Below are 57,671 nucleotides of genomic sequence, written 5' to 3' on the forward strand. Positions count from 1 at the left end.
TCCTCCGCGATGCTCGTGATCAACTTCGTTGATTCGCTCTCGGTGAGCGATGAGTCCAGCAGACGACCATAGGCACGAACAAAGCGCTCAGCCTTCGGCCACTCCAGGTAGAGCCGCCCTCCCAGAGACTCCACGTAGGCCACCGCAGGATACGGCTCCGGCAGACGGAATATCCAGAACGTACCGTCGAGCCCCTGATGCAGGCCCACGTCGAACGGCATGACTCTGATTGCCACGTTGTTCATTCGCTGCGCCTGCGCCAGGTGGTGTAGCTGTCGCCCCCGCACCTCCGGCCCACCGACCATCCGACGCAGCGCACCCTCGTCGATCACCGCCGAGATCCTGAGTGGGCGCCGCCGCCTCAGGACCTCTTGACGGCTCATCCGAAGTTCCACCCAACGGTTGATCGTGCCTTCGGTAACTCCCGGCTCTGCTGCGTTACGAATCAAGGCCTCGGCGTACTCGCGGGTTTGAAGTAGCCCTGGAACCAGTGTGAGGTGGAAGCAGCAAACCTGCTCCGCGCGACCCTCCAACCAGGGATATTCGATGAAGGAGGCGTCCACGACGTCGCCGTAGTCCTCGTCCCACCGGTCGGTGCGCCATACCTCCTCGGCAAGTGCCAGGAGGCGGGCCCGCTCGGTTGCGTGGTGGAATCCGTAGAGATCCAGCAACGCGATCACATCACCCTTGCGAATCGGCCAGTCCGCGCGCTCGTACCGACCGAGCGCGGACATGTCTCGTTGCAGATGCTCGGCGACCAACTTGAGCGTCATCCCCCGCTCCTCCCGCAGGGTCCGCAATTGCTGACCCAGCCACTGCGCACGCAAGGTTCGGATGAACGGCTTGTGCGGCATGATCCACCTCTCAAATATGTTGGCGACGCCCACGCAGGAACCATTGCTCCAGTTCCGAGCCACTGGAAATGTGGCCTTCGGGTGAGGGTGATCACCGGCCCCCGGGGACGCCCGGTGCAAACACGGCAACCGCGGCTGTGCCAACAGCCGAGAAGGTAACGAGAGACGGCCTCGCGAGTGGCATCCGCATACCGGCTCTCGTCGGGTCTCAACTAGAGCGTCGGGATGTGCGAATCCCGGCTCCGAACCGACTTGAACGAATAACTACCACGGCAAAGGGCCCTTCGCGACCCTGACCCGCCCATTGGTCGACGACGCGCGAGGTGATGAATGACCCGAGGGACGATCTACGACGGCACGCTCCACGGCAGCGTCCGGCTGGCTCGGCTGCACCCGAGCCAGGTCCGCGACCGGCACTTCACCGTCGTCGGTTTCGGCCGGCGAGGCCTGGACCCCGGGGAGGTACGACGGTTCCTGCACCGCGTCGCGCTCGACCTTGCGACGTTGCACCACGATGTCGCTCGGCTCAGCGAGGAGAACGCCCGGGTGAAGCGGGCGCTGCGCGACTGGCAGAGCGCCTGGTCCGAGCGGGGTCAGCCGTGAGCCCGGGCTGGGAGCATCAGTACAGCGGGCTCTTCACGCCGTTGCCGCGGTTCGCCGTCGAGACGTACCCGCAGAGGCCTCGGCATGTGATCCACCTGCCGGTGGCGGTCACCGACCTGGCCGAGGCATTGGACCTGGCGCGGACGCTGGCCCGTTCGCTGGCCTCCACGCCGCAGGTCGACCTCGGCGGCACCACCGTCTCGGCCGAGGACGCGCAGCACGTACGACATTGGGTCTTCTGCGACCGGCTCATGCCCGGTCGCCGCCGCTGTGCTCGGCAGGCCGACCACGTCGGCGTCTGCCTGCCTGACGGCGGTTCACAGGTCGATCTACAGTCTGGGCGGTGAAGACGGGGAGACGGGCACGTCCAGCCGTGCTCGCTGCGGCACCCTGACCGTCGCGGCACCTTCACCGCGATCGAGGCTGTGCTCCCTTGTTCGGGTCCTGGGCTGGGGTGGGCGCCATGTAGTTGCTCTTCTCCGCCGAGGCGCATGGTCCGCGCTAGTCAGGTTCCACGATCACCAACTCGCCGACCTGTTCGCCGATCGTGGTGCGGGCCTCTGTGGGCAGCCCACGGTCGGTGATCAGCACGTCGGCGGCCTCCAGTGGGGCGATGGTGGCGATGCCGATCGTCTCCCACTTGGTGTGGTCGGCGAGCACCACGAGTCGACGCGCGGCACCGATCAGGCAGCGGTTGACCCCGGCCTCCAGCAGGTTGGGCGTGGTGAAGCCGGTCCGTGGGCTGAGGCCGTGCACACCGAGGAAGAGCAGGTCGACGTTGAGGGCGCTGATCGCCGCCTCGGCCACCGGCCCGGTCAGCGCGTCCGACGGGGTGCGGATGCCACCTGTCAGCACGACGGTCTGGTCGGCGCGCGGGTTCTGGTAGAGCGCGTCGGCCACCGGGATCGAGTTCGTCACCACTGTCAACCCGCGTACGTCGGAGAGGAGCGTGGCGAGCGCGGCGGTGGTGGTGCCCGCGGAGAGCGCGATGGCCATTCCCGGCTCCACCATTGTCGCCGCCCGCTCGGCGATGGCCCGCTTCTCCGCCTGCTGGCGGATCGACTTCGCGGCGAAGCCGGGTTCCTCGGCCGAGCCGGGTCCGGCGAGGGTCGCGCCGCCGTGAACCTTGTCCACCAGGCCCCGGTCGGCCAACACCTCCAGGTCGCGTCGGATCGTCATGTCGGAGACGCCGAACCGACTGACCAGGTGACTCACCCGCACCCCGCCACGTTGGCGGATCAGATCGAGGATGGCGGTCTGCCGTTGTTGGGCGAGCAACTCAGGGAACCTCCTTCACAGCGAAGGCATCCGCCCGATCCTCACGGACGACCGCCACCTCACCGGCCGGCAGTGCCAGCTCACCGGCGCAGTATCCCCCGGTCAACAGCTCGACGCCGCGCGCCGGTAGGCGTACCTCGGTGTCGGTGTGGTTGATCGCGAACAGCCAGGTCCGGTCGGCGTCGCGGCGGCGGACCACCTCGACGCCCGAGGGCGCCGACGCCGCCGGGCGGACGTCGGCCTCCGCGAGCAGCCGGGCCACCAACCGGTCGGTGGCCGGCTCGTCCAGCCGGGTGCCGACGTACCAGGCGGCGCCGTCGCCCACCCGGTGCCGGGTCAGCGCCGGCACGCCCGGCAAGGGCCCATCGGTGTACGAGGCGAGCACGTCGGCGCCGTCCGGGTGCACCCACTCGGTCCACACGTCGGCGGTGCTGCCGTCGTCGAGGTGGACCTGCTCACCCTCACGCAGCGGGAAGAACTCCTCGGTCCGGACGCCGAGCAACTCCCGGAACGCGCCCGGGTAGCCGCCCAGCCGGATGTGGTCGTCGACGTCGACGATGCCACTGAAGTAGGTGACGGCCGCCGTGCCACCGGCATCGACAAATCGGTGCAGCGCGGCGACGTCGGCGTCCCGGACGAGGTAGAGGGTCGGTACCAGGACCAGCCGGTAGCCGTTGAGGTCGGTCGACGGGTGGACGATGTCGGCCGTCACACCGGCACGCCAGAGCGAGCCGTAGAGGGCGTTCAGCCGGTCGGCGTAGGTGACGTCGGCGCTGGGGTGCGAATCCAGCTCGACACCCCACCACGCCTCCCAGTCGAACAGGATCGCCACGTCGGCGTCCACCCGGCTGCCGCGCACCTCGGCGAGGGCCTTGAGGTCCGCGCCGAGCTGGCAGACCTCGCGGAACACCTTGGTGTCCGGCCCGGCGTGCGGGACCAGCGCGGAGTGGAACTTCTCCGCCCCGGCCCGGGAGGCGCGCCACTGGAAGAAGAGCACCCCGTCGGCACCGCGGGCGACGTGCGCGAGGCTGTTGCGGCGCATCTGCCCGGGCAGCTTGGCAACGTTGCGGGGCTGCCAGTTGACAGCGCTGGTGGAGTGCTCCATCAGCAGCCACGGGTCGCCGCCGGCGACGCCCCGGGTGTGGTCGGCGGCGAGCGCCAGCCCGAGGTGCGCCTGCGGGTCGGCGGCGGTCAGGTAGTGGTCGTTGGAGACGAGGTCCACGTCGGACGCCCAGGAGTGGTAGTCCATGTGTTTGACGCCGAGGCCGATCATGAAGTTGGTGGTGATCGGCTGTCGGACCAGCGTCTGCAACACCTCCCGCTCGGCGCGCAGCTGGGCGCGCTGCTCGTCGGAGGAGAACCGCAGGAAGTCCAGCTGCTGCGTCGGGTTCGCGAAGGTCAGCGCGGCACGCGGCGGGTTGATCTCTGCCCAGTCGCCGTAGCGCTGACTCCAGAACGCCGTGCCCCAGGCATCGTTGAGCCGGTCCAGGTCGCCGTAGCGCTCGCGCAGCCAGACACGGAACGCCTCGGCGCTCACATCGCAGTAGCAGTGCACGTTGTGGCAGCCCAGCTCGTTGGAGACGTGCCACATGACCACGGCGGGGTGCTCGGCGTACCGGCCGGCGACCGCGCGTACCAGCTCCAGCGACCGCTCGCGGAACACCGGTGAACTGGGGCAGTACGCCTGCCGTCCCCCCGGCCAGAGGATCGCGCCGTCGGCCCGGCGGGGCAGCGTCTCCGGGTGCGCGTGGGCCAACCACGGCGGCGAGCTGGCCGTGGCGGTGGCCAGGTCGACCTGGATGCCACCGTCGTGCAGCAGATCCAGCACCCGGTCCAGCCAGCCGAACTCGAACCGCCCCGGGGTGGGCTCCAGCAACGCCCAGGAGAAGATGCCGACGGAGACCAGGTTGACCCCGGCCCGGCGCATCAGGTCGACGTCCTCGGACCAGGTTTCCTCGGGCCACTGCTCGGGGTTGTAGTCGCCGCCGAAATAGATGCTGTCACCCTGCCATCGCCGCATGACAGCTGAGGGTGCACCCGCCAGACCACCGAAGTCAACAGGTTCCAACATCGAGCTTCTTTCCAACGTTTACCAGGTAACGGCCGTGTCACGACTGGGTTATCAGAGGCGAACAGCCCTCTTGACAGCGCCCGACCGCAGGGTAACTTGAGGCCCCAATGGCCGATCGTGTTCGCCAATGTGGATTCTCGGTGGATCTCAGTCTGTGATCACGATGCTCGACCTGCCTTCACCACCCCTGAGGCCCTTGGGCGTAGCTCCTTCTCATCCGCAGGAGGCACAGATGTCCCGTCCCCAATCCCAAGCCGAGTACCTGGCTCGGCTCGTACCGCCCTCAGTCGCCGGCATCAACCGACGATCGTTGCTGGCCGGCGCGGCCGGTACGGGCGCGCTCCTCGGCACCGGCCTGCTCGCCGGCTGCGGCGACGACTCCGGCTCCGGGGGGTCCAGCAAGGACGTGTCGCTCGGCTCGAACCAGTCCGACCCGAAACCGAAGGACGTGATCGTCAAGGTCACCGACGGGTTCAAGACCTCGTCCGGGGTGCAGGTGGCGATCAATACGGTCGACCACAACACGTTCCAGGAGAACATCAACAATTACCTACAGGGCAAGCCGGACGACGTGTTCACCTGGTTCGCCGGCTACCGGATGCGCTTCTTCGCCCAGAAGGGCCTGGCCAGCGACATCAGTGACGTGTGGAGCAAGCTCTCCGGCTACTCCGACGCCTTCAAGAAGGCATCCACCGGCGACGACGGCAAACAGTACTTCGTACCCGGGACGTACTACCCGTGGGCGGTCTTCTACCGCAAGTCGGTGTGGCAGCAGCGCGGCTACCAGGTGCCCACCACCCTGGACCAGTTCACCGCGCTCGGCGCGCAGATGAAGAAGGACGGCCTCACCCCCATCGCCTTCGCCGACAAGGACGGTTGGCCGGCGATGGGCACCTTCGACATCCTCAACCTGCGCATCAACGGCTACCAGTTCCACATCGACCTGATGGCCGGCAAGGAGGCCTGGACGTCCGACAAGGTCAAGAAGGTCTTCGACACCTGGGCCGGCCTGCTTCCCCTGCACCAGCCGGACAGCCTCGGCCGCACCTGGCAGGAGGCGGCGCAGTCCCTGCAGCAGAAGAAGAGCGGCATGTACCTGCTCGGTCTCTTCGTCGGTCAGCAGTTCAGCAACGACGAGCAGGATGACCTCGACTTCTTCACCTTCCCCGAGATCGACCCGGCCATCGGCGCAAAGGCGCTGGACGCCCCGATCGACGGCTACATGATGGCCCGCAAGCCCAAGAACGAGGACAACGCGCGCAAGCTGCTGGAGTACCTGGGTGGCAAGGCCGCCGCGGACATCAACCTCAAGAACGACCCGGCCGTCCTCGTCGCCAACAGCGGCGCGGAGGTCGGCGGCTACACCGCGCTGCAGAAGAAGGCCGCCGAGCTGGTCGGCTCGGCCACCGAGATCGCCCAGTTCCTCGACCGGGACACCCGGCCGGACTTCGCCTCGACGGTGATCATCCCGGCGCTCCAGCAGTTCATCAAGAACCCCAAGGACATCGGCGGGCTCACCTCGTCCATCGAGAACCAGAAGAAGTCGATCTTCACTGACTGACGGCGGAAGGGGGAGGACATCGTGTCCGACCTGCCCCTGATCCAAGCGGATCACGCCGTGCCGCCGCCGGCCGCGACCACCTCCACGGGTGGTCGTCGCCGGCGGCTACGGCTCCTGTCCCGCACCGACCGCGTGGTCATCACGCTGATGGTGCTCGTCCCGCTGCTGATCGTCACCGGGTTCGTCTGGTTGCCGGCGGCAGCCACAGTGCTGCTCTCCGGCACCAACTGGGACGGCATCGGCCCACTCAACGAGATCGAGTTCGTCGGCGCCCGCAACTACAGCGACGTGGTGAACATCTACCCGCCGTTCGTGCCGGCGATCCAGCACAACCTGCTCTGGCTGGCGGCGCTGTTCGTGGTCGCCACCCCGTTCGGCATGTTCCTGGCCGTGCTGCTGGACAAGGAACTGCGCGGCAGCCGCTTCTACCAGACAGCGCTCTACCTGCCGGTGGTGCTCTCGCTGGCGCTGATCGGCTTCGTCTGGCAGCTGCTCTACTCCCGCGATCAGGGGCTGATCAACGCCGTCTTCGGCAGCAGCATCGACTGGTACGGCGACTCGAACGTCAACATCTGGGCGGTGATGGTCGCCTCCGGGTGGCGGCACGTCGGGTACATCATGCTGCTCTACCTGGCCGGCCTGAAGGGCGTCGATCCGTCGTTGCGCGAGGCCGCGGCGGTCGACGGCGCCTCGGAGCGCAGAACGTTCTTCCGCGTCGTGTTCCCGGTCATGCGGCCCATCAACATCATCGTGCTGGTGGTGACCGTGATCGAGTCGCTGCGCGCGTTCGACCTGGTCTGGGTGGTCAACAAGGGCCGCAACGGGTTGGAGCTGATCTCCGCGCTGGTCACCCAGAACGTGGTGGGTGAGGCGAGCCGGATCGGCTTCGGCTCGGCACTGGCAACGATCATGCTGGTCGTCTCGCTGGTCTTCATCACCATCTACCTGGCGACCGTGATGAGGGAGAACCGGCAATGAGCACCGCGACCGTCACCCGGCGTACCGAGGGCGGGGCCGACGCGCCGCCGCCCCGCCGCAAGCTGACCCCGTTACGGATCCTGCTGCACGGTTTCCTCATCGTCGTCTCGCTGGCCTGGCTCTTCCCGATCGCCTGGGCGGTGCTGACCTCGCTGCGCTCGTACGACTACACCGCCGCGAACGGCTACGTCTCGTTCGGCGGCTGGACCTTCGACAACTACGTCACCGCCTGGCGGACGGCGGAGTTCGGACAGCACTTCCTCAACTCGGTCTACATCACCGTGCCGGCGGTACTGCTGACTCTCTTCCTCGCGTCCTGCGTGGCGTTCGTCATCGCCCGGTTCAGTTGGAAGCTCAACCTCGTCCTGCTCGGGGTCTTCACCGCGGCCAACCTGCTGCCCCAGCAGGCGCTGCTCATCCCGCTGTTCCGGCTGTTCACCGAGGTGCCGCTGCCGGAGTTCATGAGCGACTCGGAGCTGCTCTACGACAGCTACTGGGGCCTGATCCTGATCAACGTGGCCTTCCAGTGCGGTTTCTGTGTCTTCGTGCTCAGCAACTACATGAAGGCGCTGCCCCGTGACCTGTACGAGGCGGCGATGGTCGACGGGGCGAGCATCTGGCGACAGTACTGGCAGGTCACCATGCCGCTGTGTCGGCCGGCCCTGGCCGCGCTGGCGACGCTGGAGGTGACCTGGATCTACAACGAGTTCTTCTGGGCCACCGTCCTCATGCGCACCGGCGACAAGTTCCCGGTGACCAGCTCGCTCAACAACCTGCGCGGTGAGTTCTTCACCGACAACAACCTGGTCTCGGCCGGCAGCGTGCTCGTCGCGATCCCCACCCTGGTGATCTTCTTTATGCTCCAGCGGCACTTCGTTCGGGGCCTGACCTTGGGAGCCTCCAAAGGATGACGATCCTGCACCTGCGCCGCGCGCGGACCAGCCTGGTGCTCGACGCGCGCGGCCCGGGGCTGCCCCGGGTCGTGCACTGGGGCGGCGACGTTGGCGACCTCGACGACGACGGCCTGCGCCAGCTCACCGACGCGACCGTACCGCCGGTGGTGCCGAGCAGCTTCGACGAGCCGACAGTGCTGTCCCTGCTGCCGGAGGCGAGCGCCGGCTGGAGCGGCCGACCGGGTCTGGCCGGGCACCGCGACGGACGAGACTGGTCCACCGCGTTCCGACTGGACGAGTTGGACGTGCACGACACCGGGCCGGGCGGGGCGCTGCTGACCGTGCGGGCGTCGGACCCGGCCGCCGGGCTGAGCCTGACCATCGAGATCACGCTCGACCCGTACGGCCTGCTGACCGTTCGGCACCGGCTGCGCAACGACGGCGACAGCGCGTACGAGCTGCGGGAGCTGACGCCGGTGCTGCCGGTGCCGGCGGTCGCCACCGAGCTGCTCGACCTGACCGGCCGATGGTGTCGGGAACGGTCCCCGCAGCGGCACCCGTGGCAGCACGGCACCTGGGTCCGCGAGGGCCGGCGCGGCCGTACCGGGCACGACGCCACTCTGCTGCTGGTGGCCGGGACCGCCGGGTTCGGCTTCGGCCATGGGGAGGTCTGGGCGGTGCACACCGCCTGGAGCGGCGACCACGTCACGTTCGCCGAACGTCGGCCCACCGGCGAGTCCACAGTGGGTGGCGGCGAGCTGCTGGCCCCCGGCGAGGTCCGGCTCGGCCCTGGCGAGTCGTACGAGACTCCCCTGCTCTACGCGGTCTGGTCCGACGCCGGGCTGGACGGGCTCAGCGACGTGCTGCACACCCACCTCCGGGCCCGCCCCGGGCACCCGCGCTCCCCCCGCCCGGTGACCCTCAACGTCTGGGAGGCGGTCTACTTCGACCACGACCTGGACCGGCTGCGGGCGCTCGCCGACCGGGCCGCGCAGATCGGCGTGGAGCGGTTCGTACTCGACGACGGTTGGTTCCGCGGCCGGCGCGACGACACCGCCGGGCTCGGCGACTGGTACGTCGACGAGGGGGTCTGGCCGGACGGCCTGCAACCGCTGATCGAGCACGTCACCGGCCAGGGCCTCCAGTTCGGCCTCTGGGTCGAGCCGGAGATGGTCAACCCCGACTCGGACCTGTTCCGCGCGCACCCCGACTGGGTGCTCGCCGCGCCGGGGCGCCTGCCGCTGGCCTGGCGTCACCAGCAGGTGCTCGACCTGGGTCGCCCCGAGGCGTACGACTACGTGCTGGAACGTCTCGACACGCTGCTCACCGACCACCCCGGCATCCGGTACCTCAAGTGGGACCAGAACCGGGACTTCACCGAGGCCGGGCACCACGGCCTCCCCGGGGTGCACGGGCAGACCCTGGCGGTCTACCGGCTCTTCGACGAGTTGCGCGATCGGCACCCGGGCGTCGAGATCGAGAGCTGCTCGTCCGGCGGAGCCCGGGTGGACCTCGCCATCCTGGCGCGTACCGACCGGGTCTGGGCCAGCGACTGCAACGACGCCCTGGAACGGCTCAGCATCCAACGCTGGACGGGGCTGCTGCTGCCACCGGAGCTGATCGGCACCCACATCGGCCCGGAACGCTCACACACCACCAACCGCGTACACGACCTGGGTTTCCGGGCGGCGACCGCGCTCTTCGGCCACCAGGGCATCGAGTGGGACATCGCCTCGATCAGCGCTGCCGAGCAGACCGAGCTGGCCGCCTGGGTGGCGCTGCACAAACGGCTGCGCCCGCTGCTGCACGCTGGTCGGGTGGTCCGGGTCGACCACCCGGATCCGGCCGTCTGGGCGCACGGCGTGGTCGCCCACGACAACACCCGAGCGGTGTACGCGGTGGCCCGGCTGACCACATCGGTGACGCAGGTGCCCGGCGCCGTGCGGCTGCCCGGCCTCGACCCCGGCCGGCGGTACCGGGTGCGACAGGTGTCGGGCGTACCGGGCCCGGCGAGCATCCACCTGTCCCCGCCCACCTGGCTGGCGGGTGGCCTCACTCTCAGCGGGGCGGCGCTGGCCCGGGTGGGTGTGCAACTGCCCGCCCTGCACCCGGAGCAGAGCCTGGTGCTGGAGGTCGACGCCGTCGGCTAGAAATTTCTTTGCTCGGGGTGTCGAGAACGGCGGGGCCGGCTTCTACCTCAGGGTGAGAGCACCGACGACGGTGCCCAGGCGTGAGGAGCCAACAATGAAGTACATGCTGCTGATGCAGTTCAGCGCCGCCGGGACCGACTTCCCGAGCATCGACACCTGGACGCAGGACGAGGTCCGGGCGCACATCGCGTTCATGGGCGAGGTCAACGCCAAGCTCACCGCCGCCGGTGAGTGGGTCGACGGGCAGGGTCTCGGCGGCCCGCAGCAGGCCCGGATCGTCCGCGCCGGTGAGGGCGGGGCACCGGTGGTCACCGAGGGGCCGTTCGCCGAGACCAAGGAGTTCCTGGCCGGCTTCTGGATCGTCGACTGCGAGAGCCCGCAGCGGGCCGTGGAGTTGGCCGCGCACATCTCCACGGCGCCCGGCCCCGGTGGTCGTCCGCTGAACATGCCGATCGAGGTGCACCCGGTGATGTCCGCCCCGGCACAGGAGCTGTGAGGGCTGAACACCGATCCCCGCATCGAGGACCTGCTGCGCGAGTTGGCGCCGCAGGTCCTCGGCGTGCTCAGCCGCCGCTTCGGTGACTTCGCCACCGCTGAGGACGCGGTGCAGGAGGCGCTGCTGGCCGCCGCGACCCAGTGGCCGACCGAGGGACTGCCGGCGAACCCCCGCGGCTGGCTGATCCAGGTCGGCTACCGGCGGATGATCGAGCTGGTCCGCGGTGAGCAGGCCCGACGCCGCCGGGAGGACCTGGTCGCCCGCCGGGATCCGGACGACCAGCGGTACGCGCCAGCCCCGGACGAGGAATTGACCGCCGAGCGGGACGACACGCTGGTGCTGCTCTTCCTCTGCTGTCACCCGGCGCTCGCGCCGACGTCGGCGGTGGCGCTGACCCTGCGCGCCGTCGGTGGGTTGAGCACCGCCGAGATCGCCCGCGCGTTCCTGGTGCCCGAGGCGACGATGGCGCAGCGGATCAGCCGGGCCAAGCACCGCATCCGGGTATCCGGGCTACCGTTCCGGATGCCCGAGCCGGCCGAGCGGGCGGACCGGTTGGTCGCCGTACGGCAGGTGCTCTACCTGGTCTTCACCGAGGGCCACACCAGCACCACCGGCCCGGACCTGCGTCGCGTCGACCTCGCGGCGGAGGCGATCCGGCTGACCCGCGCGCTGCACGAGCTGCTGCCGAACGACAGCGAATCAGCCGGGCTGCTGGCGTTGATGCTGCTCACCGAGGCCCGCGGACCGGCGCGGACCGGGCCCTCCGGCGAGCTGATCTCACTGGCCGATCAGGACCGCAGCCGATGGGACGCGACGGCGATCGCCGAAGGCGTCGCACTCGTCACCCGGGCCCTACCGCGCGGGCCGGTCGGTCCGTACCAGGTGCAGGCCGCCATCGCCGCCCTGCATGACGAGGCGCCGAGCACCGAGCAGACCGACTGGCCGCAGATCCTGGCGCTGTACGAGGTGCTGGAACGCTTGGCCGCCAGCCCTGTGGTGGCCCTCAACCGGGCCGTGGCAACTGCCATGGTGCACGGACCAGCCGCTGGCCTGGCTGCCCTCGACGCATTGACAGACGACCCGCAGTTGGCCGGACACCACCGGCTGGCCGCCGCCCGCGCCCACCTGCACGAGATGGCCGGTGACCAGGCCCGGGCGGTCGCCGACTATCGGATCGCCGCCGCCCGCACGAGCAGCCGCCCCGAGCAGCTCTATCTGACCATGCGAGCAGCCCGACTGGCCGCCCAGCCCGGGGCCACCGGGCGGGGACCTCGCCGGCACTAGCCTGGGTGGCGATGGGCTCATCGATCACGAAGGACCGAGGGGACGCATGGCGTACGTGCTGCTGGGGATCGCCATTCTCGCCGAGGTGGTGGCGACCAGCCTGATCAAGAGCACCGCCGGGTTCAGTCGGCTCTGGCCGACGGTGGCGTGCCTCGGCGGCTACGCGCTGGCGTTCCTCCTGCTGGCCCAGGCCGTCAAGGAGATCCCCGTCGGGGTGGCGTACGCCCTCTGGTCGGGTCTGGGCACTGCGGCCATCGTGGCGATCGGGGCGGTTTTCCTGGGTGAGTCGGTGGGGCTCGCCAAGCTCACCGGCATCGCACTGATCATCGCCGGGGTGGTCATCGTGAACCTCGCCGGGGAGCACTGACCGGGACGGTTTCCGGTGGCCGGGCCCGGTGCGGACCCGGCCACCGGTCCGACGGTCAGCTCGCCGTGCAGCTCACCGCCGGCAGGCTGTTGGTGCCGGTCCAACTGCCGAGGAAGCCGAAGCTGGCGCTGGCCCCGGCGGCCAGTCGCCCGTTGTAGTCCGTGTTGCGGGCGGTCACCGTGGTTCCGCTGCTGGTGAGCGCCACATTCCAGGACTGGGTGACGCGCTGGCCGTTGGCGAAGGTCCACCCGGCGGTCCAGCCGGTGATCGCCCTCGCGCCGGCGGTCACCCGTACCTCACCCTGGAAGCCGCCCTGCCACTGGGTCGTCACCGTGTACGTCGCCGTGCAGCCACCGCTGGGGGGCGGCGTGGTCGGCGGGGGCGTCGTCGGGGGTGGGGTGGTCGGCGGGGGCGTCGTCGGCGGTGGGGTGCCGCCGAAGACGGTGGCCTCGCGGGCGGTCTGCCGGATGCCGTTGACCCCGTTGAAGAGGCGCTGACCCCAGTCGGTCAGGCTCGCCGGATTGAAGTTGGTGGCCAGGTCGAGATACTCGACGCCGCCGCCGTTGCCGCTCCACGACCAGCCCAGCCAGCCGACCCCGTTGGCCTGGCTGTACGCGAGGATGGCGTCCTCGTCCGGGTTGCCGTCGGAGTGGTTGAAGCCGAACTCACCGACCACGATGGGCAGCCCCGCGGTGCGGAAGCGGCCCAGGTAGTCGCTGATCTCCGCAGCGGTGTCGAAGACCCCGTACATGTGGATGGAGAACACGGTGTTGCGGGCCGGGTCGGCGGCGAAGACCGACGCGGCGTTGTCGCGCATGGTGAACGACCAGTCCTGCCCCCAGTTCGGCGCGTCCACCATGATCGTGTGGGTCAACCCGCCGGCCCGCAGGCGCTTGATCGCGTTGGCGTTGTCGGTGGCCCACGAGCCGTAGTTCTGGTTGCCGTACGGCTCATTGCCGATGTTGACGATGACGTACCTCTCCTGGCCGGCGAGGACGTCGGCGAGGCTGAGCCAGTAGTCGACGGCGCGGTCGAGGGTGATCGCGCCGCTCTGCTCGCCGTACCCGGTGGTGTCGTGCACCTCCAGCACGCAGATCAGCCGGTTGGCCTTGCAGAGCGAGATGACGTTTGCGACATCGGCGTTGGTGTTGCGGGTCCACCGGTCGCCGCTGGAGAGCACCACCCGCACGGTGTTCGCGCCGAGCGCCTTGACGTCGGCGAACGAACTGGTCTGCTGCGGGTACCAGGTGTGCGCGTGGTTGACGCCGCGCATGATGAATTCGGCGCCGTTGGCGTCGTACAACTTGCCGCCAGCGACGGAGAACCCAGCCGCGGCGTGTGCCGGCTGGCCGAACGCCAGCACTGTGACGAGCAACGCGAGCAGTGTCGCGCCGGCGGCGGAGAGTCGAGTCTTCATGGCCTTCCTCAGGGAGGACCCCCGGTGCCCGACAGGGGTGGGGACGTGACGGGGAAGGCGGCTGCAGCCCGGCAGCCGCGCCCGGCTCCCGGCGCAGGCATCAGCGTAGGACGATGGATTGGTCCTCGCAACCGGTTCAGTTGACGGGCCCGCAGCCCGGACAGCCGCAACGGCCCACGCGGACGCAGGCCGTCACGGGGCGGTCATCCCCACCACAGGATGTGCGCCACACCCGGGTCTTAACCGGTTAAGAACGACGGTAGGCAGGCGGTCGGCTCCCGTCAAGCATCGCGGCAACCGAACCGGACGGGAGGGTTGACCGCCGTGCACCGGGGTATCCCGGGAACGATCCGTCAGTGAGAGGGGATACCAGGATGGTCAGCGTCGGCTACACCCTGATGAGCGAGCAGGCCGGGCCCAAGCAGCTGGTGGACCATGCGGTACGGGCCGAGGCGGCTGGCTTCGACCAACTGGTGGTGTCCGACCACTACTACCCGTGGCTGGACTCCCAGGGCCACTCCCCGTACGCCTGGTCGGTGCTCGGCGCTGTCGCCCACGCCACCTCCCGCGCGGAGCTGATGTCATTCGTGACCTGCCCGATCCGCCGCTACCACCCGGCCGTGGTGGCGCAGAAGGCCAGCACCATCGGCGCGCTCTCCGACGGCCGGTTCACCCTCGGCCTGGGTGCCGGGGAGAACCTGAACGAGCACGTGGTCGGCGGCTGGCCGCACGTGCAGCAGCGGCACGAGATGTTCGAGGAGGCGTTGCAGATCATCCGGCCGTTGCTCAACGGCGAGACGCTGACCTTCTCCGGCAACCACTTCGACGTGCCCGACGCCTACGTCTGGGACCGCCCGGAACGGCCGGTGCCGATGGCCGTCGCCGCGTCCGGTCGACAGTCCGCGACGTTGGCCGCCGAGTACGGCAACGGCCTCATCTCCACCGAACCCGACCGGCACATCATCGAGATGTACGACGACGCCGGGGGCGCCGGCCAGCCCCGCTACGGCCAGGTGGCCATCTGCTACGGCCCCGACGAGGCGGAGTGCCGCAAGATCGTGCACGACCAGTTCCGCTGGTTCGGAATGGGTTGGAAGGTCAACGCCGACCTGCCCGGCCCGGAGTCGTTCGCCGCCGCCACCCAGTTCGTCCGCGAGGAGGACGTCGCCGAGGGCATCTCCTGCGGCCCGGACGTGGACGCGCACGTCGAGGCGTTCCGCAAGTTCGTCGACGCCGGCTTCACGCACGTGGCGATCATCCAGGTGGGTGGGGAGACCCAGCCGATGTTCCTGGACTGGGCCCAGGAGCAGCTGCTGCCCCGGTTGCGCGAACTGTGAGCCAAGGCGCGGCACCCCGGCCGCCCGGGTCGACCCACCGCAGCGCCCTCGGCCGGTTCGGGCCGGCCGAGCTGCGGCTCGCCATGGCCGCGCCCCGGCCAGCCGCAGGACTCACCAGCGAGTGGCGACTCGTCGACGGACTGCGCACCCACACCCGCCGCAGCGCCGACCCGGGGACCGGCACGCCACCCGTGGTGCTGGTGCACGGCCTGGCCGTCTCGCACCGGTATCTCACCCCGCTGGCCGTCGCGCTCTCCACCACCCATCAGGTGTACGTGCCGGACCTGCCCGGCTTCGGGCTGACCGAACACCCCCGGGACGCGTACGACGTTCGCCGGCACGCGGAGCACCTGGCCGCCTGGCTGGCCGCGTACCAATTGCCTCCGGCCTGTCTGCTGGGGCACTCGTTCGGCGCGGAGGTGGTCGCCGCGGTCGCCGCGCGCCACCCCGACGCGGTACGCGCGCTGGCGTTGGCGGGACCGACGAGCGACCCGGCGGCCCGAACCCGACGGGGCCAGTTCGGTCGGTGGCTGGTGGACAGCCTCCGCGAAGCGCCACTCCAGGCCCCGATCCTGGTGCGGGACGTCTGGAACGCCCGGCCCTGGCGGGTCCTCGCCACGCTGTCGCACTCGGTGCACAACGCCGTCGAGGCGGACCTCGTCCGCGTCACCGCGCCGACCGTCGTCGTGGCCGGCGATCGCGACACGGTCGTACCGCAACGGTGGCGGGACGAGGCGACACGGCTGGTGCCGCAGGCGTCCCTGGTGGTCGTTCCCGGTGCCGCGCACAACGTGGTCACGACCGCTCCAACTGCCGTCGCTGACGCGATCCGGCACCTGCTCGCCCCTCATCCCGCACTCACGGACAGGTGACCATCATGCGCTTCGGCAACACGGAGATCCGCCCGCTCGGCGGTGGCCTCGGCTGCCTCCTGATGATCCTCTTCTCGATCGTGGCGTCGGTGGTGCTGACCGTCCTGTTGAATCTGGTGCTCTGAGCCCCGTACGTCTCAACGGCGCAGGCCCAGGGCGTTGAGCACCTCCCGGACGGCAAGCCGGGTCGGGTCGAGCACCGAACGGCGGGCCCAGCGGGCCGCGGGCGCGACGGTGGCCCGCCACACCGCCCTGATGCCCCGCGCCACCGGCACGACCGTCACCGACCAGACCCACCGGAATCCGGACAGCAGCGGGCGCAGCAGCAGTCGGTGGAGCAGTCGCAGCACCCGGCCGGCCGTCCGCCACGCACCGACCACTGCGGCGACGACCAGCCGACCGACGGGCGTGAGCACCGTGCCCAACCATCGCAGCGGCCACAGGACCAGGTACCTGGCGAGCCAGACCAGCACGCGCCCCAGGACCACGAGGGCCGGACGCAGCCCATGACGGGTCAACCAGACCAGCGCGGGCCAGATCACCGTGCGGACGACCCACACCAGCGGAAGCCACAGCAGGTGCCGGGCGCACCAGACCAGCGGAAGCCAGACCAGCCGGTGCAGCAGCCAGGCCAGGGGGGCCAGCAGCCAGCGGCGCAGGAACCGGCCGGCCGGGCGGAGCAGGTACCGGTGCAGCAGTCGGCCGGCAGCCACGATCAGCTCCCAGAGCAGGCGTACCGGCAGCACCACGACCAGCGCCACACCGCGCGCGACGGCCGCGACGAGCGGAGGCGCGACGGCGGCCGGCTGCGCCCTGCCCGAGACCGGCGGGTCGGCGGCCGGACGAGCCCTCGTCGGCGCGGCCCGGTGATCGTTCGGCGGACCTGGCAACGGCGAGCGGAGGGTGCGGCGGTCGGTCACGGTGGCACGGTAATCGGCCGGCGCCACGCCCTGGGTGGCACCGGCCGCGCGAGCCGACGGCGGCGTCAGCCGGGAGACAGCTCCAGCGTGGCGAGCAGCGGAAAGTGGTCCGAGGCGGTGGCCGCCACCCCGTCGCGGATCACCCGACAGTCGCGCACCCGCTGCGCCACCGCCGGACTGCCGAGCAGGTAGTCCAACCGCATCCCGGCGAACTCTGCCCCACCCAGCCCGGTGGGCACCGTGTAGCCGGCGGCCTCCGGCGCGTCGGCGTTGCCCGACGGCCAGAGGTCGACGAGACCGGCGGCGAGCAGCCGGGCGACCGCCCGGGTGTCCACCGTGTCGCCGGAGCGACGCAGGTGCCGCCGCCGGTAGAGGGTGGGCATACCGGCCAGCCGGTCGGTGTGGTCGACGGTCGGATCGAGCGAGTTGAGGTCACCGGTGATCAACGTCAACGGCCCCTGGTCGCGGCGCATCGCGGCGATCAACCAGTCCACCTCCATCCGCCGCCGACCCCCGGAGTACGGGTAGAGGTGGGTGCCCAGCACAGTGAACGGGCCGGCCGACGTGGCCACCACGACGCGGGCGGCGGCATGGTGGAACGGCCGACGCACCGGCCTCGCGTCGACGACCCGGTACGGCGGCCGGACCAGCACCGCCACCGGCTGCCCGAAGCAGGACCGGGCCAGGTGGGGAACCATCCCCACCCGGCCCGCCACGCCGGCCATCAACCCGTCCCTGTCGAAGCCTCGCAACTCCTGCAGGGCCAGCACGTCCGGTGCCTGCTCGTCGATGACCTGAACCACCTGATCCAGCCGGTCGAGGCCGCCGCGGTCCCGGCCGCCGGTGCGGATGTTCCAGGTCATCACCCGCAGCACGACGGCGCTCAGTCAGCTCTGCCGGCCCGCGCCAGCTCGTCGTCGAGGGTGTCCACGTCCTCCGACTCGATGGCCGGTTGGTTGCCTTCCTTCAGGTCCTCGTTCGGTCGGATCACCAGGTAGAGCAAGCCGATCCAGAGCGCGGAGAGCAGGATCGCGCCCATGAAGTCGGTGGGGTGGTGCATCCCCCGGTACATCCGGGAGGTGGCCACCCCGACCGGCATGATCACGGCCAGCGCCACGAAGATCCAACGCCACCACCGGTCGGTACGCGGGAACACGATGAGGGTGATCGCCAGCCAGACGCAGATCGTGGCCGCGATGTGCCCGGACGGGAACGACGAGGTGGGCATCTGCCCGTCCAGGTTCTCCACCGGCGGACGCGGCCGGTCCACCGCGCGGGCCGACGCGAGGAAGAGGGTCAACTCCCCCACCATCGCCAGCGCCACGAAGAGCACCGGGCGCCAGCGCCTCCACACCGCCAGCACCAGCGGGCAGAACACCAGCGAGATCAGCAGGATGGCATGGGTGTCACCGAACTTGCTCCACCACCAGCTGATGTCGGTCAGCACCTCGGTGTGCCGTTCGGCGAACCACTGCGGCACCTCCGTGTCGAGGGTGTCGAAGAAGGTGCCCTTGGCGTGGTAGCTGACGTACGTGCCGAAGCCGTACAGCGCGCCGAACACGATCACCCAGCCGACCAGCAGCTCGGCCACCGCCGAGCGGGGATGGGCCAGCACGTGTTCCTCGGCCGGGGCGGGGGCGATGTCGTGCCCCGCCTCCGGCTCCAGGCCCTCGGTCAGCGGCGGCACCGGCTTCCCCCGCTCCCGCCGCCACAGGCGGAAGGCGTACGCGGTGACGCCCAGCCAGGCGGCCCCGAGCAGCCAGGCGGCCAGCACGTCGGAGACGTAGTGCACGCCCAGCGCGATCCGGGTCAGCCCGACCAGCGCCACCAGCACACCGACGCCCACGATGGCCGGCTTGCGCCAGCGGGGTGCCATCGCCGGCAGGAACACCAGCAGCAGCGCTCCGTACGCGACGAACGAGCCGAGCGCGTGCCCGCTCGGGAAGCTGTTGCCGGGCGCGCTGGCGATCGGCACGTCCACCACCGGGCGGAGCCGGCCGACAAGCGTCTTCAGTGATGGGTCGAGGATCAGGCCACCGACCCCCGTGATGATCAGGTAAACGGCGAGTCGGGGCTGCCGCCGGATCAGCAGACCGACCACGGCGATGGTGACCAGCCAGATGAGGATCGGCCGGCCGCCCAGGTCCGTCACCGCCTGGAGCACGGTGACCAGCGCGTGGTGCGGGGCGACGAGCCCGTTGAACCACTCGGCGAGCCCGTGGTCGACGTCCTGCAACGGGCTCCACTGCACCCGGACGAGCAACAACAGCAGCCCGAAGGCCACCCCGGCACCGGTGACGGCCACCAGACCGGCAATGCTCCGTTCGGCGAAATGACCGACCGGACGGTGCGCCACCTCTTTGACCGCGGCCACCCCGCACCTCCCTTTCCTGTCTGGCGAGGCGCTTTACCCGATCTGCGTCCGTCGTACACGCAACAGCGCTAGAGCGCCGACATGTCCCCGGTGTCGTACAGCTCGGCGCGGTCCGGGTCGGGCTCCCACAGATCCGGTTGGGCGGGCTCCCGCACGCCAATGCGCAGCGCCTCCAGTTGCGCGGCGAAGGACAGCCCGCCGAAGAGCGCCATCCCGGTCAGGTTGGCCCAGAGCAGCAGCGCCATCATGCCGGTCAGGGCGCCGTAGGTCTGCCCGAAACCGTCACTGAACCGCACGTACGCGGCGAGCAGCAGGCTGGCAAGCCACCACAGCGCGGTGGCGATGCCGGCTCCGAAGAACAGCCAGGACAGGCCGGGCTGGTTGCGGCGCGGCGCTTGTCGGAACAGCACTGCGACGGCGACGACGGTCAGCCCGAGGCTCAGCGGGAAGCGGATCACGTCCCAGATGCCGTTGGCGAGCGCGCCCCACTCGTAGTGTTCGCGCACCGAGTCGCCGATCGCGCCGCCGCCGACCAGGATCAGGAAGCCGGCGAGGGCGGGCAGGCCGGCGGTGACGGCCAGCACGGCGGCCCGCAGGTATTTGCGCAACGCCGGGCGGTCCCGCTCGACGCCGTAGATGCGGTTGGCGCCCCGCTCGATCTGGGCCATCGTGGTGGTGAGCGCGAACAGGCCGGTGAGCAGACCGAGGGTGAGCGCCAGCTCACCGGCGTCCTCGACGCGTTCGCCCTCACCGAGCAGCTCGGAGACCACCTGCTCGCTCTGGCCGGGGGTGAGCGCCAGGACGGTGTCGGCGACCACCTGGCCGCCCTCCCGGACGCCCAGCTCGCTGATCAGCCCGGTGAGGGCGATCAGGAACGGCACCACGGCGAGACAGAGTTGCAGCGCGAAGGCCCGGGAGTGGCTGAACCCGTCGCCGTAGCGGAACCGGATGAACGCGTCCCGCAGCAGGTGCCAGCCGCCCTGCCGGCGCAGTGTGTGCCAGGCGTCGTCGGCGGACAGCTCCTCGTCGGCCATCAGCCGGGTCTCCGGCACGATCCGGGTGCTACTCACGGCGCGCTTCCTCGATCAGCTGCTCGCCCCGCTCCCCGGCACCTTGCGCGTCGACGGCCAGGTCGGGGGCGTCCTCGGGCTGGGGGACGCAGAGCCAGAGCGCCTGCGGCCGGACCTCGGCCTCGAGTTGCCGGCCAGGGGCGATGAGGTCACCGTCCAACTCCCGGGGGTGGGCCCGGTTGCTGGTGACCACCACGCGCTTGCCCCGGAACACCTCCAGCCGCGGCACCTGGCCGCTACGGCGGACGATCGCCCAGCCGAGCGCCAGCCAGTGCCGCAGATTGTTCGGAGTGAGCACGGCGACGTCGAGCCAGCCGTCGTCCGGCTCGGCCTCGGTCAGCAGTGTCACGCCACCCTGCAGCCGGCCGACGTTGGCGATCAGGACCGAACGGGCCCGGCGGCGCACCGGGGGCCGGTCGTCGATGCGGATCTGCACCCGCATCGGCCGGTCCCGTAGGTGGCGGGCGGCACCCATCACGTACGCCGGCCAGCCGATGCGGGCCTTGGTGGTCTCGTTGGTGGCTTCGAGCATCTGGGCGTCGAAGCCCATGCCGGCCATCACTGTGAAGTACTTGTCCTCGACTGCGCCGACGTCGAGCAGCCGTCGACCGCGTTCGACGGCGACCTGCAACCCGGCGGCCAGGTCGGTGGAGAGCCCCAGGTTGGCGGCGAGCAGGTTGCCGGTGCCCTGCGGCAGCACGGCGAGGGCGACGTCGGTGCCGACCAACCCGCTGACGCAGGACATCACGGTGCCGTCGCCCCCGCAGGCGAAGACCAGGTCGACGCCGGCCTTGACGGCCTGCTCGGTCTGGCCGCGACCCGGGTCGTCGACTGTCGTCTCGTACCACTGCGGCGCGGGCCAGCCGGCCGCGGTCAGGGCGTCGTCGACGGTACGACGCAACTCGTCGAGATCGTCGACCTTGACCGGGTTGACCACCACCGCGGAGCGCAGCCCGCCGTCGCCGCCCGAGGGCCGCCTGTCCTGTCCAGCATCCACGGCGTCAGTGTGCAGCACCCGGACGGCTTCAGCGACCCGGCGACCAGCGCGCGTCGGAAGTGCCACAGACAGGTTTCAACCCGGCCCCACCCGTCAGGCCGCTGCCCGCAGTGCGAGCTCCACCCGCCGGCGCAGATCGTCGAGGTCCACCCCGGACTCGGTGAGCACCAACGCCCCCAGCCCGTTGCCCTCCCGGAGCACCCCGAGCAGGATGTGCTCGGTGCCGATGTGTTTGTGTCGCAGTCGCAGAGCCTCCCGCAGGGACAGCTCCAGCGCCTTCTTCGAGCGGGGCGAGAACGGGCCGCCGAGGTAGCGCCTACGCCCCCAGCGGCGGCGCGGCGCCGGCACCGCCTCCCGTAGCGCGTCCGGGCCGAAGGACTGCTCGATGCGGGCCACGATCGCGGCCAGGTCGATGCCGATCTCCCGCAGGGCCGCCGCGTCCGCGTCGCCGAGGCCGGCGCCGCCGCTGACTGTGTGCCGGCGGACGCGTTCGCGCAGGTCGTCGGCGCGTACCCCGGCGTCGGCGAGCACCCGGCTGGCCAGCCCGGCGTCGTCGGCGAGCAGGGCGAGCAGCAGGTGCTCGGTGCCGACCGGGCGTTGGCCCTCGACCCGCGCCTCCTCCAGCGCCCGTCGCACCACGTCGCGTGCCCGGTCGGTGAACCGTTCGAACATCACGCCTCCCAGGATGAGTTGACCGCCGGTCGCCCGGCGTGCTTCTTGTGCACTGCCTGCCGGCTGACCTCGAGCGTGTCGGCGATCTCCTGCCAGGACCAGCCCTGCCGTCGGGCGTTGTCGACCTGGACCACCTCGAGCCGCTCGAGGAGCCGGCGTAGCGCGCGGACGGCGCGCAGCCCGACCCGGGGGTCGGTGCTGCCGGCTGCCGCCGCTAGTTCTGTGGCCTGGCTCATGCCGTCAACATACGTTGACAACTCCCTGCCTGTCAACCCTGGTTGACATGATCCGTTCGCGGTGACAGCAGCCTCCGCGCACATCCCGTACCAGCAACTGCCGTTGGACCAGGTCCGGCAGTGGGCGGCGACGAGATCGCCGACATGTTCCAGCGCTTCGAGGACAACACCGACTTCGTCGACGTCGACGCGCTGCACGCCACGTACCCCGACGTCGCCTGGCACCGCTACGCCGACTGGGCCCGCACCGTCGACTGGGACCGGGTCCTCTCCGGTCGGGCGAGCGGGCGATAACGCAACGACGCTACGCTGCCGTGCTCATCCGACTACCCTCGGTCAGGGACAGCTTGGTCGTGCCGGGCGCGACGCCCGGGAGGTGATATCGGATGGCCGCACCCGCCGACGCAGCGGTGCTGGTCGGCCTCGGGTCGGAACTCGACCTCCCGGTCGTCGAACAGGCCGCGCAGGAGGCCGCCGGACACGGCCGGCCACTGCACCTGCTGCACACCTTCGACTGGCGCGCGGCCTTCGCCGCGGACACCGTCGCCGCACCCCGCGACCGGGCCGAAAAACTGATCACCAGCGCCGCCCAACTCGCCCACCGGACCGAGCCAGGGCTGACCGTACGCGGCGAGATCGTCGAGAGCTCCGTGCTACCCACCCTCATCCGCCGCTCGGAGGTCGCCTTCCTGCTGGCCGTCGGCGACAGCGGCATGGCGGGCAGCGGTCAGTGCGTTCCGGCCGAGACGACAGCCGTGCAGTTGGCCGCCCGGGCCGGCTGCCCCCTGTTGGTGGTCCGGCGTGAGCCGCCACCGCAGGGCCCGGTGCTGGTCGGCGTCGACGGCTCGCCCAGCTCACACCTCGCCCTGCAGTGGGCCCTGAAGTGCGCGGCCCGCCGCGACGCCCGACTGCTGGCCCTGCGGGTGGTGGAGTACGACGAGGACACCGACGCGGTCGCCGAGCAGCTCAACGAGGCAATGGCCCGGCACGCCGGCCGCGACAACACCGTGCCGACCGAGTGTCGCGTGGTACGCGGCGACCCCGCCGACGTGCTGGTCGACACCTCCCGTAACGCGCAGGTGGCGCTGGTCGCCGCCCGCGGCGACGAGCCGGGGCGGGCCATGCTGGGCGCGGTCGCCCAGTCCCTGCTCTACCACTCCCCGGCCCCGGTGGTCGTCGTCCGCGGCCTGGCCGAGGCGCCGCTGACCGGGCCCGGTGCCCGCCCGGCGCGGGACCAACGGCCCTGACCCCGGGCGTCCGCACCGGCCAGGCTGGACGCCGGAGGCCCCACTCCTACCCGCGAGAGGCAGCATGATGGAGACCGCTCTCGACGTGCACCACGCCCTCACCGACGACGAGCTGCGCCGGCTGGACGCCTACTGGCGCGCCGCGAACTACCTCACCGTCGGGCAGATCTACCTGCTGGACAATCCGCTGCTGCGCGAGCCGCTGACCCCCGACGACATCAAACCCCGACTGCTCGGGCACTGGGGTACCAGCCCCGGCCTCAATCTGATCTACGCCCACCTCAACCGGGTGATCGTGGCGCGCGACCTCAACGCCATGCTGGTCACCGGCCCCGGCCACGGCGGCCCGGCCATCGTGGCCAACACCTGGCTGGAGGGCACCTGGTCGGAGCGCTACCACGACGTGGCGCGCGACGAGGCCGGGATGTCCCGGCTGTTCCGCCAGTTCTCCTTCCCGGGCGGCATCCCCAGCCATGTCGCGGCGGACGTGCCGGGTTCGATCCACGAGGGCGGCGAGCTGGGGTACGCGTTGAGCCACGCCTACGGCGCCGCGTTCGACCACCCGGACCTGCTGGTGGCCTGCGTGATCGGCGACGGCGAGGCGGAGACCGGGCCGCTGGCCGGCAGCTGGCTCTCCGACGTGTTCCTCAACCCGGCCCGTGACGGCGCGGTGCTGCCCATCCTGCACCTCAACGGTTACAAGATCGCCAACCCGACGGTGCTGTCCCGGATCCCCGAGGACGACCTGCTGGACCTCATGCGTGGATCGGGCTACCAGCCGTACGTGGTGGCCGGTGACGAACCCGCCCGGGTGCACCGGACCCTCGCCGCGACGTTGGACCGCGTGCTGAGCGAGATCGCCGAGATCCAGCGGAGGGCCCGCTCCGGAGGCGTCGTCGAACGCCCCCGCTGGCCGATGATCATTCTGCGGACGCCGAAGGGCTGGACCGGCCCGAGTGAGGTCGACGGCACCCAGGTGGAGGGCACCTACCGCGCCCACCAGGTGCCGCTGTCGGGCGTACGCGACAACCCGGCGCACCGGGCCGAGCTGGAGCGCTGGCTGCGCGGCTACCGGCCGGAGGAGCTGTTCGACGCGACCGGCGCGCCGGTGGAGGAGCTGCTGACGCTGCCGCCGCGCGGTGATCGGCGGATGAGCGCCAACCCGGTCACCAACGGCGGCGTGGTGCTGCGCGACCTGACCCTGCCCGACTTCCGCGACTACGGCGTGGAGGTTCCCGAACCGGGTACACCGCTCGCCGGCGCGACCGGGGTGCTCGGCCCGTGGATCCGCGACGTCATCAGCGCCAATCCGGAGACGTTCCGGCTGTTCGGCCCGGACGAGGTCGCGTCCAACCGGCTGGGTGCGGCGTTCGAGGTGACCGACCGGGCCTGGGTGGCCGCCACCGTGCCCGGCGACGACCACCTCTCCCCCGACGGGCGGGTCATGGAGGTGCTCTCCGAGCACCTGTGCCAGGGCTGGCTGGAGGGCTACCTGCTGACCGGCCGGCACGGCGTGTTCACCAGCTACGAGGCGTTCATCCACATCGTCGACTCGATGCTCAACCAGCACGCCAAGTGGCTGAAGGTGACCCGGGCCATCCCCTGGCGGCAGCCGATCGCCTCGCTGAACTACCTGCTCTCCAGCCACGTCTGGCGGCAGGACCACAACGGCTTCTCCCACCAGGACCCGGGCTTCATCGACCACGTCGTCAACAAGAAGGCTGAGGTGGTGCGGGTCTATCTGCCGCCGGACGCCAACACGTTGCTCGCCACGATGGACCACTGCCTGCGCAGCCGGCACTACATCAACGTGGTGGTGGCCGGTAAGCAGGCCGCCCCGAACTGGTTGACGATGACCGAGGCGATCCAGCACACCCGGCGTGGCCTGGGCATCTGGGAGTGGGCCAGCAACGACGGCGACACCGAACCGGACGTGGTGCTCGCCTGCTGCGGAGACGTGCCAACCCTGGAGACGTTGGCCGCCGCCGAACTGCTGCGCCAGCACCTGCCGAAATTGAAGGTGCGCCTGGTCAACGTGGTCGACCTGATGCGCCTCCAGCCGGACACCGAGCATCCACACGGCCTGACCGACAACGAGTTCGACACCATCTTCACCCAGGACCGGCCGATCATCTTCGCGTACCACGGTTATCCATGGCTGATCCACCGACTCACCTACCGCCGCACGAACCACGAGAACCTGCACGTGCGCGGTTACAAGGAGGAGGGCACCACCACCACCCCGTTCGACATGGTGATGCTCAACGACCTGGACCGCTTCCACCTGGTCATCGACGTGATCGACCGGGTGCCCGGGCTGGCCGCCAGCGCCGCGCACCTGCGCCAACGGATGGTCGACGCCCGGCAGGCGGCACGCGACTACACCCGCCAGTACGGCGAGGACGACCCCCAGGTCGCCGAATGGCGCTGGGTCCGCGAAACCGACCCGACCACCCCCTGAAGGAGGACGACGTGCGCAACGCGGAGATCCTGGTCGGCTATGACGGCTCCACCGACGCCTCGATGGCCCTGAACTGGGCCATCGACGAGGCGCGGCACAGCGGCCAGCCGGTGCGGCTGGCGTACGTCTTCGAATGGCTGACGGTGGCCAGTTGGGTCGGCCCGGGCGTGGCCCCCGGCGTGTGGCCTGACGACACCGCCCGCCGACAGGTCGACGACCTGGTGCGCAAGGCCGCGGCGGACGCCACAGCGGCAAACCCCGGGCTGACCATCACCGGCGAGGTGTACGACGGGCCGCCCGCGCTGGTGTTGCAGGAACGCTCGGCGGAGGCCGGGATGCTGGTGCTCGGCAGCCGGGGGCACGGCGGATTCGGTGGCCTGCTGGCCGGGTCGACGGCGGTCTCGGTCGCCGCGCACGCTCACTGCCCGGTCGTGGTGGTCCGGGACGGAGCCGACAAAGCCCTGGCCGGCCCGGTGGCGGTCGGCGTGGACGGCTCGGAACCGTCGCTGGTGGCGCTCGGCTTCGCGGCCGAACGGGCGGCACAGCGTCAGGTGCCGTTGCGCGTCCTGCACGCCTGGACACCGGGCCCCAACGCCGAGGCCGGGGTGCCCGACGAGCGGGCCGCCGTGGAGCAGGCGCTGGAGCCGTGGCGGCGGACGTTCGCCGAGCTGACCATCGCCGTCGATCTGGTCCCGACCAGCCCGGCGGCCATGCTGATCGAGGCGAGCCGGGACGCGCAGCTGGTGGTGGTCGGCAGCCGCGGCCGGGGCGGGCTGGCCGGAATGCTGCTCGGCTCGGTCAGCCAACAGCTCATCCAGCACGCCCACTGCCCGGTCGCCGTGGTCCGCGAACGCTGACATCCACCGGGCGGGGCCGCACCGGGATGCGCGACCTGGCCCGGGGTCACCGCCGGGCGGTCGTCGGGTCGGACGGGTCGAGGGAGAAGAACTCCTCCTCTTCCTGAGCCAGGTGCAGGCGCAGCACCGCGTCCAACCCGTAGAGGGTGGCCAGCAGGTCGGGAACCTGATCGGGGCGCGGCCGGCCGTCGGCGGTCTGGGCGAGTTGGGCGCCGAGCAGGTCCACCTGGCGGCGGATCTCCACGTGTGCCCGACTCATCGTCGACGTCGCTTCCTCGCTGCCCAGCGGGGCGGCCAGCGCGGGGTAGAGCTGTCGCTCCTCGGCAGTCACGTGCGGCACCACGCGTTCGGTCAACCGGCGGTGCGTCTCGCGTACCGCCGGCAGGCACCTCGGCGAGGCCGGGTCGGTGGCGACCAGGTCGGCGCTGTCCCGCAACCCGGCCAGCACGTCGCGGACCGCCTGATGTTCCGCCGCGTAGTGGGCGAGCAACTCCCGGGTGCGCGGCGGGACGTCGCGCCGGCGCAGCCCACCTCCCAGTGCCCGCAGCGCGTTGAGGATCACCAGCACGTCGATGCCCTCCTGAAGGAACGCGCCAGCGACCGGGGGCAGCCGCCCGGCCGCCGCCACGAGCATCGCCAGCACGGCCAACGCCATCCCGACGGTGGCGCTCTGCACGGCGATCCGCCGGGCGTACCGGGCGATCTCCACCGCGTCGGCGAGCCGGTCCAGCCGGTCCACGGTGAGCACCGCGTCGGCCACGTCCGCCGAGGCGCTCGCGCCGGTCGCACCCATCGCCACGCCGACGTGCGCCTCAGCCAGTGCAGGAGCGTCGTTGACCCCGTCGCCGACCATCACGGTGACCGCCCGGTCGGCTTCGGCCCGTACCCGGTTCACCTTCTCCTGCGGCGTGCAGTGGGCGAGTACGTCGTCCACGCCGACCGCCTCGGCGACCTGAGCGGCGGTGGCCGGCTGGTCACCGGTGACCATCACGATGCGCCGCAGCCCTGCCGCGCGCAGCCGGCGTACGGTTCGGCGGGCGTCGGGGCGCACCGGATCCTCCAGCAGGATCGCGCCGAGCACGCCACCCTCGTCGCTGACCCACACCGCGGACCAACCGGCCAGCTCGGTGCGGGCCCGCGCCCGGTCCGCCCAGTCGGGCAGCTCGCCGGTGAACTGGCCGACCTGGATCAGCCGCCCGTCGACCCGGCCGCTGACCCCCCGGCCCGGCTCCTCGGTGACCCCGGTCGGCTCGGTCAGCGCCAGCCCGCGCTCCCGGGCCTGCCGGACCAGCGCGGCGGCCAGCACGTGTGGGGAGAGCTGTTCGACCGAGGCGGCCAGCCGCAGCACCTCGTCCCGGTCTCCGCCCGGGGCGACCACCGTCTCCGCGGCGCGCGGGCGGCCGGCCGTCAGCGTGCCGGTCTTGTCCACCAGCAATGTCCGGGCCCGGCCGAGCAGTTCCAGCGCGCCACCGTCGCGGACCAGGACCCCGCGCCTTGCCACCCGGGACAGGCCGGACACGATCGCGATCGGGGTGGCCAGCAGCAGCGGGCAGGGGGTGGCGACCACCAGCACCGACACCGCCCGGACCACGTCGCCGGAGAGCAGCCACGCCAACCCGGCCAGAACCAGCGTGAACGGCACGAACGCGGCGGCGTACCGGTCCGCCAACCGGACCATCGGGGCCTTGTGGGCGGTGGCCTCCTCGGCCAGCCGGACGATTCCGGCGTAGGTGCTCTGTGCCGCGCTCTTCGTCGCCCGCATGCCGAACCCGGCTCCGGCGTTGACCACGCCGCTGGCCACCGCGTCACCGGCCGTCCGCTGGACCAGCCGCGACTCCCCGGTCACCACCGACTCGTCCAGGGTGGCCGCATCGTCGATGGTCCCGTCGACCGGCACCACGTCCCCCGGGCCGACCAGCAACCGGTCCTCCACCGCCACCTGGTCCAGCGGCACCACCTCGATCGCGCCGCCAGGCCCACGCCGACGTGCGGTACGCGGAGCGCGCTCCAGCAGGGCCCGCAGGTCGCGGGTCGCCCGGCGCTGCGCGTACGCCTCCAATGACCGTCCGGTCGCCACCATCACCGCGATCACCGCCCCGGCCAGGTACTCCCCGACCCCGAGCGCGCCGGCCAGGGCAAGCACGGCGATCACGTCCACGCCGAAGTGCCGGTGCCAGAACGCCCGCAACATCGACCAGACGGCGGGCAGCAGCGCGACCACCGTGACGGCCGCCCAGATCAGGTCGGCTGCGCCGGCCCGGCCGGCGATCCGCAGCACCGCACCCGCCAGCACTGCGGCGGTGAGCCCGACCAGCGGCGCCCACGCCCACCAGCGGCGGATACGGCGTCGGGCCGGCTGCTCCGGCACACACTCGGTCGCCTCCGTCCTCACCTGCGCATCGTCGCAGCACTGGGCCGCCACGGGCCGGACACGGGGCTTTCGCCAGCCAAGCGGCAATCATCTGCGGCGGACCGCACGATGCCCGGACGGGCGGCGGGTCGAGGCGATGGGCGTAACGACCCGGCGGGGTCGGGACCTGCGACCCCTGCGCGGACGGCACCGGATGCCACAGGATGAGGCGGCAACCCGGTACAGCACCGCGTCGTGAGGCACGATGAGCAGAGACGGAAAGGTCGTGACCATGAGTCAGGAAAGTCAGCTGACCACCGCGCTGGCGGAGGCCGCCGCCACAGCCGGCCACGCCCCCTCGGTGCACAACACCCAGCCGTGGCGTTGGCGGGTGCTGCCCGACGCGCTGGAGCTGCGCTCGGTCGCCGACCGACAGCTCGCCGCCAGCGATCCAGAGGGTCGACTGCTCGCGATCAGTTGCGGCACCGCCCTGCACCACGCCCGACTGGCGCTGGCCGCCGAAGGGTGGCGAGCCGTGGTGCAACGGCTGCCCGACCCGGCCGACAGCGAGCTACTGGCCCGGCTGACCGACCTCAGCCACACCACGGCCGACCCGGACGCCATGCGCATGGTGCAGTGCATGCAGGTCCGGCACACCGACCGGCGGCCGGTCAGCGACGAGCCGGTGCCGCCCACCGCGATCGAGGAGATTACCCGGGCGGTCACCGCCGAGGGTTGTCGGTTGCAGATCCTCGACCGCGACGAGATGTTGGAGCTGGCCGCCACCGCCGGGCACGCCGACACGGTCGAGGCCGAGGATCCGGAGCTGCGCGCCGAGCTGGCGTACTGGACCAGCCGGGCCGGCGAGGGCACCGGCCTGCCCGCCGAGGTGCTGCCCGAGCAGCCTGCGCAGACCACCGTGCCGGGCCGCGACTTCGGCCGCCCCGGCAGCCTCCCCGTGGGCCCGGGCCACGACCGGATGGCGGTGTACGCGATGCTGCACGGCGACGAGGACGAGCGGGACAGTTGGCTGCGCGCCGGCGAGGCGCTCTCCGCCGGTTGGCTGACCGCCACTCGGCTTGGCGTGTCCGTGGTGCCGCTCAGCGCGGTGGTGGAGGTGCCGGGCACCCGGCAGACCCTGCGTCAGATGCTCTCCGGGATCGGCTTCCCGTACATCGCGTTGCGGTTGGGCATCGCGGAACCGACGCAGGCGGGTCCGCCGCACACGCCGCGGCTGGCCACCGCGCAGGTGGTCGACACCTCCGCGGTCCGGGGCGAGCACGGTTGACGGTCTCGGCCAGAAAAGTCACCGGCGCTACCATCGCCCGGTGACCAGCAGCGCGCCGCAACCCCCTCGGGAATCGCCAGCGACCCCGTCGCTCGGGCTGAGCCCTCTGTCGCGGGTCCGCCTCGACGAGCTGTTGCAGGAGATGCTGGTCCGGGTCGGTGAGGTGATGACCAGCCGGGAGCGCCTGCGGGCCCTGCTCGACGCGGTGGTCGGCATCGGCACCAACCTGGATCTGCGCACCACCCTGCAACGCATCGTGCAGGCGGCCTGCGAGTTGGTCGGCGCCCGGTACGGCGCGCTCGGCGTGGTCGGCCCGGACCGGCTGCTGCACGACTTCATCGTCCACGGCATCACGCCCGAGCAGCACGAGCAGATCGGCGACCTGCCGCACGGGCGGGGCGTGCTCGGCCTGCTCATCGACGATCCCCGGCCGCTGCGGATGCCCGACATCACCCAGCACCCCCGCTCCTACGGGTTCCCGGCCAACCACCCGCCCATGCACAGCTTCCTGGGCGTGCCGGTCCTCATCCGCGACCAGATCTTCGGCAACCTCTACCTGGCGGAGAAGCAGGGCGGTGCCCAGTTCACCGAGGACGACGAGGAGATCGTCGTCGCGCTCGCCGCCGCCGCTGGCGTGGCCATCGAGAACGCCCGCCTGTACGCCCTGGCGCATCGGCGGGAACGCTGGCTCGCCGCCACCGCCGAGATCACCACGGTGCTGCTGGGCGAGGTACGCCGTACCGATGCGTTGGCGTTGGTCGCCCGCCGAGCCCGCGAGGTCGCCGAGGCCGAGCTGGCGCTGGTGCTGCTCTACGACAGCGACACCGAGCAGTTCTCCGTGGAGGTGGTCGACGGCGCCGACGAGCAGGCCCACGCGCTCGTCGGCGCGGTCCTGCCCGCCGCCGACACCAGCTTCGGCGCGGCGGTCGCCGAGGGCCGGCACGACCAGGTGGACGACCTGGCGCACGCCGCGCCGTGGCCGGCGCTGCTGCACACCGGCCCGGCGATGATCTCGCCACTCACCACCGCCGAGGCCCTGCATGGCGTGCTGATCGTGGCGCACCGGCCGGAGCGCGGCGGTGGCGCCAGCGAGGAGGACCTGACGCTGCTGGGCAGCTTCGCCGGGCAGGCCGCGCTGGCCATGGAACGGGCGCGCGCCCAGGAGGAACGGGAACTGCTGGTGGTTCTGGAGGACCGCGAGCGGATCGCCCGCGACCTGCACGACGTGGTGATCCAACGACTCTTCGCCACCGGCCTGCAACTCCAGAGCGCCGCCCCGATGGCCCGCCCGGAGGTGGCCAAGCGGATCAACGCGGCGGTCGACGATCTGGACGCCACCATCCGCGACATCCGCCGGACGATCTTCGAGCTGCGTACGCCGATGACCTCGGAGCTGCGCACCGAGATCCGGGCGGCGATCGAGGCTGCCGCGGAAGCGCTGGGCTTCAAGCCGCACCTGGAGCTTTCCGGGCCGGTGGACAGCGCCGTGCCGGACGCCATCCGCCCGGACCTCGCCGCTGTGCTGCGCGAGGCGCTGTCGAACGTGGTCCGCCACGCGCAGTGCACCCGCGTCGACGTCGCCGTACGCGTCGACTCCGGCCAGGTCACCGTGACGGTCACCGACAACGGGGTGGGCTGCGACCCGGCCGACGCCCGGGGTGGCCTGGTCAACCTGCGCGAACGTGCCAGCCGCCTCGACGGCACCTTCACGGTCACCGCGGCCGAGTCGCACGGCACCAAGGTGTGCTGGGCCGTGCCGCTGCGCGACTGAACTTTCGCGACCCGGGTCAGGGCGCCTTGCCGAGCAGACGCGTGGCCAGAACGGCGGCCTGCGTGCGGCGCTCCAGGCCCAGCTTGGCCAGCACGCTGGAGACGTAGTTCTTCACCGTCTTCTCCGCCAGGAACATCCGACCGGCGATCTCCCGGTTGGTCAGCCCCTCGGCCACGTACTCCAGGATCCGCCGCTCCTGCTCGGTGAGCGACTTCAGCTCGCGCGGCTGCTCGACGCCGTTGCGGATGCGCTCCAGCACCCGGGTGGTGATCGCCGGGTCGAGCAGCGACTGCCCAGCCGCGACGCGACGCACCGCGTCGACCAGGTCGGTGCCACGGATCTGCTTGAGCACATACCCGGCGGCACCGGCCATGATGGCCGCGAACAGCGCCTCGTCGTCCTCGTACGAGGTGAGGATCAGCCCCTTGATGGACGAGTCGACGGCGCGGACGTCGCGGCACACGTCGATGCCGTTGCCGTCCGGCAGCCGCGCGTCGAGGATCGCCACGTCGGGCCGCAGCGCCGGGATGCGGCGGGCCGCCTCCTGCGCCGAGCCGGACTCGCCGACCACCTCGATGTCGCCGCTGCTCTGCAACAGGTCGGCCAGGCCACGGCGGACGACCTCATGGTCGTCGAGGAGGAAAACCCGGATCATCCCTCGTTTCTACAGGTGCCGGGCGGCGGGTGCACGGGCCGAAGGTCCCGACCCGCCGGGCTCCGGGCCCTACGTCGTCCCGAATGGCGTCGGTGCGCGGCGCCCGGGCCGGGACCACCTCGGCCCGCAGAGGGACTCGACGTGGTCCCGGCCCGGGCGGTCGGGCCCGGTGGATCGGGACGTCTGGCACTGCTCGGCGCGCTCCCGGTGGGCGGACTGTAGGAGTGCGCCGGCCGTCGCGGCTCGACGACCGGACCACCGGAAGGGATCACCGCCATGGACATCGGCTACACCACAGATCAACTGCGGGCCGCCGCCGCAGACGCGGTCCGCGCGCCGTCGCTGCACAACACCCAGCCGTGGCGGCTACGGCTGCGCGACGGCGGTATCGAGGTGCTGGCCGATCCGACCCGGCGCCTGCCGGCAACCGATCCGAGCGGTTGGGGCGTACGGATCGCCTGCGGTGCCGCGCTGTTCAACCTGCGGGTCGCGCTGGCCGTGGCCGGCGTCCCGGCCCAGTTACGGCTGCGCCCCGACCCGGCCGAACCGGATCTGCTGGCTCGGCTGGTGCCGGACATCCCGCGCCGGCCCACACCCGCCGAGCAGAGCCTGCACGCGGCCATCCCCCGCCGGTTCAGCAACCGGTTGCCGTTCTGGCCAGACCCGGTGCCGTCCGACGCGCGGTGGCGCCTCGGTGAGGCGGCCCGCGCCGAGGGGTGCTGGCTGGAGATGCTGATCGGGGTGAGCGCGGTGACGGCATTCGGTGAGATCGCCCGCAGCGCCCACCGGGTCCTGGAGCGCGACCCGGCGTACCGCGCCGAGCGGGAACAGTGGCTGCGTCACGAGCCCACGCCGGACGGCGTACCGGCCGCGGCCGGCGGCCCCCAGTACGAGCCGCAGGACGTGCTGCCGACGCGCGGCTTCGGTGGGCGCGACCGGGCGCCGGGACGAGACTTCGAACCGGAGCCGCTGGTGGGAGTGCTCGGCTCGATCGGCAACACCGCCATCGACCAGGTCGTCGCCGGGCAGGCCCTGCAACGGGTGCTGCTCACCGCCATCGACTCGGGGTTGAGCGTGTCGATGCTGTCCCAGCCGATCGAGGTGCCCACCGCCCGGGAGCAGCTACGGGTGTCGCTGGGGCGGTTCGGCGCGCCGCAGATGGTGCTGCGCATCGGGTACGGCCAACCGGGCCGGCCGACCCCACGCCGGGGTGTCGACGAGGTGCTGGACCTGCCGGTGGCGCGTTCCTGACGCCAAGCAGCCAGCGGCTAGCGGTCATCAAAGATCCCCCGTGACAATGAAAACTAGTCGGCCGAACTGTAGGGATGCCTCACAGATTTTGTCTATGCCGATGACCGTGCGTTATGGCAAATGGGACGAGAGACCTTAATGATCGCTTAGTCTGCACCCGGGGTCACTGATTCCTGTACGGCGAGCACCGTCGCCTCCAGGGTCGGGTCCAACCCGATCGAGCTGCGGTGCGGTCGCCCGGCGCGCGGCGGAACCGCACCGACCTCGCGCAGCCACCGCCAGGTGTCGGCGACGGTCTCGGCCACCGGCCGGCAGGTCAATCCGGCAGCGAGGGCCCGGGTCACGTCCTGCTCCAGCAACCCCCGGTACGGGTGGCCACGCGGCAGCCAGATCGGCAGGTCGCTCCACGGCTGCACCCCGGCGGCGAGGATCGACGCCGGATCGGTCCACCGCAACCGGGCGTCGGCACCGGTGGCGGCAACGCACGCGTCGAGCAGCTCGCCCATCGTGGTCTGCGTCGGACGGCCGACCGCGTTGAACGTGCCGCCCACCTTCCGGGTGCCCGCGTCGAGCATCCACCCCGCCAGGTCGCGGACGTCGACGTACTGCACCGGCAGGTCGGCCGGGGCGGGGGCGAGCACGTCCCCGCCCCGCTCGATGCGCCGTAGCCACCAGGGCAGCCGGCCGATGTCCTCGCCCGGGCCCAGGATCAGGCCGGCCCGGGCGACCAGCGCACGCCCACCGAACACTTCCCGCACGGCGCGCTCGGCACCGGCCTTGAGCTGCGGGTAGTCGCCGTCGACGGAGCCCGGGTCGGCGTCCACCACCGGGGAGTCCTCGTGCAACCCCGCTGCGGCATGGTCGGTGTAGACCGAGCCGCTGGACACGTACACGTAGTAGCCGACCGTGTCGACCAGGGCGCGTGCGGCGTCGCCGGCGGCCCTCGGCGCACCGTCCCAGGTGTCCACAGCGACGTCCCACTCGCCGCCGGCGAGCGCGGCCAGACCGTCTGGCGCGGTGCGGTCACCCCGCAACCGGTGTACGCCGGACGGCACCGTGCCGTGCAGCCCCCGGTTGAACACCGTCACCGACCAGCCGCGGCGTACCGCCTCGGCGACGGTGGCCCCGCCCACGAATCCCGTACCACCCAGCACCAGCAGTCTCATGCGCTCCACCCTGCTGGCACCGGTCGGCGAAGGGCATCCCCGTTCGCCGGCAGCGGATCTGCCCGTGGCAGAACCGGACGGTGGTGTCTCCGTTCACCTGTTGTCGGTCGCCGGTCCGGCCAGCACGCTCCTGCGGCGCAGCAGCGCCGCGCGTGCCCGACGGGCCGCCCGCAGGTTCAGGGCCGCCACCGCGCCGAGCAGGAGCACAACGCCCAGCAGCGCCGGCTCCAGTTCGTGTCGCAGCAGGCTGATGATCAGCGCGCCAACGCTGAATGCCAGCCAGGCTCCGACGCCGAGCCAGCCGGCGACCACCCGATCCCGGGCGAACAGCGGAGTCCGTCGAGTCACGGCCCAACCACCGAACGCCGCCCAGCACAGGCCGATCGCCACCAGGACGGCGAAGGCCACGTTGGTGCGCGTCGGCAACCCGGGCTCGGTGGCCCAGAGCAGGCCGATCAGGGCGCTCGCGGTGAGACCGGTGAAGGCCAGGGCCAGGTAGCCGACCCGCCTGCGCAGCGACAACGGCGCGTCCAGTCGCGCCAGCACCTCTTCCGGAGTCATGCCTCGTACCCCTTCCGCACCAGCTCGTGACGTAACAACCTGCGGGCCCGGTTGAGCCGCGACTTGACAGTGCCGACGGGTACGCCGCAGATCAGCGCGCAGGCGTCCAGCGGCTGGTCCTCCAGGTAGAACAGCAGAAGCACCTCCCGTTCCCGGGCGGGGAGCGCCGCCAGCGCCCCGGCCAGCGTCTCCCGGTCGACGACCTCCTGCGCCTCGTCGCCGCCGGGCAGGTCGTCGATCGGTTCGGGCTCCGGGCGGGCGTACGCGTCCCGCAGCCGGTTCATCACCGCCCGCCGGGCGATGATGAACAGCCACGGGGTGAACCGGTCCGGCTGCCGCAACTTTGGCAACCCCTTGAAGACCGCCAACCAGATTTCCTGCACCACATCGTCGTCGGACCCACCGAGCATCCGCCCGACGTACCGTTCGACCGCCGGATGCCAGCCCTGCACCAGCTCGGCGAACGCCTCCCGTTCACCCAACTGGCAGCGGACCACCAGCAACTCATCGCTCATCGGCCCTCCTTCGCCTGTTCAGTCGGCGTGGAAGCCCGGCAGGTTCACGACCCGCCACAGCGAGAACCGGCCTCGGCGGGTGGAGGGTCGCGACGGTAGACCCCCGCCCAGAATGCAGGAAAGCCACCCCGGGCATGGTCAACGAAGCCGCCGATTGCGAAACTGCTTCAATCTGCCTCAGCACAACCCGGACGGAGCAGGGAATGTCCAGCACCCCGCTGTCCCTGCCGCAGCCCTCCGCGCGGGCACCCGAGTTCGGCCACGACGCGCTCATCGTCTGCGAGAACCTGGTGCGGATCTACCAGACCGGTTCGATCGAGGTGCAGGCACTGCAGGGACTGGACCTGGCCGTGGAGAGCGGCGAGCTGGTCGCCGTCGTCGGTGCCTCCGGCTCGGGCAAGTCGACACTGCTGTCCATTTTGGCCGGCATCGACGCCCCCACCGCCGGGCGGGTCCGGGTCGAGGAGTGGAATCTGCTGACGATGTCCCGCGCGGACCGGGTGGACTACCGACGGCACACCGTCGGGTTCGTACGGCAGCAGACGGCGAGCAACCTGATCCCCTACCTGACCGCACGGGAGATGGTGGACCTGCCGATGACGGCGGCCCGTACCCCGAAGCAGGAACGCCGGGAGCGCGCGGCCGAGCTGCTGGACAGCCTCGGTGTCGCCGACTGCGCCGATCGCCGCCCCGGGCAACTTTCCGGAGGGCAGCAGATGCGGGTCGCGATCGCGGTGGCACTGGCCAACCAGCCGCGGGTCCTGCTCGCCGACGAGCCGACCGGCGAGCTGGACGCCGCCACGTCCGCCGAGGTCTTCGGTGTGCTGCGCGACGTCAACCGGCGCTACGGCGTCACCGTCGTCGTGGTCACCCACGACCCGGAGGTCAGCGGCCAGGTCGAACGGACCGTCGCGATCCGGGACGGGCGCACCAGCAGCGAGGTGCTGCGCCGCACCACCACCGACGCGGAGGGCGACACGCACATGATCGCCGAGGAGTACGCCGTGATGGACCGGGCCGGGCGGGTCCAGGTGCCCCGCGAGTTCCGCCAGGCGCTGGCGCTGACCCGACGGGTCCGGCTGGCCCTGGAACCCGACCACATCACGATCCACCCCGACTCGGGAAGCGGCGAATGAGTAGCGAGCCGCTGCTGAGCGTGCGCGGCGTACACCGGCGCTTTCGCACCGGGCCGACCGTCGTGCACGCCCTGAACGGCGTGTCGCTCGACGTGACCGCCGGTTCGATGGTGGCGCTGGTCGGCCGGTCCGGCTCGGGCAAGACCACCCTGCTCAACGTCATCGGTGGCCTGGACCGCCCGGACGCCGGCACCGTGCACGTCGACGGCACCGACGTGACAGCACTCGACGAGGACGGCCTGTCCCGGCTGCGACGCGACAAGGTGTCGTACGTCTTCCAGAGCTTCGGGTTGATCCCGGTGCTGTCGGCAGCGGAGAACGTCGCGGCCCCGCTGCGGATGGCCCGCGTCGCCCCAACCGAGCGCGAGCGGCGGGTCGAGTTGCTGCTGGAGCTGATCGGCCTGGCCGACCACGCCCGGCAGCGGCCGGCCGAGCTGTCCGGCGGCCAGCAGCAGCGGGTGGCGATCGCCCGCGCGCTGGCCGCCTCACCCAAGCTCCTGCTCGCCGACGAGCCCACCGGGCAACTGGACGCCGAGACCGGCCTGTCGGTGATGGCGCTGCTGCGCGGGATAGTGGAATCCGAGGGCGTCACGGTACTGGTGTCGACCCACGACGCGGTGATGATGGCCCTGGCCGACCGGGTGATCCGCATCCACGACGGTCAGCTCGACGAACAGGCGGCCGGGCAGCCGTACGTACCCGTGCCGGACGCCGGGTGACGCGACGATGAGGTTGGTCAGCCGGCGCGCCCGCGCGCAGTGGCCGTTGCTGGCAGCCCTCCTCGGGGTCGTCACGATCGGCGCGACCCTGCTGGGCACCTGCACCCTGCTCGTCACCCGCACCGCCGAGCGGGCGCTGGAGGTCGCCATGGCCCGCGCCGCCCCCGCGGACGTCGACGTGACCGTCTACACCGGCACCGTCGAGGGCCGCGACACGCAGTCCGTCGCCGCCGACACCCGTACCGTGGTGGCCTCCACGCTCGCACCGATCCCGGTGACGACAACCGCGCGGGCGTCGACGGTGCTGCGGGCGCTGCCGCCCACGCTCGCCACGGGCACCACAGTCCCGCCGCAGGCCTACCTGTCGGGGCTGGACGACCTGCCGACCCGAGCCGAGCTGGTCACCGGGCGCTGGCCACAGCACCCGGGCGACGCGGTGCTGCTGGAGTCCACCGCACAACTGCTCGGCCTCACCCCCGGTCGCCGGGTACGCCTCGGCGCCGAACTGGCCCACGCGCCCGTCCCGGCCATCGACGTGACAGTCGTCGGTGTGGTGCGCCCCCTCGCGGGACGCGGCTGGGACCGTGACCCGCTGGCCGCGGCCGGCTCGGCCATCGGCTACCGGGACGGCCGCTTCATGCAGCCGGTCAACGCCTACGGCCCGTTCCTCGTCGACCTCGCCGACCTGGTCACCACCGGCGCCACAGTCGACCGGATGGAGGTCACCGCCCATCCGGACCTGTCCCGCAACAACCGCAGCAACCTGGAGACCGTGGCCGGGGCCGTCGACAACGCCGACCGCCGGTTGGCCGGCACGCTCGGCGAGCGCGTCCAGCTCGCACGGGTCGCCTCCGACCTGCCGCTGACCCTGCGGGCCGCCGACGACCAACGGCACGTCACCGCCGCCGTCGTGCTCGCCGTCGCCGTCCTCGGCGGTGTCCTGGCCGCGACAGCACTTGTCCTCGCGGGCCGGCTGACCGCGGGCATCCGCGCCGACGAGACCGCCCTGCGGGCCGCCCTGGGCGCCAGCCGTCGCCAACTCGCCGCCACCGCGACACTCGAGGCCGGGCTCGTCGCCGCCGTGGCCGTCGCGTTCGCGATACCTGCCTCGTCGGCCCTGCACGCCGGTCTGACCCACCTGCCACCTCTGGACGACGCCGGCCTGACCGTCCGGCCAGCCGTCTCCGGCGTCCAGGTCCTCGCGGTCGTCGGTGGCGCGCTGGTGCTCGCCGCCGTACTCACCGTCCTGGCGATCCGACCCGTCCCGGCGGCCGGCGAGCGACGTACCCGCCGCGAACTGCTGGCCCGATCCGGCGCCGACCTGCTGCTCGCGGTATTCGCCGCCGTCGGGTGGTGGCAGCTGTACGCGCAGCCCACCACCGCCAGCCCACGCGCCGACGCGGTCCGGGTGCTCGCGCCGGCACTGCTGCTCACCGCAGGTGCCGCCCTGGCTCTCCGGGTGGTACTCCCCGCCCTGCGCGGTGCCGACCGGCTGGCGTATCGCGCCCGCGGGCTGGCGCTTCCGCTGGCGGTCTCCGAGGCTGCCCGCCGGCCACAAGCGGTCGCCGCCGGTCTGCTCGTCGGGCTGGCCTGCGCGGCCGGCACCTTCGGCCTCGCCTTCGACAGCACGTGGCACCAGTCGCAACGCGACCAGGCCGCGCTCGCCGTCGGCACCGACCTGGCACTCACCCTCAGCACGGCGCCGGTGGCCGGAGACGGCGCCGTCGTCAGCGCGGCCACCACGGGGGCGGTGAGCCCGGCCCTCGACCGTGGCACCACTGTCGGTCAGTGGCTCGGCACCGCCGGCGACGCGCCGCGTCTGGTCGCCGTCGACACCACCCGCGCCGACGCGCTGCTGCGCGGGCGGCTCGACAGCGAGCGCGGATGGGCGGACGTCGGCGCCGCGCTGGCACCACGCACCCGGGTCACCGGCCTCGCCGTCCCGGCCGGTGCCCCGCTCGTCCTGAGCGGAACCGCCTCCGGCGGCACCCCGCTCGCCGTGACGCCCCAACTGCTGCTGCAGGACGCCACCGGCCTGCGCACATCCTGCACCGGTCCCCCCGTACCGCTCGACGGTCGGGAGGTTCGGCTGCCCGACTGCGCGTCCGCCGACGGACTGCGGCTCGTCGCTGTCGCCCTGCCAATCGCCGCCGACCCGGTCGGCGGACGCGTCGCCGTGGCCGTCACGCTCACCGTGCCACCCGCCAGCTCGGCGGACAGGTCCACCGACGGGTCGGACTGGACCGCCACGTCCGCGCCGCCGGTCCCGGGCAGGTTGGTCGACCCGACGGTCATGATGTCCGCCACGCCGACGGGAACCGCGCTGCGGATGGCAACGACAGTCGACCTCGCCGGCGCCGACGACGCCGCCCGGACCCTCGTCGCCACCGCCTTCCCGGACCCCGGCCCGGTGCCCGTCGCCGTCTCCGACCACTTCGCCAGCGAGGTCGGCGCCGATCGCGGCAGCAAACTCAGCGTCACGGTCGGCATCACGCCCGTCACGGTGGTCGTCACCGAGGTCATCCCGACCGTACCGTCCACCCCCGGTGCCGCCGCCGTGCTGGCCGATCTGGACACGCTGTCCCGCGCACGCGTCGTCACCGGCGACCTGACGTTCCCGGTCGACGCCTGGTGGGTCGGCCGCCCGACCGAACCCGGTGCCGCCGAGCGGGCCACCGCGCTGCACCTGGGCACCGTCGCGACCCGCGAGGCGGAGACCGCCCGTCTCACCGACGGCCCGCTGAGCGCCGGGCTGCCGGCAGCTCTCCGGCTCATCGTCCCGGCCGCCGCACTGCTGCTGCTCGCCGGCGTCGTCCTGCACGTCACCTGCGATCTGCAGGTCCGCGCCGTCGAGGTGGCGCGGCTGCGCGGCCTGGGGATGTCCCGGCGCGACATTCGGGCCGTGCTGCTCGGCCAACATGCCGGCGTACTGCTGCCCCTGCTCGCGGCCGGGACGGCCGTCGGCGCGCTCGCCACCCGCGTCGTCGCTCCCCTGCTGGTGCGCTCCGACACCGGCGCGGCGCCCGTCCCGGTCGCCCAACCACACTGGCCGTGGCCGGCCGAGACCGCACTGCTCGCCGTCCTGCTGGCCGGATGCGTGCTGGCGGTCGCCGTCGTGGTCACCGTCCAGGTCCGCCGGGCTGATGCCGCGCACCTGCGGGTGGCACCGTGAACCCGTGGCTGACCCGCCGGTGGCCGACGCCGCACTGGCCCAGCGTCCGCAGCCGTGGCCGCACCGACGTCGGGCCGCTGCTGCTCACCGCCGCCGTCATCGCGACCGTCACGCTGCTCGCCGGGGCCGTACCGCCGCTGCTCCGCGCCGCCGCCGACAACGCCGTCCAGGGCACGGTCCGCGACGCCGGCACCGACTCGAACGTCCTGGCACACGCCGACTGGGAACGCGACGACGGACCGACCGGTGGTCGGGTCCGGATGCCCAACCTCGCCGAGGCGGTCGACGCCTTCCTCGCCCGAACGACGTCAGCGCTCGGGCCCGACCTGGACGCCGCGCTGCTCCCACCCGTCGCCGTCGTCAACGGCCCGATCCTCAACATCACCGACGGCAGCTCCCCGCGTACCTTCCAGTTCACCTACCTGGCCGGTGACCTCGGCGGCCCGGACGTCACCTGGATCGCCGGCAGCCCGCCCGGTCCCGCCGTGTCCGACGAGTACGTCGAGGTCCCCTACGACGGACCCCCCTGGCCGGTGCAGATCGGCCTCTCCGAGGCGGACGCCGCCGCACTCGACCTCGACCCCGGCGACCGGATCACGGTCAAGGACGGCCAGGGTGGCGACAAGGACGTCCGGGTCAGCGGGATCTACCGACCCGCGGACAGCGCCGACCCGGCCTGGCGACTCGCCCCGGCACTGCTGCGCCCCGTACCCGGCGTCGACGGCGTCGGGACCACCCGGTTCAACGGCCTGCTGTCGCGCGACTCGCTACCGGACGCCCGGCTCGCCGTCGACGAGGACCAACTGCGACGCACCGTCCACTTCGCACCCGTTCCCGACGCGCTCACCTCGGACTCCACCACGGCGTTCGCCAGCCAGGTGGTCAAGCTCAAGGCGACCTCCGGCTCGTCGAGCGACCGCGACCAGTCCCTGAAGTGGGAATCGCAGCTCGACACCGTCCTGCGCGACGCCCGTACCCGCAACAACGCCGCTGCGGCACAGGCCGCCATCCTGCTCGCCGGGGTACTCACCGCCGCGGTGCTGGTCCTGCTGCTCGCCGCCGACCTGCTGGTCCGCCGCCGCACCCCGGTGCTGAGCGTCGCCCGGCAGCGTGGGGCGGCGCTCCCCGACCTCGGCGCGGAACTGGTCATCGAGTCCGCAGTGGTGTCCCTGTCGGCCGCCGCCGTCGGGCTCGCACTCGCACGCGCGGCCGCTCCGGGCGTCGCCTGGACCTGGGCCGTTCCCGTGGTCCTGGCCGGCGCCGTCGCCGGGCCGGCGTTCGGCACCCTCGCCGCCGCCCGCGCCAGCCGTGACCGACGCCAACCCGCCAACCCTGCCGCTCGGCGCTGGATCCGAGCCACCGGCCAGCTGCGCCGCGCCGCCGTGGAGGCCGCTGTCCTGATCGCCGCGATCGCCGCCTTCGTCACACTGCACCAGCGTGGGCTCGTGCCCGCCGCCTCCGACGGCGACACCGGTGAACTGACCGGCGACCTCATCCTGCCGGTCGGCGCCCTCTCCCTGGGCGCGCTCGTCGGCGCGCTCGTCCTGCTCCGGCTACTGCCCCTCGGGGCGCGGTTCGCGCTCCGACAGGCCCTGCGCTCACGCCGCCCCCTGGCCGTGTTCGGTGCCGCCCAGGCGACCACTACGGCCGGACGCGCGCTGCCCCTGCTGGTGCTGGTCAGCACCACGGCGCTCGCGTCGTTCGCGCTCATCCTCGGCGCCACCGTCACCCGGGGCCTGACCGACGGCGCGTGGAGCACCGTCGGCGCCGACGCCCGCCTCGACGTCGGCGCGGACGCCCAGACCGCCACGCCCGCACTCGCCGAGCGCATCGCCGCCGCACCCGGGGTGGGGCAGGTCGTCGTCGCGCAGGTGACCGACTCGGCACGCGTATTCGCCGAATCGACGCTGCTCACCCCACGCCTGGTCATCGTGGACGCCGCCGCGTTCCAGCACCTGCTGGCCACCACTCCGCTGCCCGACGCACCGGCGCTGGCGCGGCTCACGGCTCCCGGTCCGGGCCCCGGGGAGGTCCCGGCGCTGGTCCGCTCGAAATCCGGCGATCTGCGCACCGGCTCGCGGCTGCAACTCCCCCGCGAACGCGCCCCGGCGATCCGCCTCGCCACCGTCGGTACCGCTCCCTCCGTCGGCGGCGTCGACGACGTCGTCATCGTGGACGCCACGGCCCTTGCCCACGCCGGGCTGCCCGCCGTCGCGAACACCGTCTGGGTGACCGGTCCCGGCGCGGGGCGGGCCGTGTCGAACACCGGAGTCGCCTCCGACGTCGTGCTGCGTACGGACGTCCTGCGGGCGCAGCGGGTGGCTCCTTTGACGGCAGGGCTGATACGGCTGGCGTGGACAGCTACCGCGGTGCTGCTGGCGCTGGGGTTGCTCGGCCTCACGCTCGCCGCCGCCGCCGGTGCGTCGCAGCGGTGGCAGACCCTGACCCGGCTGCGGACCCTCGGCCTGCGGCCACGCGACGTCCGCTGGGTCGCCGCCGGCGAGTTGCTTCCGCCGGTCGTGGTCACCGCGCTGTGCGGCCCGCTACTCGGGGCCGTGCTCGCCCGCCTGGCGCTCGGCCCGCTCGACCTGCGGCTGCTCACCGGCCAGGCCGCCGACCCGGCGGCGGTCCTGCCGTGGTGGCTGCTGGGCCTGGTGAGCGTGGCGCTGCTGGCGGTGGCGGCCACCGTCGTACCCGTCGAGTCGGCGCTGCGGCGACGTGACCGGCTGAGTGAGGTACTCCGCGCCGGCGAATGACCGATTGTCACCCATGAAGAAAGAGGCCCGTCACCGGATATCCGGCAACGGGCCAACTGATCGCTCTGTGTGGATGGTGGGCGATACTGGGTTTGAACCAGTGACCTCTTCCGTGTCAGGGAAGCGCGCTCCCACTGCGCCAATCGCCCGTGGCAGCCCCGTAGGGCACATCGCGAGCGGACGACGGGATTCGAACCCGCGACCCTCACCTTGGCAAGGTGATGCGCTACCAGCTGCGCTACGTCCGCACGTCCCCGGCAAGCGCCGGCGACAGGTGAACTCTACCCGATGCCAAGATCGCTTGGAACGGCACCCTGGCCGGTCGCGGTTGCGTTGGTTCCGGCTGGGGTACTGAACGATCCGACAGCGCACCACACCCCCTAAGGAGGCTGTCGTGGGTATCGGCACCAGCATCTTCCTGATCGCGCTCGGCGCGATCCTCACCTTCGCACTGGACGCGAGCGTCGGCGGCATCAACCTCGACGTGGTCGGCTGGATCCTGATGGGCGCCGGCGTGCTCGGCCTGATCATGACCACGCTGATCTGGGGTCGCCGCCGCCAGGTCGTCACCACCACCGAGCAGCCGGTGGAGTACCGCCAGGTCGAGGAGCGGCGGGACATCGCCCCGCCGCTGTGACCCGAACAGGTCCACCGCTGGCAGAGCCGCCGGGTCCACCGCTGGCGGAGCCGCCAGACCACCGCTGGCGGAGCCGCCAGACCACTGCGTATCCGGGCCGGCCGCCGCACCGACGGCGGCCGGCCCGTCCGCAGACGGCCGTCCGCAGACGCCATCGCTGACGGGGCAGGAGAGACACGAGGCAGGCGAGGTGCCGGCCGCCGCCGGTGATGTCGTCCACAGTGCCTGTTTCCGCTGGCCGAGGGGGTTGCCGCCCCCGCGTTACGATCCAGATCATGGAGCCTCTCGACACGGTGTTGGCCGCGCACCGGGCGTACCTGCTCGGTTGGAACATCGGTGTCGCCGGCGGGCCGGACCTCCCGACCTACCGCAGTGACGTGCCGCACGCACCCCTCAACGGCGTCCTGCGGGTGGTCGGGCGCACACCGCAGGAAGCGCTCAGCGAGGCCCGGAGGCGCCTGCACGGCGTACCCCGGATCTGGTGGGTCGGTCCGGACAGCGACGCCGGCACCGCGGACGGCCTGGTCTCCCTCGGCGCGGCGCAGGTCGCCCGCATGCCGATCATGACCGTGGGGACCGGGGCGGTCGCGGAGGTGCCGACTCCGGCCGGTGTGCGGATCGCCGAGACCACCGACCTCGCCACGTTCGTCCCGGCCTATGCCCGGGTGTCCGGAATCCCAGCGGACGGTGTGGCGGCGACGATCGAACGGGAGAAGGCATTCACCGGAGAGGGCACAGTGCTGCGGCTGGCCGGCCGCCTCGATGACGGCCGGATCGTCGCGACGGCCGTCGCCTGGATCAGCCACGGTCTGGTCACCCTCTACTTCGTCGGCACCCAGCCGCAGCAGCGCCGCAGAGGCATCGGCGCGGCCATGACCAGGGCCGCCCTCGAACTGGCTGCCGAGCGGGGCGCCTGCACCGCCGCACTCACCTCGTCGGCCGTCGGTGAGACGGTATACCGCGGCCTCGGCTTCCGGCCGGTGGGCGAGTTCCGCCTGTTGACCTTTTGAACCGGCCCGCGCCGGCCGCCCTCCGCACCGCCTGCCGCCTGCCACCTGCCTGCCTGCCGCCTGCCTGCCTGCCCGCCGCCCGCCGCCCGCCGCCCGCCGCCCGCCGCCCGCCGCCCTGATCGTGCTGGATCCTGGATGTAGTGGCCTCATCGACGGTGCGATACCACTACATCCAGGATCCAGCACGATCTTGGGATGGTGCGGGCCGGTAGGCGATGGTTGCCGGCGAAACCATTGACTACGGCGGTCAGACAGCGTTGTCTTTCCTGTGGCACCTGGGGAAGGGGAACGATGGTCGACGATTTGTCCCTCGTATTCTGCGTGAGCGCTGACGTGTCGGTACGCGAGCGAATGGTGCGGCGACTCGACGGGCTCGGCACTCTGGTCATCTGCACCGACCTCGCCGAGTTGCAGGCGATGATCGGCCCGCCCATGGTCAACGGGCCGGCCTCACTGCTCAACCCTGCCGCGCCCGAAGCCACCGCCGCGCCCGCCCCCGCAGTCAAGGCCGCTGCCGCGCCGCGGGCCGCCGCCGCGCCCGCCCCTGCTGCGACCTCGGGACGAATCAGCCTGCGTGACCTTGAGATCTACCCGCTCGATCACCTGGTGACGTGGCGCGGAGAACGGCTGAGCCTGACCCGACTCGAGCGCAACCTGCTCACCCAACTCGCCACCGCACCGGTCGGAGTCTGGACGTACCAGCGGCTCTTCGAATCGGTCTGGGGCTGCGCGTTCCTCGGCGACACGTCGAGCCTGCACTCGGCCGTGAAGCGGTTACGTCGCAAACTGCACGCGGTCGACGACGGCCTGCGCGTGCACACCGTACGAGGCGTCGGCTACCGGCTCAGCGTCGACTGATGACGTGGCACCACAAGCGAAACGGCTCGTCACCGGAATTCCGGTAACGAGCCGTTCTCCTCTGGCGATGTCCATCAAGTGCTCGCCGAGGTCTTTCGTGATCGTCACCCGTAGGTGGATCCTGGGACCCTCGACCGAGGTGGGTCGAGGGTCCGCGACCGATTTGAATCACGAGCGAGCCGTGTGCGTTTCAGGGCGAGCGTCGGTGGCGGCCCCGGGAGTCGTTCGGCTCAGCAGGTCCGTGATCCATGTGCGGACACGGGCCGTGCGAATCCGAACGTTTGCCCGGGTCGGGGGCGGATGGACGAATCAGGACGTGGGCGGGTTGATCCGCAAGCCGATGCCAGGTCGGAGCACCGGTTGGCGGTAGACGTACTGGAGTGCGCGGGTGCCTTCGGCGTTCTCGATGCCGATGACAGCGCCGCCGCCCCTTTCCTGGAACGTGCCGTCGAGATCGGCATAGACAAACGAGTATCCGCCGGTCTCGTGGATTATCAGTTGGAAGGAGACCCGGGTCAGATCGTCAACGTGGGACCGGACGTTGTGCCATTCGATCACGTACTGGCGGTTTGACCCGGTGCCGCGGATCTCCGCACGCACGGCAGCGTCGTCGTCCACTATCCAGTCGTGCCAGAACGGATAGATGGTCGCGTCGGGCCCGTAGTAGCCGTCCGGCTCCGCAAGACGGTCGGGGTACGAGTGGGACTCGCCCGGATCAACGAAGCTCAGATAGCCGTTGATGTCCAGCCAGCCATTGGCGTACTGCTTCCCGTACAGGGTGGTCGGGAATGGCAGGGTGATCGGGATATAGACGTCGTCGCCCGCCAGCGGTAGTGCCGGTCCGGTGACCGGGGTGAGCACCATCGGCTGCTCGGCGATGGTGTATCCGGCACCGGCCGGGGTCGTCGTGGTCGGGAAGTCCACCGTTCTCTGGGTGTTCGAGCCGACGTTGACAGACTCGACGGAGGAGCCTTTGCAGCCACCCGCGTGCAGCGTGGCGGTGATCGCGTGCGTGCCAGCTGGCACGTCCTCGATCTGGTATGTGCCGTTGGGTGCCGTGGTCGCAGTCAGGCCCGCCGTGGTGACGGTCGCGCCCGGTACCGCGGCGCCCTGGCAGCTGACGACGCCGGAGACGACACCGGCGCCCGGAGGGCTGGGCCGGAACAGCACACCCTGACCGGATGTGAGCAGGGTGTCGTGGTGCAGGTACTGGAAGCCGATGGTGCCGGCACCGTTCTGGATCCCGACGGTGGCGCTGCCTCCCCGCTCGATCATGTTGGCTGGATCGATATCGGCGTAGGCGAAGGTCATGGTGCCGTCTTCGTCGAAGATCACTTCGAAGGATGCCCGCACCGTCTTGTCGCTGGAGTGGTGCACATTGCGCCACTCCACCACCCACTGCCGGTTCGGAGCCGTGCCCCGTGCGGCGGTGGCGACGGCGGCCGACTCGTCGACCACCCAGTCGTCCCATAGGACCGCTACCACGGGTTCCGGCTCATCATTTGGCCCCGGGGTCGGTATCGGTTGGCTTTGACGGAGGTCTCCGGGGTGCCGGAAGACGACGGCACCGCTCCAGGTGAGCCACACCGAGTTGTACGACTCACCGTAGATCTTGACGGGGAATGGGGCGTTCACCAGCCAGTGATCCTCATCCTCGGGCGCTACCTCGATCTGGGTGCCGGGGATGAACGTCTGCGGTCCGGTCTCGCAGGTGTAGCCGAACTCGTCCCCGTCGACCATCACCGAGAGGTCAACATCCGAAGTGCCACCAGCATGGTTGACCACCTGCCTGGCGGCCTGGCCGACGCAGCGGTTGCCGCTGGTCGAGGAGATCAGGACGTACTCGCCGACCGGCACGTTGGTGAACTGGTAGCCGCCGTCCGCGCCGGTGGTGACGGTCGTTCCGGTCGGCCTCATCGTCACGGTCGCCCCGGCGACAGGCGTGGAGGTCACCGCTGTGGTCAACGTCCCGGTGATCGCCCCCGACGCCGCAGGCGTATATGTGATCGACGAGTTGGGCGTCAGCGCCGGTTCCTCGGCGGAGAAGACCGCCGCGACCGTGCCGGACCCGTTCTCGAGGCCGATCACGGCCTCATCGCCACGTTGTCTCGGGGATGTCACCTCGCCGTAGTGGAAAACGATCCGCCCGTCCTCATGGAGCACCAACTCGAATGTCGTCCGGTCAGATCCGTCGTAGAAGGCCATGTTGCGCCACTCCACAGCGAACGCCCTGTTCGGCGCGACGCCCATGACGTGAGTACGGATGCTGGAGGACTCGTCGGCTACCAGGTCCTCCCAGAACGGGGCCACCACGGCGTTCGGTGCGTCGTCGTCTGGCAGGAACCCAGCCCAGGTAGGGACGTCGTCCTTTGGTTGGAAGCTCAGCAGTCCGTTGGTGTACACGGCAGCCGCGGAGTAGGTGCCGCCGTGGTACCGCATCGGGAATGGCAGGGTGACCGAGGCGGACTCTTCGTCGCCGGTCAGTGGGATGACTGTTGACGCCGCGACGTAGCCGGAGGTGCCGACCGTGCAGGCGTAGCCGAGGCCGCCGTAGTCGGGGCCGAGCTGCAGGTTGCGGACGAGGTTGGCGTTCAGCTCCACCTGGACCCGGGCCCTGTTCCCGCATCGGCTGTCCGGCACCGTGGAGACGGCGTAGCTGTCGGCGACCAGGTTGTCGAACGCCCACGCCCCACCCGCGCCGGTGACGGTCGACATACCGGACGGGTCCAGGGTCACCCTCGCCCCGACCACCGCGGTGCCGGCCGCGTTGACCAGCGTGCCGGACAGGTCGTGCAACGCCAGCGGACTGGCGGTCTCCGGCTGGTCGAACACGATCGCCCGGCCGCTGGCCAGGACCGCCTCGGCTGTGGAGTAGCGCAGCCCGTCCGCGCCGGCCGGGGCCTCGATCCCGACCGCCGCCTGCGCTCCCTGCTCGACCGCGCCGTCAAGACTGTCGTAGTTGGTGGTCACCGTGCCGTCCGGCGCCAGGATCACCTCGAACGACACCCGCTGCGCGGTCGACGCTTTCCGGTGCACGTTGCGCCATTCGACCACGAACCGTTCGTTGTTCCCGGTGCCCGTGGTCGCGGTCCGCACACTCGCCGAGGCGTCCACCACCAGGTCATCCCAGAACGGCGCCACCACCGCGTTCGGCTCCGCAGGCGCCGGCAACGACCCACCCGTGTACGGATGCGAACCACCGGGGTCCGTGAACGACAACAGCCCGTTCGTATCCACCCACGCCGAGCGGTACGCCTGACCGTAGAACGGGAAGGCGAACGGCAACCCGACCGCGGTCACCGCGTTGTCCCCCGACAACCCGACCACAGTGTCATTCGCCGCGGTGAAACTGTTCGCCTGCTCCGCGCAGGTGTACCCCGAATCGTCCGAGTACGGGAACAGGTACAGGTCCAGCCACACACCCTGTCCGTCGACCAGCAACTGCTGGCTGCCCGACAACCCACACCGGCCACCCTTGACACCCGACACCGTGTACGTGCCGGGGGCGAAGCCGGAGAACGAGTATCCGCCGTCGCTGCCGGTGACCACCTGGAGGCCACCGGGTTCGAGCCTGACCGTGGCTCCGACGACCGGCATGAACGTCATGACATCGATCGCCACGCCGGACAGGATCGTTGCGGGCTTCACGACGAAGCTTCCCTGCGTCCTGCCACTGACCCGGTTGCCGTCATCGACCGCGACCACGTACAACGGGCGTTCACCAGTGACCGCGCCTACCGGCACCGACACGGTCGCCGTTCCGCCGGGCGCCGACGCGATCACCTCGTTGGCCAGCGACGTGTTGTCGGCACTCCACCGGAATTTCGTCACGTTGGTGTCACCACCGGCGCTGAACGTCACTGGCATCTGCGCTCCAGCGGTGGCATTCGTGCCGTTCGGGAACGTCAGCACCGGTTGCAACGGCACCGCCAGCTCCGCGATCCTCGCCGCCGTCTCGACGAAGTTGTACACCCGCACGTCATCGATGTCACCGGGCCAGTTGTGCCCCAACATCCCCGCATACATCATCGCCCCGATGCGTAAGGGCCCCGTGGCATTGAAACCTGCGGTGACCGTCCCCGTGCCCGGCTGTAGCACACCATCGACGTAGAGACGGAAGGTCTTCGTACCTCCGTCGTACACACCGGCCAGGTGGGTCCATTTACCGATGACCGGAGCAGCGGTGGATGTGATGTTCTGCCCGCCCGACTGGTCCGCATCGGCCTCGTTCATCTGGAAGCCCCACCGGTTGGCCCCCATGATGTACCCCAACCAGAAAGGCGCGGTCCGCGCGCCATCAGCAGCGACCGCCGCCTTGTGCCAGTTCGGAATAGCAGGCAGTCGCACCCGGGCGGTCACCGTGAAGCTGCTGTCCGTACGAACCGGGGTGATCACCCCGGTATCCGGGTGCGGATACTGCGCCGGCCCCCCGGTCGAGGCATTGCCCTGGGCGCCATCCAGCACCAACGCCTTGCCGACACCGGCCCGCCCGGTCACCCGGGCCGCCCCGGACCCGGACAGCGACACGGTGTTACCGTGCCCGGTCACGTCGGTGGCCGCACCAGTTGCCTCGTCGAACTCCCACTGCGCCGCAGGACCACTGCCCGCGCGCACCGAGAACGTGTACGTGGCCGGCGTCGCCGAGAATCGGCCAGCGTGATCCTTCGCCCACACCCACAACACGTTCACACCATCGTGACGCGGGAAAAGCGTCACCGACGCCCCGTAGTCCCCGGTTCGCGCCGGCACCGTTGCGGCCCCGGTCAACACACCCGAATCGAGTGTGTACGCGTACTCCTTCACCTCATAGGCACGCGTCGACGGCGGCGCGATGTTGAACGTCCCGGCGAACGAGACCCCACCCCGGGGCGCACCATCCGCCGGATACTGGGACGACGTCACCGGCCCCGGTGTCGGCGGCGGCGTCGCGTCGACAGTGAACTCACACGTCCCCGACCAGTCCCCATAATGCGATCCGTCATACGTACGCGACTGCCACACGTACGTCCCACCATCGGTCAGCTTTCCTGCCGGAATCGCCTTCGACACCGACGACGGGTTACCCGACGCCTGCGACACCTTGTCCGTGTCATTACGCGCCCCACCCAACGGCCACCAGTGAAACCAGGTCGTCAACGACTGCTGCGACGAATCCGGGTCCGAATGCCTGACTGCCAGGATCGGCGTCTGTGTCAACACATACGGCCGATTCGCACCGGTGCCACACGCCTTACCGTCCGACAACCGATCGGAGGGCGCGCCCGGCTTGGTGTTGTACGTGATCGCCAGCTTCGGCGACGAGTGGTTGAACCGCTTCCACTGGTTCAACGTCCCCTCGCTCACCGCACGCAACCCCATAGTCAAACGCGGCGAGTTGGCACCCGCCGCATGTGCCACCATCGCGGTGGCGTTGAACTCGACAGTGCCCGGCCCGGCGCAGCCGTGGACAGCGCCGTTCTTCCGGTTCGCTGCGGTCTGCGCGGTGTAGTTACCGTCCCAGACCGGCTGCTTGTCCCACGTCGTACCCGATGAGATCGGCCCCGTCATCCACAACTTGGCGTTGGATGCCGGGCTACACGTCCAGGAATGCCGCTGCTCGATCCGGAACTTCGCGTCGAGAATGTACTTCCCGCGCACCGCGCTGGTATCCATCTGGAAAATCGATCGGATGATGTGGTCGGCGCAGCCGGAGCAGTCCTCGGTCCGGCCCGCGCCCGCGGAACCGTTCGTCCCGCCGTTGGTCAGCGCAGTCGAGTTCTTCCAGAACGAGCTGGTCGGATGCTTGCTCCACACCGACGTCCACTCACCGCCGGCGATGCCGCCCGTCCAGGACGGGTCGATGAAAATTGGATACTTGGTGCCCGGATCGGTGAGCAGCTTCCGGTCCGGCACCACCGTCAACTCACCGCCGGTCACCTTCACCGGCATCACCGCCTGCCGCGCCCCCTGCGGCGCGGTTCCGGCCGGTGACGAGGGGGTCTTCGCCGCGGTGTCTGGCGCTGCGGACGGCTTGCCTGCCCCATCAGGGCCGACCCGCGCCGTGTCCGACTTCTTCTTCGGCGTCTGGTCCGGTCCCGGCGACTTGGCCGCCTCCGGCAGCGGCGTGGAATCCCACATCAACGGAGCCGGCGCCTCGAAGACCTTCTTACCGCTGCCATCCCGGGCGGCGAGCCCGCCACCCTCAGCCGCGGTGACCGTCACACCCCTCGTCGACAGACCGAAGCGCACCGCCGCCAACTTCGGATGCGCCGCCGCCGCCGGCGTACGCACCACCAACACCTCGGAGAAACCCGACACCAAGGCCGTCACCCGCAGGTCCACATCCGGCAGCACGTTTCGATACACCGCCGAATCGCCCTCCACGACCGGCGCCGGCAACTTCCCCGGCCAGGACATACCCAACTCACGCTCACCATCGCGAACCCGAGCCAGCACCCCGTCACCACCCGGCGAGAACACCACCGGCAACACCGTCGCCCGCGGCACCACACCCTCCGCGGTCACCTTCAACGCCGTGTCCACGGGCACCCACGACGAACCCTTCCGCACCCGAACCGGCTCGATCCCCTCCTCCAACGTCCGCGACCCGTCAACGTTCAAGAACGTCTGCGAGTACTCCGTACGCTCAGCGAGAATCTCCACTCGACGACCACAGGTATCGACCATCTTCCTGGCCGCTGACGCATCAACCGAAACATCCACACATGACGCGCGAGCTGGTGGGGCCGGTCGCGCAGACGCCGGGGACACCGGCAGCGCAACCGACGTGGCCACCACCACAAACGCGACCAGCGCACGTCCAGCGGCCCGAGGAGCCGTACGACGGGCACGCAGGAACCAGCGACCGCGACCGAACATTGAAGCCCCCGTGTGTCAGACCGCTACGGCTTGATCATCTTAAGCAGCACCGTTATCGCCGTCAATACCGAAGGTTGTCAATTATTCACAGTTAGTGCCGGCCTCTTCCGTTGGCCACCGGGTCCCATCTCAGTCGCCTTGAGAGCCATGGGCCTAAGCGCCTAATATGAGAGCATTTAACGCACCAACAAACTGTCTGCGGAAGCACACCGAGCAAGCGGGAGCATTTCCGACCGCGAAAGAGGGCCGGGCAACGACATGCGCCGAGCGGTGCCCACATCTACTTTCTGAGGGTCAGGGCTCCGCGTCACTCCCGCGCAAGGAGCACCACAAGCGAAACGGCTCGTCACCGGGTCTTCCGGTGACGAGCCGTTCTCCTCTGGTGGGCGATACTGGGTTTGAACCAGTGACCTCTTCCGTGTCAAGGAAGCGCGCTCCCACTGCGCCAATCGCCCGTGCTTGTTGCCGAGGTGGGGACGGGATTTGAACCCGCGTACACGGCTTTGCAGGCCGTTGCCTCGCCTCTCGGCCACCCCACCGAGGTTGCCCCCGTCATACGTGGCGGCAGCTCCGAGCGGACGACGGGATTCGAACCCGCGACCCTCACCTTGGCAAGGTGATGCGCTACCAGCTGCGCTACGTCCGCACGCCCCCGGACGTTCCCGGGTGACGGATGAGAACTTTAGCCGAGTAGGTGTTTGACTGCCAACTCGGGGTCGCCTCGGCGCGTCCGGGGTGGCCGGGGCTGGAGCGGAGTCACCCCCGGCCGGCATCCTAGGTGGCTGGCCTGGTGCCTGAATCCGGCGCCGACCGTCACACTCCGACACTCCCCGGCAATGATCGTCATCATCGCGTCGCATACCTGACCATCAACGTCTCCACGACCCGGCACCGGGCAGCGGACCTCGGTGAACACTCTCCGTGGCGCGACCGACGACACGCGAAAGAAGTGTCCGGCTTCCGACTGCCACGGCGTGGATCGGCGCGTGGTGGTAACTGTTCGTGTTCAGTCGGATGGGTTACGGTAACGGTCGTGACGAGACGTGCGGCCGAGATCCGCCTGGATGCCCTGCTGCGCACCGCCTGCGACGTGATCGTGGAGCGCGGGCTGGCCAACACCCGGACAGCGGACGTGGCGAATGCCGCGGGCGTGAGTCAGGCGTTGGTCTTCTACCACTTCGCCACCAAGGAACGGCTGCTCGCGCAGGCCTTCGCGTACGCGGTCGAGCAGGATCTGGCCCGGCTCGACGCGGTGACCCGTTCCTCGGCCGCACCGCTGACCAAGCTCCGCCGGATCCTCAAGCTCTACACCCCGGCCGGGCGGGCGACCTCCTGGTCCATGTGGATCGACGGCTGGTCCGAGTCGCTGCGTACCCCGGAGTTGGAGAAGGTCTCCCGGCGGCTGGACCTGCGCTGGCGACAGGACCTGGCTGCGGTGATCACCGCCGGGGTGGCCGACGGCACCTTCCAGTGCGCCGACGCCGACGGGGCCGCGTGGCGGATCAGCGCGGTGATGGACGGCCTCGCCGTCCAACTCGCCGTGCACGACCGGGTGATCTCCCGCCGCCAGTTCGGCGAGTGGGTCCGGCTGGTCACCGCCCGAGAGCTCGGCCTTGACCCGGCCGACCTCGACTGAGCTGGGGTTGCCAGCACCGATCCCCGCACCGAGCCGGGCAAAACGGACTCAGTCCACCCCGTCGACCGGAACAATCGGCGGCATGGACCTCTTGGAGGCGTACCGCCGGAGCCTGGCCGAATTCATCGACCGGGTGGATCAGATCGAGCCCGGCCAGTGGTCCGACCCGACACCCTGCTCGGACTGGGACCTCCGGACGCTTGTCAACCACGTGGTGACCGAGGACCGGTGGAGCGTTCCGCTGCTCGCCGGCCGGACCATCGACGAGGTCGGCGACCGGCTCGATGGTGACCAACTCGGCGCCGACCCGATCGCGACGGCCCGGGAGGCCGCCGCGCAGGCCGAGATCGCCGCCACCCACCCCGGCGCGATCGATCGCACCGTGCACCTCTCCAGCGGCGACACCCCGGCCACCGAGTACCTCCGACAACTCCTCGCCGAGCACCTCGTGCACGGCTGGGACGTGGCGGTGGCGATCGGCGCGCAGCCACGGCTCGACCCGGACGCGGTGCACGCCGCCGCCCAGTGGTTCGCCGGCCAGATCGACGCCTACCGGCGCAACAACCTGGTCCACACCGGCGTACAGGTGCCCGACGACGCCGACGAGCAGGACCACCTGCTGGCCGCGTTCGGCCGCGACCCCGACTGGGCGCCGAGCGCCTGAACGAATCTCGATCTGTTGGTGCGACAGCGGCTCCGGACCTTGCCGTGACCTCGGGAGACTGATATCCACAGATGCGCATGCGTCACCGCGCATCTGTGGCCGGCGACTCGCCGGCCATCCCGCTCCCACGAGGAGGTCCCGTGCCACAACCGGAGTGGTCACCCCCGATGAGCCGGCGTCGACGCCGGCTCATCGCCATCCTGGCGACGACGGCGACGGTCGCCGCGCTGCTCCCCACCGGCGTGAGCACCGCAGCCCCCACCGGCGGCGCGACATCCACCGAGCGCCGGTCCGGGCCGTTCGCCGAGGGGCACACCCCCGCCGACGCCGACAACCGCGCCGGTACGGCGGCACCCGACGCCCGCCAACGCGGCCTGGCCCGCGCCGTCGACCCCGACGTCCGGTGGAACCGGCTCGGCACCCCACAGGCGCTCGGCCCCGGCCGCACCCCGCTGGCCAGCGGGCTGCCCGCCGACCCGGAGGCCGCCGCCCGCGCCTACCTGGCCGCCAACCAGGACCTGTTCGGCATGGACGCCGCCACGGTGGCCAGCATGGAACGGGTGCTGGTCCGACCGATCGGCAGCGGCACCGTCGTCACCCTCCGGCAACGCTTCGGCGACCTGCCCGCGGGGCCGGACGGCCTCGTCACCCTCGCGGTCGCCGACGGCGCGGTGCTCTCGGTCAGCTCCTCGCTGGCCCGCGACACCGGCACGCCGGCGCCGGCCACCCGCACCGCCGAGCAGGCGTACGCCGCCGCGCTCGCCGACGCCAAGCTGACCGCCGACGCGGTGGCCAGCCACACCATCCGGTCGGTGGCCGTGCCCACCCCGCTGGACGGGCCACGGGCCGCCTACGAGGTGACCATGATCGGCGCGGACACCGAGCACCCGGCCGCGTTCACCAGCTACGTGGACGGCAGCACCGGGCAGGTGCTGGTCCGCGAGGACCTCGTGGACTTCGACTCCGACAACCCGAGCTGGGCGGTCTTCCCGGCCACCCCGCCTCGCGACCTCGGCCCCGGGCAGGACCCCCGGGTGCGCTGGTGCGGCGACCCGGCCCCCGGCTGCCAGGCCGCCTTCCGCGACCCGGCCACCGGCCAACCGTGGGACGTCGACGCGGCCACCGGTACGCCGACCCTCACCTCGCGCGGCAACTCGGCCAACACCGTGCTGTCCTGGGGTGCGAGCACCCCGGTCGTGCCGGCCCCCACCAGCCCGGAACGCCGTTACGAGTACCCCTTCACCGACCAGTGGCACCAGGCGAAGTGCAACCCGGGGGTGTTCACCTCCGCAGAGCGCAACGACGCGGACGCGTCGATCGCCAACCTCTTCGCCATGCACAACCGGATGCACGACTGGTCGTACCAGTTGGGCTTCACCGAGTCGGCGTGGAACCTCCAGGCGGTCAACCTCACCCCGTCCGGCCTGGGCGGTGACGCCGAGCAGGGCCGCGCCCAGCAGGGCGCGCTGACCGGCAACCGGAACAACGCCAACCAGGGCACCCCGCGCGACGGGTTGCCGCCGACCACCAACATGTACCTCTGGCAGCCGCAGGCCGGCGGGCCGTACCCGCCGTGCGTGGACGGCGACTACGACATGACGGTGATCGGCCACGAGTACACCCACGCGATCACCAACCGGATGATCGCCGGCCCGGACAGCGGGATCAGCGGC

46 protein-coding genes and 5 tRNA genes (2 of these 51 cut by a window edge) are annotated in these 57,671 nt (G+C 71.2%); 29 read left to right on the forward strand and 22 right to left on the reverse strand.

Annotated elements, in window-relative coordinates:
- On the reverse strand, positions 1 to 854 hold the 5' portion of the coding sequence (locus ABZU43_RS14675) for a helix-turn-helix transcriptional regulator (RefSeq protein WP_355007028.1). The gene continues 10 nt to the left of window position 1, outside the view; the window shows 854 of its 864 coding nt (coding positions 1-854); its start codon is at positions 852 to 854; the stop codon falls past the left edge of the window.
- Between the two features lie 330 nt (positions 855 to 1,184).
- Between ABZU43_RS14675 and ABZU43_RS14680 the strand changes: the two genes are divergently transcribed.
- Positions 1,185 to 1,457, forward strand: coding sequence for a DivIVA domain-containing protein (locus ABZU43_RS14680; RefSeq protein WP_355007029.1), 273 nt, complete (start codon positions 1,185 to 1,187; stop codon positions 1,455 to 1,457).
- Between the two features lie 86 nt (positions 1,458 to 1,543).
- Positions 1,544 to 1,804, forward strand: a complete 261-nt coding sequence (locus ABZU43_RS14685) for a hypothetical protein (RefSeq protein ID WP_355007084.1) — start codon at positions 1,544 to 1,546, stop codon at positions 1,802 to 1,804.
- Positions 1,805 to 1,958: 154 nt separating this feature from the next.
- Here ABZU43_RS14685 and ABZU43_RS14690 read toward each other — a convergent pair whose 3' ends face one another.
- Complete coding sequence (locus ABZU43_RS14690; protein ID WP_355007030.1) at positions 1,959 to 2,735, reverse strand: DeoR/GlpR family DNA-binding transcription regulator; 777 nt, start codon at positions 2,733 to 2,735, stop codon at positions 1,959 to 1,961.
- 1 nt (position 2,736) lies between these two features.
- Entirely contained in the window at positions 2,737 to 4,755 is a 2,019-nt protein-coding gene (locus ABZU43_RS14695) for a beta-galactosidase (protein WP_355007031.1), read from the reverse strand.
- A gap of 283 nt (positions 4,756 to 5,038) precedes the next feature.
- On the opposite strand from ABZU43_RS14695, the gene ABZU43_RS14700 reads away from it, so the two are divergent.
- The 7 genes from ABZU43_RS14700 to ABZU43_RS14730 all read left to right on the forward strand — a co-directional run bounded on the left by ABZU43_RS14700 (position 5,039) and on the right by ABZU43_RS14730 (position 12,535).
- Positions 5,039 to 6,367 (forward strand): ABC transporter substrate-binding protein, encoded by a 1,329-nt coding sequence (locus ABZU43_RS14700; protein WP_355007032.1) that lies wholly within the window; start codon positions 5,039 to 5,041, stop codon positions 6,365 to 6,367.
- Positions 6,368 to 6,388: 21 nt separating this feature from the next.
- Positions 6,389 to 7,345, forward strand: coding sequence for a sugar ABC transporter permease (locus ABZU43_RS14705; RefSeq protein WP_355007033.1), 957 nt, complete (start codon positions 6,389 to 6,391; stop codon positions 7,343 to 7,345).
- Complete coding sequence (locus ABZU43_RS14710; RefSeq protein ID WP_355007034.1) at positions 7,342 to 8,256, forward strand: carbohydrate ABC transporter permease; 915 nt, start codon at positions 7,342 to 7,344, stop codon at positions 8,254 to 8,256. The genes ABZU43_RS14705 and ABZU43_RS14710 overlap by 4 nt, the downstream gene beginning before the upstream one ends.
- Positions 8,253 to 10,388, forward strand: coding sequence for an alpha-galactosidase (locus ABZU43_RS14715; RefSeq protein WP_355007035.1), 2,136 nt, complete (start codon positions 8,253 to 8,255; stop codon positions 10,386 to 10,388). Before ABZU43_RS14710 ends, ABZU43_RS14715 begins: the two co-directional genes overlap by 4 nt.
- Before the next feature lie 94 nt (positions 10,389 to 10,482).
- Entirely contained in the window at positions 10,483 to 10,884 is a 402-nt protein-coding gene (locus ABZU43_RS14720) for a YciI family protein (RefSeq protein WP_210786655.1), read from the forward strand.
- 3 nt (positions 10,885 to 10,887) lie between these two features.
- Complete coding sequence (locus tag ABZU43_RS14725; protein ID WP_355007085.1) at positions 10,888 to 12,168, forward strand: sigma-70 family RNA polymerase sigma factor; 1,281 nt, start codon at positions 10,888 to 10,890, stop codon at positions 12,166 to 12,168.
- 46 nt (positions 12,169 to 12,214) lie between these two features.
- Entirely contained in the window at positions 12,215 to 12,535 is a 321-nt protein-coding gene (locus ABZU43_RS14730; RefSeq protein WP_112585076.1) for a multidrug efflux SMR transporter, read from the forward strand.
- A gap of 55 nt (positions 12,536 to 12,590) precedes the next feature.
- Here the strand turns inward: ABZU43_RS14730 and ABZU43_RS14735 are convergent, their stop codons facing one another.
- Entirely contained in the window at positions 12,591 to 13,952 is a 1,362-nt protein-coding gene (locus ABZU43_RS14735; RefSeq protein ID WP_355007036.1) for a cellulase family glycosylhydrolase, read from the reverse strand.
- Between the two features lie 374 nt (positions 13,953 to 14,326).
- Between ABZU43_RS14735 and ABZU43_RS14740 the strand changes: the two genes are divergently transcribed.
- The 3 genes from ABZU43_RS14740 to ABZU43_RS14750 are packed head-to-tail and all read left to right on the forward strand — an operon-like array spanning position 14,327 to position 16,286.
- Entirely contained in the window at positions 14,327 to 15,289 is a 963-nt protein-coding gene (locus tag ABZU43_RS14740; RefSeq protein WP_355007037.1) for a TIGR03557 family F420-dependent LLM class oxidoreductase, read from the forward strand.
- Entirely contained in the window at positions 15,286 to 16,161 is an 876-nt protein-coding gene (locus ABZU43_RS14745) for an alpha/beta hydrolase (RefSeq protein ID WP_355007038.1), read from the forward strand. The genes ABZU43_RS14740 and ABZU43_RS14745 overlap by 4 nt, the downstream gene beginning before the upstream one ends.
- Entirely contained in the window at positions 16,158 to 16,286 is a 129-nt protein-coding gene (locus ABZU43_RS14750; RefSeq protein WP_256443305.1) for a hypothetical protein, read from the forward strand. The genes ABZU43_RS14745 and ABZU43_RS14750 overlap by 4 nt, the downstream gene beginning before the upstream one ends.
- A 12-nt stretch (positions 16,287 to 16,298) precedes the next feature.
- On the opposite strand, the gene ABZU43_RS14755 is transcribed toward ABZU43_RS14750, so the two are convergent.
- The 7 genes from ABZU43_RS14755 to ABZU43_RS14785 all read right to left on the reverse strand — a co-directional run bounded on the left by ABZU43_RS14755 (position 16,299) and on the right by ABZU43_RS14785 (position 22,430).
- Positions 16,299 to 17,081, reverse strand: coding sequence for a hypothetical protein (locus ABZU43_RS14755; RefSeq protein ID WP_355007039.1), 783 nt, complete (start codon positions 17,079 to 17,081; stop codon positions 16,299 to 16,301).
- 65 nt (positions 17,082 to 17,146) lie between these two features.
- Positions 17,147 to 17,956: an endonuclease/exonuclease/phosphatase family protein gene (locus tag ABZU43_RS14760; RefSeq protein ID WP_355007040.1), complete on the reverse strand. Its 810-nt coding sequence runs from the start codon at positions 17,954 to 17,956 to the stop codon at positions 17,147 to 17,149.
- A gap of 8 nt (positions 17,957 to 17,964) precedes the next feature.
- Positions 17,965 to 19,455: a phosphatase PAP2 family protein gene (locus tag ABZU43_RS14765; protein WP_355007041.1), complete on the reverse strand. Its 1,491-nt coding sequence runs from the start codon at positions 19,453 to 19,455 to the stop codon at positions 17,965 to 17,967.
- A 68-nt stretch (positions 19,456 to 19,523) separates the two neighbouring features.
- On the reverse strand, positions 19,524 to 20,525 hold the full coding sequence (locus ABZU43_RS14770) for a YihY/virulence factor BrkB family protein (RefSeq protein ID WP_355007042.1): 1,002 nt from the start codon (positions 20,523 to 20,525) through the stop codon (positions 19,524 to 19,526).
- Positions 20,518 to 21,522 carry a diacylglycerol kinase family protein gene (locus ABZU43_RS14775; protein ID WP_355007043.1) on the reverse strand — a complete coding sequence of 335 codons (1,005 nt, stop codon included), beginning with the start codon at positions 21,520 to 21,522 and terminating at the stop codon, positions 20,518 to 20,520. Before ABZU43_RS14775 ends, ABZU43_RS14770 begins: the two co-directional genes overlap by 8 nt.
- Before the next feature lie 93 nt (positions 21,523 to 21,615).
- Complete coding sequence (locus ABZU43_RS14780) at positions 21,616 to 22,194, reverse strand: Clp protease N-terminal domain-containing protein (RefSeq protein WP_355007086.1); 579 nt, start codon at positions 22,192 to 22,194, stop codon at positions 21,616 to 21,618.
- The gene (locus ABZU43_RS14785; RefSeq protein WP_030336062.1) at positions 22,194 to 22,430 is read right to left on the reverse strand and encodes an HTH domain-containing protein; all 237 of its coding nucleotides are present in this window, start codon (positions 22,428 to 22,430) and stop codon (positions 22,194 to 22,196) included. The genes ABZU43_RS14780 and ABZU43_RS14785 overlap by 1 nt, the downstream gene beginning before the upstream one ends.
- Positions 22,431 to 22,550: 120 nt before the next feature.
- On the opposite strand from ABZU43_RS14785, the gene ABZU43_RS14790 reads away from it, so the two are divergent.
- From ABZU43_RS14790 to ABZU43_RS14805, 4 genes are all read left to right on the forward strand, one after another.
- Positions 22,551 to 22,724 (forward strand): hypothetical protein, encoded by a 174-nt coding sequence (locus ABZU43_RS14790; protein ID WP_355007044.1) that lies wholly within the window; start codon positions 22,551 to 22,553, stop codon positions 22,722 to 22,724.
- A 92-nt stretch (positions 22,725 to 22,816) separates the two neighbouring features.
- Positions 22,817 to 23,677, forward strand: a complete 861-nt coding sequence (locus ABZU43_RS14795) for a universal stress protein (RefSeq protein ID WP_355007045.1) — start codon at positions 22,817 to 22,819, stop codon at positions 23,675 to 23,677.
- A 67-nt stretch (positions 23,678 to 23,744) separates the two neighbouring features.
- Positions 23,745 to 26,138 (forward strand): phosphoketolase family protein, encoded by a 2,394-nt coding sequence (locus ABZU43_RS14800; protein ID WP_355007046.1) that lies wholly within the window; start codon positions 23,745 to 23,747, stop codon positions 26,136 to 26,138.
- An 11-nt stretch (positions 26,139 to 26,149) separates the two neighbouring features.
- Positions 26,150 to 26,995, forward strand: a complete 846-nt coding sequence (locus tag ABZU43_RS14805) for a universal stress protein (RefSeq protein WP_355007047.1) — start codon at positions 26,150 to 26,152, stop codon at positions 26,993 to 26,995.
- A gap of 46 nt (positions 26,996 to 27,041) precedes the next feature.
- Here ABZU43_RS14805 and ABZU43_RS14810 read toward each other — a convergent pair whose 3' ends face one another.
- A complete protein-coding gene (locus tag ABZU43_RS14810) occupies positions 27,042 to 29,387 on the reverse strand; it encodes a heavy metal translocating P-type ATPase (protein ID WP_355007048.1) in 2,346 nt (781 codons plus the stop codon).
- Between the two features lie 223 nt (positions 29,388 to 29,610).
- Here ABZU43_RS14810 and ABZU43_RS14815 point away from each other — a divergent pair, with 223 nt between their 5' ends.
- Complete coding sequence (locus tag ABZU43_RS14815; RefSeq protein ID WP_355007049.1) at positions 29,611 to 30,633, forward strand: nitroreductase; 1,023 nt, start codon at positions 29,611 to 29,613, stop codon at positions 30,631 to 30,633.
- 97 nt (positions 30,634 to 30,730) lie between these two features.
- Entirely contained in the window at positions 30,731 to 32,404 is a 1,674-nt protein-coding gene (locus ABZU43_RS14820) for a GAF domain-containing sensor histidine kinase (RefSeq protein ID WP_355007087.1), read from the forward strand.
- Between the two features lie 16 nt (positions 32,405 to 32,420).
- On the opposite strand, the gene ABZU43_RS14825 is transcribed toward ABZU43_RS14820, so the two are convergent.
- Positions 32,421 to 33,059, reverse strand: coding sequence for a response regulator transcription factor (locus ABZU43_RS14825; RefSeq protein WP_124860098.1), 639 nt, complete (start codon positions 33,057 to 33,059; stop codon positions 32,421 to 32,423).
- Positions 33,060 to 33,335: 276 nt separating this feature from the next.
- Between ABZU43_RS14825 and ABZU43_RS14830 the strand changes: the two genes are divergently transcribed.
- Positions 33,336 to 34,310: a nitroreductase gene (locus ABZU43_RS14830; RefSeq protein WP_355007050.1), complete on the forward strand. Its 975-nt coding sequence runs from the start codon at positions 33,336 to 33,338 to the stop codon at positions 34,308 to 34,310.
- A 146-nt stretch (positions 34,311 to 34,456) separates the two neighbouring features.
- Here the strand turns inward: ABZU43_RS14830 and ABZU43_RS14835 are convergent, their stop codons facing one another.
- The 3 genes from ABZU43_RS14835 to ABZU43_RS14845 form a co-directional block, all read right to left on the reverse strand.
- Entirely contained in the window at positions 34,457 to 35,476 is a 1,020-nt protein-coding gene (locus tag ABZU43_RS14835) for an NAD-dependent epimerase/dehydratase family protein (protein WP_355007051.1), read from the reverse strand.
- Positions 35,477 to 35,569: 93 nt separating this feature from the next.
- On the reverse strand, positions 35,570 to 36,037 hold the full coding sequence (locus ABZU43_RS14840; protein ID WP_355007052.1) for a hypothetical protein: 468 nt from the start codon (positions 36,035 to 36,037) through the stop codon (positions 35,570 to 35,572).
- Positions 36,034 to 36,552, reverse strand: a complete 519-nt coding sequence (locus ABZU43_RS14845; RefSeq protein WP_355007053.1) for a sigma-70 family RNA polymerase sigma factor — start codon at positions 36,550 to 36,552, stop codon at positions 36,034 to 36,036. The genes ABZU43_RS14840 and ABZU43_RS14845 overlap by 4 nt, the downstream gene beginning before the upstream one ends.
- A 203-nt stretch (positions 36,553 to 36,755) precedes the next feature.
- Here ABZU43_RS14845 and ABZU43_RS14850 point away from each other — a divergent pair, with 203 nt between their 5' ends.
- Genes ABZU43_RS14850 through ABZU43_RS14865 form a run of 4 tightly spaced genes read left to right on the forward strand, consistent with a single transcriptional unit; the run spans position 36,756 to position 44,335 of the window.
- The gene (locus ABZU43_RS14850) at positions 36,756 to 37,688 is read left to right on the forward strand and encodes an ABC transporter ATP-binding protein (protein WP_355007054.1); all 933 of its coding nucleotides are present in this window, start codon (positions 36,756 to 36,758) and stop codon (positions 37,686 to 37,688) included.
- Positions 37,685 to 38,407, forward strand: coding sequence for an ABC transporter ATP-binding protein (locus ABZU43_RS14855; RefSeq protein ID WP_355007055.1), 723 nt, complete (start codon positions 37,685 to 37,687; stop codon positions 38,405 to 38,407). Before ABZU43_RS14850 ends, ABZU43_RS14855 begins: the two co-directional genes overlap by 4 nt.
- Positions 38,408 to 38,414: 7 nt before the next feature.
- Entirely contained in the window at positions 38,415 to 41,579 is a 3,165-nt protein-coding gene (locus ABZU43_RS14860; RefSeq protein WP_355007056.1) for an ABC transporter permease, read from the forward strand.
- Positions 41,576 to 44,335 carry an ABC transporter permease gene (locus ABZU43_RS14865; protein ID WP_355007057.1) on the forward strand — a complete coding sequence of 920 codons (2,760 nt, stop codon included), beginning with the start codon at positions 41,576 to 41,578 and terminating at the stop codon, positions 44,333 to 44,335. Before ABZU43_RS14860 ends, ABZU43_RS14865 begins: the two co-directional genes overlap by 4 nt.
- 74 nt (positions 44,336 to 44,409) lie before the next feature.
- Here ABZU43_RS14865 and ABZU43_RS14870 read toward each other — a convergent pair.
- Both ABZU43_RS14870 and ABZU43_RS14875 read right to left on the reverse strand, forming a co-directional pair.
- Positions 44,410 to 44,484 (reverse strand) — tRNA-Val (locus ABZU43_RS14870).
- Between the two features lie 26 nt (positions 44,485 to 44,510).
- A tRNA-Gly gene (locus ABZU43_RS14875) sits at positions 44,511 to 44,583 on the reverse strand.
- A gap of 146 nt (positions 44,584 to 44,729) precedes the next feature.
- Between ABZU43_RS14875 and ABZU43_RS14880 the strand changes: the two genes are divergently transcribed.
- From ABZU43_RS14880 to ABZU43_RS14890, 3 genes are all read left to right on the forward strand, one after another.
- Positions 44,730 to 44,972 carry a DUF6458 family protein gene (locus tag ABZU43_RS14880; protein WP_091400768.1) on the forward strand — a complete coding sequence of 81 codons (243 nt, stop codon included), beginning with the start codon at positions 44,730 to 44,732 and terminating at the stop codon, positions 44,970 to 44,972.
- Between the two features lie 275 nt (positions 44,973 to 45,247).
- Positions 45,248 to 45,982: a GNAT family N-acetyltransferase gene (locus ABZU43_RS14885; RefSeq protein WP_355007058.1), complete on the forward strand. Its 735-nt coding sequence runs from the start codon at positions 45,248 to 45,250 to the stop codon at positions 45,980 to 45,982.
- Between the two features lie 333 nt (positions 45,983 to 46,315).
- Positions 46,316 to 46,840 carry a winged helix-turn-helix domain-containing protein gene (locus ABZU43_RS14890; protein ID WP_355007088.1) on the forward strand — a complete coding sequence of 175 codons (525 nt, stop codon included), beginning with the start codon at positions 46,316 to 46,318 and terminating at the stop codon, positions 46,838 to 46,840.
- 309 nt (positions 46,841 to 47,149) lie between these two features.
- On the opposite strand, the gene ABZU43_RS14895 is transcribed toward ABZU43_RS14890, so the two are convergent.
- The 4 genes from ABZU43_RS14895 to ABZU43_RS14910 form a co-directional block, all read right to left on the reverse strand.
- Positions 47,150 to 53,482, reverse strand: coding sequence for a carboxypeptidase regulatory-like domain-containing protein (locus ABZU43_RS14895; protein WP_355007059.1), 6,333 nt, complete (start codon positions 53,480 to 53,482; stop codon positions 47,150 to 47,152).
- Positions 53,483 to 54,078: 596 nt separating this feature from the next.
- Positions 54,079 to 54,153 (reverse strand) — tRNA-Val (locus ABZU43_RS14900).
- Between the two features lie 13 nt (positions 54,154 to 54,166).
- Positions 54,167 to 54,237: transfer RNA gene (locus ABZU43_RS14905), tRNA-Cys, on the reverse strand.
- 34 nt (positions 54,238 to 54,271) lie between these two features.
- Positions 54,272 to 54,344, reverse strand: a tRNA-Gly gene (locus ABZU43_RS14910).
- Between the two features lie 387 nt (positions 54,345 to 54,731).
- Here ABZU43_RS14910 and ABZU43_RS14915 point away from each other — a divergent pair.
- The 3 genes from ABZU43_RS14915 to ABZU43_RS14925 all read left to right on the forward strand — a co-directional run.
- Positions 54,732 to 55,334, forward strand: coding sequence for a TetR/AcrR family transcriptional regulator (locus tag ABZU43_RS14915; RefSeq protein ID WP_355007060.1), 603 nt, complete (start codon positions 54,732 to 54,734; stop codon positions 55,332 to 55,334).
- Between the two features lie 82 nt (positions 55,335 to 55,416).
- On the forward strand, positions 55,417 to 55,998 hold the full coding sequence (locus ABZU43_RS14920; protein WP_355007061.1) for a TIGR03086 family metal-binding protein: 582 nt from the start codon (positions 55,417 to 55,419) through the stop codon (positions 55,996 to 55,998).
- A gap of 140 nt (positions 55,999 to 56,138) precedes the next feature.
- A protein-coding gene (locus tag ABZU43_RS14925) for a M36 family metallopeptidase (protein WP_355007062.1) crosses the window boundary here: on the forward strand, positions 56,139 to 57,671 show its 5' portion. It continues 1,398 nt past the right edge of the window; 1,533 of the gene's 2,931 nt are visible here — the first part of the coding sequence; the start codon lies at positions 56,139 to 56,141; its stop codon lies off the right edge, out of view.

The organism is Micromonospora sp. NPDC005205 (assembly GCF_040608275.1).
GTDB lineage: Bacteria > Actinomycetota > Actinomycetes > Mycobacteriales > Micromonosporaceae > Micromonospora.

Bases quoted from the DNA above. Each gene is read 5' to 3' on its own strand.
- ABZU43_RS14680 (WP_355007029.1), top strand. From the start codon at position 1,185: ATGACCCGAGGGACGATCTACGACGGCACGCTCCACGGCAGCGTCCGG.
- ABZU43_RS14695 (WP_355007031.1), bottom strand. From the start codon at position 4,755: ATGCGGCGATGGCAGGGTGACAGCATCTATTTCGGCGGCGACTACAAC.
- ABZU43_RS14700 (WP_355007032.1), top strand. From the start codon at position 5,039: ATGTCCCGTCCCCAATCCCAAGCCGAGTACCTGGCTCGGCTCGTACCG.
- ABZU43_RS14710 (WP_355007034.1), top strand. From the start codon at position 7,342: ATGAGCACCGCGACCGTCACCCGGCGTACCGAGGGCGGGGCCGACGCG.
- ABZU43_RS14715 (WP_355007035.1), top strand. From the start codon at position 8,253: ATGACGATCCTGCACCTGCGCCGCGCGCGGACCAGCCTGGTGCTCGAC.
- ABZU43_RS14720 (WP_210786655.1), top strand. From the start codon at position 10,483: ATGAAGTACATGCTGCTGATGCAGTTCAGCGCCGCCGGGACCGACTTC.
- ABZU43_RS14730 (WP_112585076.1), top strand. From the start codon at position 12,215: ATGGCGTACGTGCTGCTGGGGATCGCCATTCTCGCCGAGGTGGTGGCG.
- ABZU43_RS14735 (WP_355007036.1), bottom strand. From the start codon at position 13,952: ATGAAGACTCGACTCTCCGCCGCCGGCGCGACACTGCTCGCGTTGCTC.
- ABZU43_RS14740 (WP_355007037.1), top strand. From the start codon at position 14,327: ATGGTCAGCGTCGGCTACACCCTGATGAGCGAGCAGGCCGGGCCCAAG.
- ABZU43_RS14780 (WP_355007086.1), bottom strand. From the start codon at position 22,194: ATGTTCGAACGGTTCACCGACCGGGCACGCGACGTGGTGCGACGGGCG.
- ABZU43_RS14785 (WP_030336062.1), bottom strand. From the start codon at position 22,430: ATGAGCCAGGCCACAGAACTAGCGGCGGCAGCCGGCAGCACCGACCCC.
- ABZU43_RS14795 (WP_355007045.1), top strand. From the start codon at position 22,817: ATGGCCGCACCCGCCGACGCAGCGGTGCTGGTCGGCCTCGGGTCGGAA.
- ABZU43_RS14800 (WP_355007046.1), top strand. From the start codon at position 23,745: ATGGAGACCGCTCTCGACGTGCACCACGCCCTCACCGACGACGAGCTG.
- ABZU43_RS14815 (WP_355007049.1), top strand. From the start codon at position 29,611: ATGAGCAGAGACGGAAAGGTCGTGACCATGAGTCAGGAAAGTCAGCTG.
- ABZU43_RS14825 (WP_124860098.1), bottom strand. From the start codon at position 33,059: ATGATCCGGGTTTTCCTCCTCGACGACCATGAGGTCGTCCGCCGTGGC.
- ABZU43_RS14830 (WP_355007050.1), top strand. From the start codon at position 33,336: ATGGACATCGGCTACACCACAGATCAACTGCGGGCCGCCGCCGCAGAC.
- ABZU43_RS14835 (WP_355007051.1), bottom strand. From the start codon at position 35,476: ATGAGACTGCTGGTGCTGGGTGGTACGGGATTCGTGGGCGGGGCCACC.
- ABZU43_RS14840 (WP_355007052.1), bottom strand. From the start codon at position 36,037: ATGACTCCGGAAGAGGTGCTGGCGCGACTGGACGCGCCGTTGTCGCTG.
- ABZU43_RS14845 (WP_355007053.1), bottom strand. From the start codon at position 36,552: ATGAGCGATGAGTTGCTGGTGGTCCGCTGCCAGTTGGGTGAACGGGAG.
- ABZU43_RS14850 (WP_355007054.1), top strand. From the start codon at position 36,756: ATGTCCAGCACCCCGCTGTCCCTGCCGCAGCCCTCCGCGCGGGCACCC.
- ABZU43_RS14855 (WP_355007055.1), top strand. From the start codon at position 37,685: ATGAGTAGCGAGCCGCTGCTGAGCGTGCGCGGCGTACACCGGCGCTTT.
- ABZU43_RS14860 (WP_355007056.1), top strand. From the start codon at position 38,415: ATGAGGTTGGTCAGCCGGCGCGCCCGCGCGCAGTGGCCGTTGCTGGCA.
- ABZU43_RS14885 (WP_355007058.1), top strand. From the start codon at position 45,248: ATGGAGCCTCTCGACACGGTGTTGGCCGCGCACCGGGCGTACCTGCTC.
- ABZU43_RS14920 (WP_355007061.1), top strand. From the start codon at position 55,417: ATGGACCTCTTGGAGGCGTACCGCCGGAGCCTGGCCGAATTCATCGAC.